We start from the raw sequence: 57,671 nt of genomic DNA, 5'->3' as shown, positions 1-57,671 counted from the left end.
ATTCCTCTGGTTCATATAAACCATCGAGCTCTTCATCAACCCCAGCTGGTTGGATTTCAAACGGTACGCCTAATTTACTAAAAAGTTCCTTTCTTCTAGGTGACTCACTTGCTAAAATTAGTTTATCTTTTGTAATAAGATTCATTCTTATTCCCCCTTTATATTAGGATACAAAAGATTAGAACAAAGGGAAATTGTGTATAAATCCATTACAATTCAATTTTGATTACTTTTAACTATCAAAAATTCAATTTTAAGCAATCGTTTTGCTCTAAATAATGCGTAAATACATGTAGTCTAATAACTGAGGAAACATCCGAAAACGTTGATACAGCAGTCACTATATTCATCATGTCATCTGGATAATTTTCTTTTTTGGCAATAGAGTCAAAATAATTTTTTGATAGTTTTTCTTCCTGTAATATATTGATGATATTTTTTACTTTAGGATCTGCACAAGCATTTGTGGAAATATTAATCGTTTTTAGAAACGTGGGTAGAACATCACCCTCGCTTGTACTTACCTCATTTACAAAAAGTTCACTCCACACATAAAATTCGTTTCCTATTCTTACGATACTCGCTTTTTCAAGACTAGGTTGAGTGCTTATAAAGGACATTGCACTTTCCTTTGAAGTAAACATACCATATTGCTTTGCTTTAAATGGTAGAGCAGCTTCCCCAGTAACTTCTACTTTCTCATCTGTTTCTTTCTCGTTCGTAGGTGTAGAAACTTGTTCTTGAGCTTGTTCTTCCACTTTTTTATCATTCGACATGTTTAAAATAAAACCAAATAACAACACTCCTACAACTCCGATAACTAATCCCTGTATACCCGCCAGTATTACTTTTTTTCTCGGGTTCCTCCTTCTAATCGGCATGTGCTCACCCCTTTTACCCACAACCTTATCATTAAGTAATTAAAAAAAGACGAGACCTATGTCGGCTCGTCCAAAAAACTTATCGAGTTAAAAAAACATATTCACATACCAATCGACAAGGGTATCGCCAAAAAAATAGGTGATAATAGCAGCAACCGCAATGGAAGGTCCAAAAGGTATGGGTGTTTTCCTACCTTTTTTAGCTATTCTCAAAGAGATCACACCCACAACTGCACCTATAAGAGAAGCTAAAAAAAGTGTTAACAACGTATGCATCGTTCCTAAAACTACTCCGATGACAAAAAATAATTTAATATCCCCTCCGCCCATACCACCTTTCGACAATACAGCAATTAAAAATAATACACCAAATCCAATTACAGCTCCCACAATACTTTCCGACCAAGGGGTTAACGGCGAGAAGATTCTTGCAACAATCAAAGGAACTAAAAAAAACAAAAGAATCTTATCAGGTATAAGCATATAGGCAATATCCGAAACAGTAATAATTACTAGTAAAGATATGAACAAGATAGCAACTACCAACTCTAAAGTGAAACCAAGTTGAATATAAGCAAAAGCAAATAAGAGGCCAGTGACAAGTTCTATCACAGGATACATCCAATGAATCTTCGTCCCACAGCCTCTACATTTCCCTTGTAAAAACAAATAGGAAAGGACAGGCACCAAATCACGAGCAGTGAGATTTCGATTACAAACAGTACAATGAGATGGCGGACGAACAATGGATTTCCCTTTTGGAATACGTAATCCAACCACATTGAAAAACGACCCAAAAATTAGACCGTATATGAAAAATAATATTGTTAGTACGATTTCCATTTAGTTAGCTCCTTATTTCTCATCACTTTCTAATTCAGAAGAGGCTAATTCTGTTTGTAAAACAGGTACCTCTGTTCGAAAACTACTGACAGTTACTTCTTTTAATTGTTTTTCTTCCTTGAGAGGATATATCAGAAAATAATAGATTGCACCAATAATGACAAACACTAGAGCAACTATAATGAGGAAACCCGACTTCTTATCACTAAATAATTCAGGCTTATGGTAGCAGAGTAACGAGATTGAATATCAAAATCTGTAGTTGAACTTTCTTCCGTACAGCATGGTGTGTCAAAATTAGTAATCTCCTGTACTTGCACATCTGTAAAATATTCACTATTTAATAACTTTTCCACGTATATAGTAATATCGTTCATTGTTTCAAAATCCGCAACGAGGATAATCTTTGATTCCTCAAATTTATAATTTTGCAAATATGTATTTAAAAGCAAAAGCATGAGAATATAACTATACTATATTATTTTCAGCACAAGCACTGCTACTTAGATTAATACTATTTTACCATCGTAGATTTTTTTTTGATACTCTAAAATCTAAAGACACTATACATAAATAAATAAAAAAAGAGAATCTTCTTAAACTAAGATTCTCTTTTTTCATTCTTCTATTTCACATATTCCGCAACTTTATTTCTACCCGCTTGTTTCGCACCAATATATAATGCACGGTCTGCATTTCGAAGCAGCGACATCCCTTCATCGCTGTCTTCAGGGGCAGTAGAAACTCCGATGCTAGCTGTTATGAAAATAATTTCTTCACCCGCATTTTCATCTAAGTCTAATTGAACGATAAAGGGAGTTTGTTCAATTTTTCGCCGTAATCGTTCGGCAATATTTGTGGCTTCAACTTTTGTGTAATTAGGAAGTAATATCACAAATTCTTCCCCACCATACCTTGCCACAGTACCATTTGAACCTATTTCCTCACTTAATACTTTAGCAAAATCCTTTAGGATCATATTTCCACTTTGGTGACCATAAGTGTCATTAACCGACTTAAAATGGTCAATATCCATCATAATTAGGGAGACGGTTTTATATTCACCAAGACTTAATTTCTCCATAAAGTATTCTAAACGTTTGTCTAAGTATCGATAATTATATAAATTTGTTAACTCGCAGCGTTCACTTCTTGCCAATGCCTCTCTTACATACTTAGCTTTCTCTACGGAGACAGCAAAATATGAACATAATAAATGAACCATTTTTAGTTGGTATGCCTCAAAAGCGTATTTTTTACGTGAAGCAAGTACTAGAACACCTTCTATTTTTTGATTTCGATAGATTGGTACGCACATTACACTTTGCATATCAGTTGCAAGAAAAGGTGGTTTCATTTCAATCCAATCGCTTTGTTTGTCATATAAGGTTGGAATACCTTTTTTATAAATGATGCCTGCAAGAGTACTATCTAGTTCTTCGGGAGCAAAGAAAAGTTCCACATTTTCTCCATCTTCTATAGCACGTAGTATTTGAAATTTACCATACAAATCCTCAATTATATAAGCTGAATCGATTGGGAACATCTTTGCAATGCGTTCAATGAACATATCAATTATCTCTTTACCAGTCATACGTTCAGCAAGCTCATGCCCAAATTGACTTGCCTTATTAAGATCCGCATTTACTTTCTCGGAGTTGCTATATAAACGGACTAAAAGAGTAATCATTAGAAAAGGTAAGCCTAAAAGAACAAATGCTATAGTACCTACATAGCTCTCTAAAAAATATAAGCTTATCCCAAAAGGTAATGTAATCGTTAATCCTACAACATCCCATACGGTAGACTCGTCTAATAATTTTGGATTGGTTCCAAACGAAGAATTTCTTAAATAAATGATTGCATGATTTAAAATGACATCACAAAGAGCGTAAATTGTACCAAAGAGAAGAACATCTTGTACTACTAGGGACCCTAAATTATAACCAAGTAAATGTACAACAGTACCGCAGGCCACCGAAATAATGAAGAACATAAAAGAGCTAAACGCGATGCGATAAAAATTATCTTTGTTAGCTTTCATATGAAAAGCAATCGGTATTAAACACAATTGCATAAGAACCAGTTCGGCAAATATCCCATAATTCAAAAATGCGGCTAGCGAAACCCATTGACTAAGAAACATTGTATTACCAGAGATATAAAATGGAAAACTAGTTGTTAATAAAACTAATAACAAGAGGATTAAATAAGCATCCCATTCAACATGCCTACTTGGAGCATATTGATAAACTAAAAAAGACCCTAAGGGTACGACTAATAACCACAATATGAAAATATTTCTTTTGGTTTTTACTGATATATTCATAGGACTATTATTCTCCCTCAAAAAATTTTATCTGTTACTATTAGCTTATTAATTGATTGATTAAATTATATCACTTAAATCTCTGAAAATTTCAACTACTATTTACCTGTTTTTATTCTTAACTCTGATATAAAATATAACGAACCCGTGACAATAGTAACATCATTTTTCTGAATATTTTTAAACAAAAATTCTTCCATATCTTTAGTAATACGTTTATCATCGTGTAAACAGTGTTTATATAATTCACTAGGCGGTAATGCCCGTTCATGATGGAATTGTACAAATTCAAAAGATGAACCTATTTCCTCCAATTTTCTCAACATATATATATAATCTTTGTCTTTTAGAATACCTACAATAAAATGAATCTTTTTATGTGGGAAATTAGATTTAATCGTTTCTACTAATGAATCAATACTCGCTTTGTTATGAGCACCATCAAAATATAGATTTTCCTCTACTCTCTCCATTCTTCCTTGCATACGAGCATGTTTAACAGCCAATTGCACTTTACTTTCATCTAATGGGAAGCTACTTTCCAAAAGTGCCGTTATCGCTAAAGCCATATTTGATTTCTGATGGTTCCCTAGCATCCTCGGATGTAACTCATTAAAAACAGTCTTGTCATATGAATACGAATTATTATGTACAATAAAATCATTACCATATTCAATAATTGCACTATTCTTTTTAAAAGCTTCTTGAAGAAAAACAGTTTTTGCTTGCGGCTCTAATTGCCCTATAATTAATTTGCTATCTTCTTTCAATATTCCTGCCTTATGCCAACTAATTTTTTCAATTGTATCTCCTAAAAAGTTTGTATGATCGATTGAAATACTAGGTATTACAGCTAACGATTTTTGAAATACGTTTGTACTATCAAATCTCCCACCCATACCAGCCTCTATAAACACAATATCCAATGATTCAGTTTCAAAAACTAAGAATGCTGCAACTGTTAGTAATTCAAAATCAGTAAGCATTCCACTTAAATTAGCTTGTTGCATTTTTTCGAATGCCATATCCATTTGTTCTGGCTTAACATTTACACCGTTTAATTGGATTTGGTCATGCACATCAATAATGCTTGGTGAAGTAAAGGATCCGTATCTTAAACCGTGTTCCTTTGCGATAGCTCTCATAAATGCTATTGTTGAGCCTTTCCCATTCGTACCGGCGACATGAATGGTTCTTTGTTTATTTTGAGGATTATCAAGCTTCTCTAGTGCTATCTTTATGGAATCTAATCCAGGTTTTATAATAGATTCACTTATTACATTCCATTTATTTTTATATAAATTAAAATTATTTATTTCCACGTCGTTCACCCTATTCCTTCTCTTATAATTTCATGCTAAACTTCTTTATAAACAGTATTATATCACGCACTAGCGGAGGTCAATCATTATGCAAACATGTTGGATTGTATACAACGGAAGTCTTACAGATGAAAAATTTATCGATCAGGCTCTTCTTCTTCAAGAAGCAGCACTTAAACAAGGCATACAAGCAACATTAATAAAGAATTACGAATTATTAATGGACGTCCAGCTAGGATTAAACACTAGACCTGATTTTGTCATCTTTTTAGATAAAGACATACTATTAGCTAAGTTCTTAAAAAATGAAGGTATTCCTGTGTTCAATGATCCCGATATAATTGAAATATGTGATAACAAAGCACGCCAGTATATGTTACTTGCAAAAGCGCAAGTCCCAATGCCTCGTACAATTATTGCACCAAAAGTGTACACAGACTTTACAATTCAACATACTGGTTATTACGAGCAAGTTTTAGAAACTATTAAATTACCTATGATTATAAAAGAAGCACATGGCTCTTTTGGTTTTAAAGTCTATTTAATAGAAACAAAGGAACAGTTTTTTGAAAAAGTTGAAGAACTTAATGGAATAGAATATGTTTTTCAAGAGTTTATTGAAAATAGTAGAGGACGTGACATTCGAGTAAATGTCGTAGGCGGTCAGGTAATCGCTTGTATGCATCGTCATTCCGAAACAGATTTTCGTGCGAATATTACAAATGGTGGAACTGCCTCTCAAATAGAACTTACAGAAAGACAAAAAGAAGTGGCTATTCTTGCTGCTCATGCGCTTAATGCAGAGTTTGCAGGAGTAGATTTATTATTTGGAGAAGATGAAGAACCACTTGTATGTGAAGTAAATGGTGTAGCCCATATTCGTAACATTTATAATGTGACCGGAATTAATGTTGGAGATGCTATGATTAGCTATGCATTATCAAAAGTAGGAACAGTTCTTATATGAAAGGCTTACTAGTTTATGAGTTACATGAAATTGAAAGAAATAGAAGCTTTATAGAACGTTTAATAAATGCTGGAGAAAACCATGGTCTATCCATGACTATAATAGATGACCGAAGTTCCTCTATTCCTGACGCAGATTTCATCTTTTTCAGAGCAAGGAACCCTCTACTTTCTAAGCAATTAGAACAAAGGAATATACCAATGTTTAATCGCGCGGAAGTGAATGTAATTGCGAATGATAAATGGAAAGCCATTCAGCTCGTGCAGCTGCTAGGAATTGAAACCGTGCCTACTAGAAAAATTAAGACAATAACAGATATCTCTCACTACCCTGTTGTCATAAAAACAATCGATGGTCATGGTGGTTCACAGGTTGAGTTATGCCAAACGGAAGAGCAGGCAAATGTCTTTATTCGTGCGCATGATTCTAAAACGATTATTGCACAAAAGTATATTGAAACAAATGCAACGGATGTCCGAGTATTTATGCTTGGATCGGAAGTAGTCGGAGCAGTAAAACGAACTGGTGCAGAAGACAGTTTTAAATCAAATTATACGCTCGGTGGTACCGTAGAAAAATACGATTTAAGTAGTGCACAAATTAAAGATGTGGAAAAAATAGCTAAAGCATTAAAAAGCGATTACATTGGCATAGACTTTCTCTTACTGCCTGATGGTAGTTGGTTGTTTAATGAAATAGAAGATCCGGTTGGTGCAAGATCTTATTTTGCTACTACTAATAAAGATATTGCCATTCCAATCATGGAATATATTAATAAGAAATTAAAAGAAAAAGAGTGAGCCGAGTTTTTAGCTCACTCTTTTTTCTGTTATTTAACTAGACTATTCAATATTCCAACGGAAGCATTCCTAATTCCCACTAAATGCAGTCCTCCAATTTCAGTCATAATAAAAGAGAGTGTCGATTAATAATCAATCGACACTCTCTTCTTTAAATTACATGTTTTTAAGTTCTTCTAATCGTTTTAAAACCGTAGCTTGTTTTTCTATATAATCTTGTTCTTTTGCACGCTCTTCTGCAACAACAGCTTCTGGTGCTTTGGAAACGAAGCGTTCATTCGATAGCTTTCCTTGAACTAACTTCACTTCTTTTGTCCATTTTTCAAGTTCTTTTTCTAAACGAGCCTTTTCTGCTTCGATATCGATTAATCCTTGTAATGGCAAGAATAATTCTGCTCCTGTTACAACTGCAGACATCGATTGACCTGGCGCTTCAATACCTTGACCGATTACTAACGGCTCTGGATTACAAAAACGCTCCAAATATTTCGCATTTGCTTCTAATACTGCCAATGTGTCTGTATCTTTTGCTGAAATGTACAATGGCACCTTTTTACTCATCGGTGTTTGTACTTCTGCACGAATATTACGAACAGAACGGATAATTTCAGCTAGTAATTTCATACTTGCAGCTTCTTCTTTATTGGATAAAGATTCGTTCACAGTTGGCCATGCAGCTAGTGTAATCGACTCCCCTTCATGAGGAAGGTTTTGCCAGATCTCTTCCGTTATGAATGGCATAAATGGATGTAATAATCGCATAGTATTATCTAATACATATGCTAGTACCGAACGTGTCGTTTTCTTCGCTTCTTCATCTTCTCCGTTTAGTGGAAGTTTGGACATTTCAATATACCAGTCACAGAAATCATCCCAAATGAAGTTATACAGTGCACGACCTACTTCACCAAATTCATATTTGTCGGAAAGTCTCGTTACTTGTTCAATTGTTTCATTCAAACGAGTTAAAATCCATGCATCTGCAACTGATTTTTTACCGTCAAGATTGATTTCTTCAAATGTTAATCCTTCCATATTCATCAATGCAAATCGAGATGCATTCCAAATCTTATTAGCAAAATTCCAAACCGCTTCTACTTTTTCCGTAGAGAAACGCAAATCTTGCCCTGGAGATGAACCAGTACTTAAGAAATAACGAAGTGAATCTGCACCATACTGCGCAATTATGTCCATCGGATCTACACCATTACCAAGAGATTTGGACATTTTTCGTCCGTCTTCTGCTCGAACCAATCCATGTATTAAAACATCTTCAAATGGACGAGTTTCTGTAAATTCAATTCCTTGGAAAATCATACGTGAAACCCAAAAGAATATAATATCATATCCTGTAACAAGTGTATTTGTTGGATAATATTTTTTAAACTCTTCGTTTTGTTCATCTGGCCAACCTAATGTAGAAAATGGCCAAAGAGCAGATGAGAACCATGTATCTAATACATCTTCATCTTGGCTCCAGTTTTCAGCATCTATTGGAGCTTCGTGTCCAACATACACTTCCCCTGTTTCGTTGTGGTACCAAGCAGGAATTCGATGACCCCACCATAATTGACGAGAAATACACCAATCATGAATGTTTTCCATCCATTGCAAATACGTTTTTTCGAAACGGTCCGGTACAAAATTTACTTTTTCTTCTGCTTGTTGTAATTTAATTGCCTCATCAGCCAATGGTTGCATTTTTACAAACCATTGAGTTGAAAGATAAGGTTCAACAACTGCTCCACTTCGCTCCGAGTGGCCTACTGAATGCATGTGCTCTTCAATTTTGAATAAAACACCAGCGTCTTGTAAATCTTTCACGATTTGTTTACGGCATGCAAAGCGGTCCATTCCGTCGTACTGAGCAGCATTTTTATTCATCGTACCATCTTCATTCATTACTAAAATACGTTGTAAATTATGACGATTACCAATTTCAAAGTCATTTGGATCATGTGCAGGTGTAATTTTAACCGCCCCACTACCGAACTCCATATCTACGTAATCATCCCCTACGATTGGGATTTCACGATTTGTAATTGGTAGAATCACTGTTTTACCTATTAAATGTTTATAACGCTCATCTTCTGGGTGCACTGCAACTGCACTATCCCCTAGCATTGTTTCAGGTCGAGTAGTTGCAACATCAATTGTGCCAGTACCATCTGCGAGTGGGTAATGCATATGATAGAATGCACCCTGTACATCTTTATGGATTACTTCGATGTCAGAAAGAGCCGTCTTTGTAGCAGGATCCCAGTTAATAATATACTCGCCGCGATAGATCAAACCTTTATTGTAAAGATTTACGAACACTTCTTTAACTGCATTCGATAGACCTTCATCCAATGTGAAACGTTCTCTTGAATAGTCTAAACCTAAACCTAGTTTTGCCCATTGCTCGCGAATATGACCAGCATACTCTTCTTTCCATTTCCATGTTTCTTCGACAAATTTTTCGCGTCCTAAATCATATCTAGTTATATTTTGTGAACGCAGTTTTTCTTCTACTTTTGCTTGTGTTGCAATACCAGCATGATCCATACCAGGTAGCCAAAGAGCATCATATCCTTGCATACGTTTCATACGTATTAGAATATCCTGTAATGTAGTATCCCAAGCATGCCCTAGGTGTAACTTACCTGTTACGTTCGGTGGTGGAATCACAATCGTATAAGGTTCTTTTGCGCTTTCTGGATGCGCCTCGAAAAATTTCCCTTTGAGCCACCATTCATAGCGACCTTTTTCAATCGATTGCGGATCGTACTTCGTTGACATAGTTGTTTCATTTGTCATATGTGTTCCTCCTAAAAAAGAATATAAAAAAACTCCTGTCGTCATTAAAGGACGAAGGAGTTTGTTCGCGGTACCACCTTTATTCGCAGATGCAAAAAATAACATCACGCTCTCAATTAGATAACGGCTTCAAACCGGCAATTGCTACTGTTAGTTCACAAAAGCTGCTCATGGGCTACCTTCAAATGGCCGTTAACAGAAACATTTCAGCAGTTTGTTTCCTTTCTTTCGATAACTAACTCATTTTACTCTTCCCATTCATAGCATCAATATTTTAATCTAAATCACCAATTCGGTAGAAAAAAGATTAATGCCTAGAGAATTCCACAGATATTTAAAAATCTGTATTTCAAGGCGAATTGGATTGTTTGTTCATATTGTACCTAATCTTATGATATGACGTCAAGTCACGTCACGTGAAAGGAGAATATACAATGAGAAAAGGATATAACCCTTACTTGTTACCAGATTGGCTAAGAAAAACACGCTTTTATTGTAAAGGAATTATTATTCCTATTTGTGGTTTTCAGCTTATCCGTGTATTAATTGTTCCAACAACTTGGGATTTTATTTTACTTGTTTTTCTATTGTTCATCTGCTTCTTGCTTTACAAGGACATAATTTGATGGAAACGTAAGCTTTGACATTCCATCATCTAAATCAAAAATAAATTGAAGCTCCGATTCTACACTATTTGGACTCTCTAACATCTCTACTTCATCCGATTCTTCTCTTTCACTTTCTTTTTCAACTACCATTGGAGCTTCATATTCACAATAAACAGACCAGGCAATTTCAATAGCTGCATGATCTGTCGTTTTAGAATGTACGCGGCGAACATCTAAAGAAGGGGAAAACCCTTGTTGTATTTTATCCTTTGAAATCTCTACACTCATCGGTACAGCATATTCGAAATAACCTACTTCACCCTGAACATCTAAATCCTCAATTTGGGTAAATTCGCTTGTAGCGTGATGCTCATGTTCACCTTCTTCAAATTCAACATGACAGGTAATGTGATAGATCCCCATTATCTGAATCGAATCTTCTGTTTCACTTTGCTCATATTGTGGAGTTACTTCAACTGTTTTTATCTCTTTAGGAATACCAAAACTCGCTGGAAAAAGAAACTGTTCTTTTACGTCCCATACTTTCACTTCCATTTTTCATCCTCCTTCATATAGGACAAATTATGATAGAAACTCATGAAATATGAAAAACGGTCGCAAAATAATTATGAGGACAGTTGCCGTTAATTTCCGTTACAGGCGGACGCGTTCCGCCGGCATGGCTTCAGCCGCTTCCCTTGCTCCTGCGCAAAGCTCGTCGCAAAAAACAATGCTCCTGCGCAAGCTCGTCGCAAAAATTAATTTCGCTACGCTCAGTCCAGGGTCTTCAGCTCATGCACCTGACGCTTCGCTATCGGTGCAGAAAACATTTGCTATTCCGGCTGGAGTCGCCGCCTTCTACTCCAATCAACTATTATCCGCTTTTCAATTAGTATTTTTAGAAACCGTTGAAAAAGGCGACACTCCTGCGAAAATGACCTGAGGAGGCTCACGGACCGCCCGTGGAAAGCGTCCGCACGGAGGGGAATTTAACGATATGATCGGTATATTACTTGAAATGAAAATTAATTTCTCATTATTAACCCCCATCACCTATCATTGTGTATCCTTTAAAGTAAATTATCTTATTTCGATAGCCTTCAGTTGATAGAAACGGAGGGCGGCGACTCCAGCGTGAATAGCGTGTCCTGGTGAGAACCCACAGGAGCTAACAAAGGAACGAAGGCTAAGAACACCACCTCGTGTGGCAACGCCTTCGTGACCAACATCGTGTTGGCCTGAGGAGGCTCACGGACCGCCCGCGGAAAGCGTCCGCACGTAGTGTAGATCAACGATATGATTAATCAATAACTAAAGCCCCGCAAATGATTGCGAGGCTTCTCTTTAAATTATTTAGTTGATAATTTTTCAAACACTGTATGGAATGCTGCAATTGTTTTTTCAATATGGTCTTCCGTATGAGCACTTGATAAGAACAATCCTTCATATTGAGAAGGTGGTAAATAAATTCCCTCTTCGGCCATTAATCGGAAGTATTTTGCAAACAACTCCAAGTCAGAAGTTTTAGCTTTGTTAAAATTAATAACATCTTCATTCGTCAAGAAAAATCCAATCATTGATCCTGCACGATTTACTGTATGTGGGATGTTATATTTTGTTGCAGCTTCACGGAAACCTTTTTCAAGTAAATCACCAAGTTTCGTAAAGTATGCATAAGATTCTTCGTTCAATCGAGATAACGTCTCGTATCCAGCAGTCATAGCTAGTGGATTACCAGAAAGAGTTCCAGCTTGATAAACAGGGCCGCTTGGAGCAATCAGTTCCATAATTTTACGTTTTCCTCCGAAAGCTCCTACTGGAAGACCACCACCAATTACTTTACCTAAACATGTTAAATCAGGTGTAATACCATAGTAACCTTGCGCACAATGATATCCTACACGGAATCCAGTCATTACTTCGTCAAAGATCAATACTGTACCATGTTGTTCTGTTAATTCACGAAGACCTTCTAAAAATCCTTCGACTGGTGGTACCACACCCATATTACCTGCAACTGGTTCAACAATGACAGCTGCTAAGTCGTCTCCGAAGTTTTCGAACACGTGACGTACACCCTCCAAATCATTATAAGGTACAGCAATCGTGTTTTTCGCGATGGACTCAGGAACACCAGGACTGTCCGGTAAACCAAGTGTAGCAACTCCAGAACCTGCTTTGATCAATAAGCTATCACCATGCCCATGGTAGCTACCTTCAAACTTTAATATTTTATTTTTTCCGGTATACCCTCTCGCTAAACGAAGAGCACTCATTGTTGCTTCCGTTCCCGATGACACCATACGAACCATTTCGATAGACGGTACACGTTCCATTACCAATTTAGCAAGTTTATTTTCAATAAGTGTAGAAGCTCCAAAACTTGTGCCTGCTTCCGCAACTTGCTGAATTGCTTTTACAACATTTGGTTCAGCATGTCCTAAAATAAGAGGTCCCCATGATAAAACATAATCGATATATTCGTTTCCATCGATATCTTTTAGGATAGCTCCTTTACCACTTTCCATAAAGATAGGATCCATATCTACAGACTTGAATGCACGAACTGGACTGTTTACTCCACCAGGCATTAATTCTTTAGCTTCTGTGAAAGCTTGTTTAGATAAGTCATATGATTTTGTCATTACTTCTCCTCCAACCAACGTGCCACATCTTTTGCATGATACGTTAAAATAATATCTGCTCCAGCACGTTTCATCCCTGTTAAAGTTTCTAAAACAGTTTCTTTTTCATTAATCCATCCATTGATAGCAGCAGCCTTCACCATTGCATATTCACCACTAACATTATAAGCAACAATTGGAACATCAAAGTTATTTTTTACATCTCGAATGATATCTAAATAGGAAAGTGCTGGTTTTACAATTAGGAAATCTGCTCCCTCTTCGATATCAGATGTTGCTTCACGAATTGCTTCCATACGATTAGAATAATCCATTTGATATGTTTTACGATCACCAAATTTAGGGGCACCATCTGCAGCTTCTCGGAACGGACCATAGTATGCAGAAGCATATTTCACTGCATATGACATAATCGGCACATCAGCAAAGCCAGCTTCGTCTAAACCTTGTCGAATTGCTGTAACGAACCCATCCATCATATTAGAAGGTGCAATAATATCTGCGCCTGCTCTTGCTTGACTAATCGCTGTTTTTGCTAATAAGTCAAGAGATGGATCATTCAGAATTTGTTCCGTTGCATCCACTACACCACAATGTCCATGATCGGTATACTCACACAAACATGTATCTGCAATGACAACAAGTTCTGGGTGTCTATTTTTGATAAAGCGAATACCTTCTTGTACAATTCCATGGTCATGAAACGCTTGTGAACCGATTTCATCCTTTTCAAGAGGAAGACCAAATAAAATAACAGAAGGAATACCTAGTTCTACTACTTCATCTACTTCTTCTGCTAAACGGTCAATTGAAAATTGGTATACACCAGGCATAGACTTAACTTCATTTTTTATATTTTCTCCCTCAGCAACAAATATCGGGTAAATCAAATCCTCTTTATGTAAATATGTTTCTCTAACCATTGCTCGTATTCCTGCTGTTTTTCTTAAACGACGATGACGTTGAAATTCTGTCATAATTCTCTCCCTTTCCATTCCACTAATGCATGGATTACTTCGGTTAATGTATAGGTTTCTGGAATCACATGAACTGTTGCACTTAATGATTCCAAATACTCTTTTGTAATATGGCCAATCGCGCAAACTGTAAGTGATTCGTATCCAGTTTGAATGCCAATAGTTTCATGAAATACTTTCACGGTAGATGGACTTGTAAATATGATGGAGCAATTCGGCTCATTTTCGATTAAATGTTGAATATGCCCTTTATTTTCTTCCACTTCTATTGTTTCATAAATAACCCACTCATCTACTTTGTTTGTTAAACCTTTTGTTATCGTATCTTTTGCAAGACTGCCTTTAAAAAACAAACAGGTTTCAGTAGATGAAGAAAATGCAGGAAATTCTTTTACAAAAACATCTGCACTAAAAACAGTTGGGGTAAAGTCTACCCTTAAGCCTATAGATTCAATTGCGCATGCAGTTTTAGAACCGACTACTGCAATTTTTGCTTTTATCACAGAAGGAGGTAACCCAAACTTTTTCATTTTCGAATGAAAGGCATGCACACTACTTTGACTCGTGAATATAAACCAATCATAGTCGATACATTCTTGTAGCCTATGTTCGTCAGCTTCAGAAACAAGCTCCTGGGTCGCAATGAGCGGAGCAATTACTGGGTATCCTCCATATTTCAGCGTAAGATCGACAGCCTCGGAAGACCTTAAAATCCCTGTAAATATGACATTCTCTCCTTGTAAAGGTATCTCCTTAGACATTTAAATCTGCCTTTACTTTTTGTATTAGTTCATATGCTCCTTGCTCTGTAACTAAACGCGCTACTTCTTTGCCTGCTTCTTCAGGATTTTTCCCTGTAACTACTTCTTTATAAATAACCGATGCATCTGGTGCAGCGACTAAACCTGTCATTGTAATCTCATTGCCATTGATGACAGCATGTCCGGCAATCGGCACTTGACAGCCACCATCCATCGCAGCTAAAAATGCACGCTCTGCGTGTACTGCATCCCATGTATCCTGATCAGATAATTTTTTAAGCTCATCCAATAATTCTACATCATCTTCTCGACATTCAATTGCAAGTGCTCCTTGTCCTACTGCTGGAACACAGTCTTCTGTTGATATGTATTCCGTTACTACTTCGTCGCTCCAACCAAGACGCTTCAATCCTGCAGCGGCTAAAATAATTGCGTCATACTCACCGTCTTGGAGCTTTTGGAGTCTCGTATCAACATTTCCACGTATCCACTTAATCTCGATATCTGGGCGCAACAATAATAATTGAGCACTTCTTCTTAAACTGCTTGTCCCAACAATCGCACCTTTTGGAAGATCTGCTAACTTTACGTGCCCAGTAGAAATAAATGCATCTCGCTCGTCTACTCGCTTCGGTGTACATCCCATTACAAGACCTGGTGGTAAAACTGAAGGCATATCCTTCATGCTGTGCACTGCAAAATCAATTTCCTTATCATACAATGCCTGTTCAATTTCTTTTACAAATAATCCTTTTCCACCAACTTTTGATAAAGTTACATCTAATATTTGATCACCCTTTGTTACGATTTCTTTCACTTCGAACTCAAATGGTGCACCCATATCTTTCATTTGCTGAATAAACCAATTCGTTTGGGTTAATGCTAATTTACTTCTTCTCGAACCTACAATAATTTTACGCATTGCTTCGCTACCTCTCTTTAATACCAAAAATGGAATTGTGATAATTGACTACCTAATAAAAAGTTTATCAAAACAAATAGAAATGCATATATATGAATCCAAGCATAGTTGGTTCCTATAAAACGTGATTTATTTCTTAAAAGAAGCACAACCACATAGATCAACAATAAAATGACAGAACTGATAATTTTAAAATCAAAAACGGTAAATATATCTAATGATACATATGCCCATTCTAACCCAAGAACTAAACTTACAAACAAAAGAGGAATACCTGTCAAAATAGATAATGTCATCCCATTTTCTGCTTGCTTCAATGACGGCAATCGAGAAAACTGCTTTGTCCATTTTTTCTTTTTGAGCACCCGATATAATATTAAATATAAGGATGAAAATACAAATGATAATGAAAATGCAGCGTAAGCTAACATTGCAAACATAATATGAATAAATAACAATTCAGATAGTAGGGCTTCTCCAACAGCGGATTGATCCATTTGATTTGGCGCAAAAGTATGGATGGTCATAAAAATAAACCCAATAATATTTAAAAAGAATGCAGGTAAATCCAATTTGAATACTATCTGCAATACAATTGCTAGAGTGATAATTAGCCATGCATAAAAGTAGATTCCTTCAAATAGCGAAAGAATTGGAAATCTTTTTGTATCAATGATATACATAACTAAAAACACCGTTTGCAGGAATGACACGATGGAAAGTAGCCATACTCCTATACGATGTGCCCGACGATCTTTATTCAAGTAATCGATAAAATAAAAAACAAGGCTAACGGATTGTAGAATGACCATCATCTCGTGTAGCCTTGTCATTCCAAGATCAGTCATAATAAGCTCCTTTTTAACCTAAAAGAGTAATTGCCTAAGTCTTATTAGACAGGCAGATACGTCAAAAAAAGACGTTTTCCATATCTATTATGACACATACAGATACAAAAACGCCTCCTTTTTACTTCATCAAAATGATATTTCTTCTTTCAAGTTTTGTGATGCCACTCTAGTTTGTTTTAATTTGATTTTTGATTTTTCTACTTGAGCAGAGAATTCATTTTTTACTTCTTCTTCAATACCAAAAATCTGCTGGAATAATTGAAGTTGTTCTGCTGAATCGTTTGCAGTAGATAATTCTTTCACTTGTAAGATTGGATCTTTTAACAATTGATTAATGATTGATTTTGTATGTTTATTTAAAATTTTTCGTTCACGGTCCGATAGATTCGGCATTTTATTTTCAATAGAAACCATTGTTTCTTGTTGGATTCGATTAGCTTTTTGTCTAAGAGCAGAAATAATTGGCACAACTCCTAGTGTTGTAACCCACTCATTGAACTGCTCAATTTCTGATTGGATCATTGACTTAATTTGATCCGCTGCACGCTCACGTTCCGCTAAATTTGCTTCTACGATACCTTGTAAATCATCGATATCATATAAGAAAACGTTCGCCAAATCACCAATTTTTGGATCTAAATCTCTTGGCACAGCAATGTCAACCATAAATAAAGGCTTTCCTTTACGAAGACGTTCTACAAACTGCATCAATTCATAGTCAATTACATATCCAGTGGAACCAGTCGAGCTAATTAAAATATCCGCTTCTAATAACGCACATTGTAACTCGTCCATCGGTTTGGCAGTGCCATCAAATTTAGTTGCCAATGCTTCCGCCTTTTCAAATGTACGATTAAACACTGTTACTTTGCCTGCTCCACTACCATATAGGTTTTGAATTGCAAGCTCGCCCATTTTTCCAGCACCGACAATAACAACATGCTTATGATTTAAAGAGCCAAAAATTTTCTTTCCTAGCTCGACTGCAGCATAAGAGACAGAAACTGCATTTTCACCAATCGCAGTTTCTGCATGGGCACGCTTAGCAAAAGTTACAGCTTGCTTAAACAATTGATTGAAAACAGTACCTGTTGTACCGTTCTCTTGTCCATTTAGAAAGCTCTTCTTCACCTGACCTAATATTTGTGTCTCACCAAGTACCATGGAATCGACACCAGCTGTCACCTGGAACAAATGGCTGTTCGCTTGGTCATCTTCGTGAATAAATAAATAGCGGGAGAGATCCTCTAATGGAATATCGAACCAATTAGCTAAAAACTGTTTTACATAGTATTTCCCAGTATGTAATTGATCTACAGTTGCATAGATTTCTGTGCGGTTACAAGTAGATACAATAACATTCTCTAGTATGCTTTTTTGTTCCTGCAATGCTTGCATGGCATTCGGAAGTTCCGCTTCTACAAAAGATAGCTTTTCACGAATTTCCACGGGAGCAGTACGGTAATTGACACCTACCACGATAGTATGCATGGAATCATGTCACCCTTTCACGTTCATTTCATAATCCAATTATACCATAGCTTTTTTCACAGAATGGTAACCATTTGTGAACAAGCTATGAAATAACCTTTCCTTAATTAGAATTATTATAAACTAATATTAGCAAACATTAAGCACGATTACAAGGAAACTGACCAATGTTATAAAAGACGCATTTTTCTAACTAATTAGGCATCTTCTATCTTAAAATAAAACTGGTCGCTTATAGGAAAAGTTATTCCCTAAACAACCAGTTTTAATCTTCATATTTACACAAAAATTTTCAATTACATTCTACTTTCAATTTCTGCCCACGCTGCATCGAAGCCAAGACCGGTTTCTGAAGAAAATACGACAAGAGGATCACTTTTTTCCATTTGCAATTCATCTTTGACTATTTTCTTATGCTTATCCCATTTACCTTTAGGAATTTTGTCCGCTTTCGTTGCAACAACTATACAAGGAATATTATAATGCTTTAAGAAATCGTACATCATACAATCATCTGCAGTTGGAGGATGTCTCAAATCGACGATTAACACTACTGCTTTTAAAACCGATCTAGACGTAAAGTATGTTTCAATCATTTTCCCCCATGCTGCTCTTTCTGATTTAGATACCTTTGCATACCCATAACCTGGAACATCGACAAATAATAAATCTTCTTCTAATTTATAAAAATTTAACGTTTGTGTCTTACCTGGCTTGGAAGAAATACGAGCCATGCTTTTTCGACCAATCATTTTATTGATAAATGAAGATTTACCTACATTGGATCTTCCTGCTAATGCAAATTCCGGTAAATCTCCTTCTGGATATTGAGCTGGTCTTACAGCACTTATTAGTAATTCTACGTTATTCACTTTCATGCTTTCACTCCTCTAATGCTATTTGAAGTACCTCTTCAGCATCGGAAACAAGCTTAAAAGTTAAGACCTCTCGAACACTCTCTGGTATATCTTCAATATCACGCTCATTGTCTTTAGGACAAATGATTGTCGTTAATCCTGCGCGATGTGCACTTAATGTTTTTTCTTTTAATCCACCGATTGGTAATACGCGACCTCTTAGTGTCACTTCCCCTGTCATCCCGACTTCTCGTCGAATTGGACGCTTAGATAATGCAGAAACTAAAGCCGTCACGATTGTAATACCTGCTGATGGACCATCTTTTGGAACTGCTCCCTCAGGAACATGTATATGAATATCATGTTTCTCATGGAAATTTGGATCTATTCCGATTGATTCAGCTTTTGAACGTACAAAAGATAACGCTGTTTGAGCAGATTCTTTCATCACATCGCCAAGCTTACCTGTTAATTGTAACTTACCGTTACCAGGAGATAAAGACACTTCGATTTGCAAGGTGTCTCCACCAACAGTCGTATAAGCTAATCCCGTCGCTACACCTATTTGGTTTTCGGTTTCTGCTTGTCCATAACGGAATTTTTTCTTTCCGATTGTATCCTCCAAGTTACTCGACGATATCGTTACACGTTTCTTTGTGCCAGATACAATTTGTAAAGCAGCTTTTCTACAAATATTTGCTAGGACACGCTCTAAACTTCTAACTCCCGCCTCACGAGTGTAATGACGAATTACGTCCACAATTGCTTCGTCCTTTACTTGTAGCTGAGATTTCGTTAGCCCATGTTCCTTCGCTTGTTTAGGTAATAAATGATTTTTGGCAATAGATAGTTTTTCAATTTCTGTATAACCAGCTATTGAAATAATCTCCATTCTATCACGTAAAGGACCTGGTATTGTGCTTAAGTCGTTTGCAGTAGCAATAAATAGCACATTAGATAAATCATACGTCTCTTCAATATAATGGTCGCTAAATGAATTGTTCTGCTCAGGATCAAGCACTTCTAACATTGCTGCGGAAGGATCTCCTCTAAAATCATTCGACATTTTATCAATTTCGTCTAATAAAATAAGTGGATTAATCGTTCCTGCCTTTTTCATTGCTTGAATTATACGACCTGGCATGGAGCCTACGTATGTTCTTCGATGTCCTCGAATCTCAGATTCGTCTCGAACTCCTCCTAATGAAATTCGAACAAAATTGCGTCCTAATGATTCAGCAATAGATTTCGCCAAGGAAGTTTTCCCGACACCTGGAGGTCCAGCTAAACACAGGATTGGACCACGAAGAGATTTAGTTAACTGACGAACAGCTAAATATTCTAACACCCTTTCCTTCACCGACTCAAGGCCATCATGATCTCGATTTAGAATTTTCTCTGAACGTTTAATATCTAGTTGATCTGCCGTTGATTTTGACCAAGGAATGGATACCATCCATTCAATATAGTTTCGTATTACTCCACTCTCAGGAGCTTGTGTAGGTAGTTTTTCATAACGATCTAATTCTTTTAACACATTCTTTTTCGTAGTTTCTGGTAAACCTGCTTTTTCAATTCGTTTTTTCAAGTCCGCAATTTCGCCAGTTTTACCTTCTTTATCTCCTAGCTCTGTTTGTATAGCCTTCATTTGCTCACGAAGATAAAATTCTTTTTGTGTTCTTTCCATCGCGTGTTTTACGCGTGTATTTATTTTCTTTTCTAAATTTAATATTTCTTGTTCATTATACAGTCGCTTAATTAATGTTTCTAAACGCTCTTTTGCATCCATAATTTCTAAAATTTCTTGTTTCCCTGAAATTTTTAATGGTAAATGAGATGCAATCATGTCAGCAAGTCTACCGGGTTCTTTAATATCTAGTACCGATTTATAAGTTTCTTCTGATATGCTTTTCGATGCCTTTGAATACTTTTCAAAATTATGTATTAAAGTTCGCATAAGCGCTTCATCTTCCGAATCTGCTTCCGTCGGCTCGACAAAAGCGGTCACTGAAACTTCATCATACATATCTCTTTCTCTGTAATCATCCCAAATAGCCCTTTGTTGTCCTTCGACTAACACACGATATGTTCCATTTGGTAGCTTCACCATTTGCTTGACATATGCTAAAATTCCGACATCATATAAGTCTTCTGTAGTAGGATGTTCTATATTCATATCTCTCTGCGCTACAAGAAATACTTTTTCTTCTCGTAACATCGCTTCATTTAAAGCAGCAACTGATTTTTCTCGACCAACATCCACATGCAAAACCATTGTTGGGAATACTAAAAGACCTCTAAGTGGTAATACAGGATAATATCCATCATTTATTTTCGCCATTTTGGGAAGTCACCTCCTTCTAATTCTGTCCGTTTTTCCGCTAATTAAACAGCAGAACTTTTCTATATGTACTAGTCAGCATAAATAAATAATCCATTTTTTCCTACATAAGGAGAAAAAGCCGACATCCTTGATTGCACTTAGGAAGCGCATATTGGAAGCCAGCTTATTCAATGGCGTAATTAAGCCGATGTTTTTTCGTTGTCTTTTTCTACTTCGGAACCATCTGCCAATAAAAGCTTAGGAGATGCATTTTCTGTAATTGTTTCTTTTGTGATCACACATTCTACAATATCTTCTCTCGATGGTAGCTCGAACATTACATCAAGCATAATGTTTTCTATTATAGAACGAAGTCCACGTGCACCTGTTTTACGTTCAATAGCTTGCTTAGCTATTTCTACTAGTGCGTCATCTTCAAAAGTTAATTTTACATTATCTAGTTCAATCATCTTTTGATATTGTTTCGCAAGTGCATTTTTCGGTTCTGTTAAAATTTGTACTAGAGCGTTCACGTCTAATTGTTCTAAGCTTGCCAATACAGGTAAGCGACCAATAAACTCTGGTATCAAACCAAATTTCAATAAATCTTCAGGTATTAATTGAGATAATGGAGTTCCTTGGTCTAGATCAACTTTATTTGGATCAGCACCAAAACCAATTACCTTTTCACCTAAACGACGTTTAATAATTTGTTCAATGCCATCAAATGCTCCACCAACGATAAACAAAATATTCGTTGTATCGATTTGAATGAATTCTTGATGTGGATGCTTGCGTCCTCCTTGCGGTGGAACACTTGCTACAGTTCCTTCTAATATTTTTAGAAGTGCTTGTTGTACACCCTCACCTGAAACATCTCGTGTAATAGATGGATTTTCAGATTTACGCGCTACTTTATCTATTTCGTCAATATAAATAATACCTTTTTCTGCTCGTTCAATATCATAGTCCGCAGACTGAATTAGCTTTAGAAGAATATTTTCAACATCTTCTCCAACATAACCGGCTTCTGTTAAGGATGTAGCATCTGCAATAGCAAATGGTACATTTAGAATTCGTGCAAGAGTTTGAGCAAGTAATGTTTTACCGCTACCTGTTGGTCCTATTAAGACTATATTTGACTTAGATAATTCTACCTCGTCAATCACGCTATTTGAATTGATTCGTTTGTAATGGTTATAGACAGCTACCGCAAGTGATTTTTTTGCTCGTTCTTGACCTATTACATACTCATCGAGTATTGACAAAATTTCTTTTGGTTTAGGAACTTCTTTAAATTCTACTTCTTCTTCTACACCTAGCTCTTCTTCTACAATTTCAGAACATAAGTCGATACATTCATCACAAATATATACGCCAGGTCCAGCAACTAGTTTACGAACTTGTTCTTGTGGTTTGCCACAAAAAGAACATTTTAAGTTCCCTTTTTCATCATTGAATTTGAACAAAATATTCACCCCTATTCAAGCAATTATCTTACAAGATTCTTTACAAGGAATCAAATAATAAGTTTAAGTATGTTTTTAATTATCCGAAAATCTATGTATGGATAAAACAAGGCACAGACAATTTTCGCTGTACCTTGTTCTATTTATTATAACGCTTTTATGTGAAATTATGAAATTTTAGCGTTTTCTACTAAGAATTCCACTGTTTTTTGGAAACGTACATCATTCTCAAGAACAGAAGTACCACCAAGTGCATTTTTAATATCTTCAGCAGACATATTGAATTGAGCACCCATTTTTTCAAGTTCTGCATTAATATCTTCTTCTGTTACTTGAAGACTTTCTTTTTCAGCAATCGCTTCTAAAGTTAATGAAACTTGAACGCGTTTTTTAGCATCTTCTGCCATTTGACCACGAAGTGCATCTTCATCTTGACCAGAGAATTGATAGTAAAGGTCTAAGTTCATACCTTGTTGTTGTAATCGTTGGCCAAATTCTTGTAGCATGCGGTCTGTTTCTGTTTGAATCATTGCTTCTGGAATGTCGATTGTAGCATTTGCTGCAGCAGCTTCTACTAAATCATCGCGAAGACTTTGTTCAGCTAATTGTTTTTTCTCTTCTGCAGTTACTTCTTTTAATTTTGTACGTAAAGCATCGATACTTTCTACTTCAGCATCTACTTCTTTAGCAAAATCATCATTTAGTTCAGGAAGTTCTTTTCCTTTAACTTCTTTCACAGTAACTTTGAAAACTGCTGGCTTACCAGCTAATTCAGCCGCATGATATTCTTCAGGGAATGTTACTTCTACATCTTTAGATTCGCCAGTTTTCAAGCCGATCAATTGCTCTTCAAATCCTGGGATGAAAGAGTTTGAACCGATTTCTAAAGGATAATCTGTTCCTGCTCCACCTTCAAAAGCAACACCGTCAGAGAAACCTTCGAAGTCGATAACAGCAGTATCACCTTCAACGATTGCATCTTCTTTTACAACAAGTTCAGCTAAACGAGCTTGTTGGCTTTTAAGTTGCTCTTCGATTTCTTCGTCAGTTACAGTTTCTACTAATTTTGTTACTTCCAGACCTTTATAGTCTCCTAGAGTTACTTCTGGTTTAACGACAACTTTAGCAGTGAAAACTAAAGGCTGACCTTTTTCCATTGTAACGATATCGATTTCTGGTTGATCTACTGGGTCAATTCCAGCATCTTCAACAGCATGTCCATAAGCATGTGGAAGAATGATATCTAATGCATCTTGGAATAATGATTCTACACCATACATTTTTTCGAACATTTGACGTGGCATTTTCCCTTTACGGAAACCTGGTACGTTAATCTGTTTAACTACTTTTTTAAACGCTTGATCTAACCCTTTTGCTACTTCTTCTGCAGTAACTTCTACTGTTAACAAACCATTATTGCCTTCTTGTTTTTCCCATTTTACAGACAAATCCATTGACATATATTCTACCTCCAAAAAAATAATTTACAATAATTTAGCAGCTGTATAATTCATCATACAGAACAGTTTTTCACTAATTATATTGACAACTTGTATATTATAGCATAGATGCATATACTTTCAACACTATTCCTCTTCAACTATTACCGATGAGTCTTCTAATCGTTTTATCAGATTACTTAGTTCATCTTTTTGTCCGTTTCCATTTCCAAACAATGATTCTACAAAGTCCACATATCCTTTTGCTACTTCTTGATCACTATATCCAACCCAATCAAATGGGAATAACGCATAGGCATGACTATGAACTAATCCGATTGTCATTTCGAATTTCGACGGATCTTTTTCTAAAAATTCATGTACCTGTTGATTTATAGATTCTATTCGGTCTACAGCATTTGGTGTAGGTGGATTCACAGGGTTGACCTTTGCTGTATATCCAAATTTTTCAATCTCTACTTCGGTTGTCTCACCAATTGCTCCAAGCACTAAAAGCGCAAGTGACCTAATAGCTGGATAGATGCTACTATTTTCTGCTATATCTCTAATACTTGGAATAACATCTGTAACATCTCGTAAAAAAGATTCTTGCAACAATCTCTCTTGTTCTTCCACACTTAGCTTTGTAAATTCATTTATATTAAACTTTTCATTGTCGGGTGAGAAAGATTGATCCGTGTCTAGTAGACTTTCTTGTTCCTTGGCAAGTTTTCCACTTAACTCTTTTAATTGTAGAAAATTTTGTTTTCGATCATTTGGAAATCTTTTATCGACAAGTAATCTGTTTAATACTTTATCTACTTCACCATATTCCTTCAAATCAAGTAAAATTGTCAAATATAATTCAGCGATTTGCTCAAACATAGGTGACCTTTTCTTCATCAAATCCTCACATATTTCCTTCGCTTCTTGCTGTCTTCTAGTTTCTAGTAAAGCGAGAATATATATGCTTAGAATCATGTCATCTAACTCAACATACTTTTTTGCTTCATCAAAACATTCAGTCGCTTTCATATAATTATTTTCTTCCGCAAATGCTAAACCATCTTCAATTAGTTTATCAATCATTCCTGGGAAAAAAATAATATTCTCATTGTTTTTTAGGCTATAATGTTTTTTTTTCAACTCACTCGCCTACCTTTACAATCGCTAATATTTCTATACTATCTCACTTTTGACCATTTTCCTATTTTTAATTAAAACCAATTGGTAAATATCCTCCTAAAAGGTGGGTATTTTTTATCGTTAGGGATGTTTAATTATTCTGATTATAGGGAAATAGATTAATAGCCTAATAACTAGAAAGGGGAAGACAAACTTGCAAAAAAATATATTATTTATTTCAGATCATGGTGATCCCCTTGCTCCTTTAGGTAGTGAGCAAGCTGGCGGTCAAAATAATTATGTAAAGCAACTTGCTTTATCCCTTGAAAAAGAAGGAAATAAAGTGGATGTGATTACACATTGGTGTAACCCGTTAGATCCACAAATTGAAAGCTTTGGTTACTCTTGTCGAGTTATTAGAATAGGAGCGGGTAAGAAAACCTACGTTCCTAAAAGTGAATTATATGATTTGCTCCCGGTCTTTTATAAAGAAATGAAAGAAACAATTGATCTTACATCGTACGATTTAGTTCACTCCCATTACTGGCTTTCTGGACTTTTAGGTTCTTATGTAAAAGCTGATTACATGATTCCTTGGGTTCATACAAATCATTCGCTTGGTGTTGCGAAAGAAGAAGCCACTGGAATTTCAGAACCTGTCAGACTCTGCACAGAGAAAATGATTTTAACCTCTGTAGACGCAATTGTTGCCACTACAAAAAACGAAAAAAATCTCATCCATCGTTTTGTTGATCATCCATCACCAATTAAAGTGATTCCTATCGGAGTAGATCAAGCTTTCCGTCCACTAAAAACTAGTGTAGAAGGCAAAAACCCTTACTTTGCATTTGCAGGAAGATTACAAAAAACAAAGGGAATCTATACCCTTGTAAATGCATTCCGTCTTCTTGTCGAGAAGAATGATCTTGAGCCTACTACGAAACTTCTCATTGCAGGTGGAGATGCAAAATGTGTGGATTCGTACAACAAATTACCAAAGGATAGAAACCTCCGAGCTGCTATAAGAGGACTTGAGCATAGAATCGAGTTCCTAGGAGCGAAATCACAAAAACAACTAGCTACTATTTTTAATCATGCGACTGCTGTCGTAGTACCTTCTTTCTATGAATCTTTTGGGATGGTTGCTGCAGAAGCACAAGCTTGCGGCTGTCCCGTTATCGCTTCCAAAGTTGGGGGATTAAAAGATGTTGTTAAAAATAAAGTTACCGGATTGCATATTGAAAAAGGTAATGAATATAATTTAGCTCAAGCAATGAGTACAGTACTCTTTAATAGAAACTTCACGAACAAGCTTGGTAGAAGCGCTGCCATTTTTGCAAATCAAGAATTCAATTGGACCACTTTGGCACAAAAAATGGATTCACTTTACGAGGTGGTTATTGGTGAGAAAAAAACCATATATGTTAGCAACTGATCTTGATGGAACACTTGTAGGTGATCCATCAGCACTTCAAAGATTATTGCAGCATTATGAAAACTCTAATATAGAGGTAGAACTTGTCTATATTACAGGAAGACATTTTGCATCAGTTTCTTCTTTGATTGAAATTGAGAATTTACCGAAGCCAGACATTCTTATAACAGATGTCGGTGCGGCAATCTATACTACAGAAAAACTTACGGAAGATACTACTTGGGCTAAAAAAATGCATATAAATTGGAATCCTGAACGTATTATCAAGCTTGCCAGTTTCTTTCCTACTCTTCAAAGACAAACTCTTCCAAGTACTAAACGAGTTTCTTTTACCGTTGATCAAAATGAGGAAGTCGTAAAACAATTTGAAAAAGCTTTAGTGGAAGAGAATATTCCGCATAAGCTTATTTTTAGTTCCAATCGGGATGTAGATATTCTTCCTGAGAATAGTGGTAAAGGAGAAGCTTTATCTTATATCCTTCAAAATTATGCAAATGAAGATGTTAAAGTTCTCATTGCTGGTGATTCAGGTAATGATATAGACATGCTTACTTTGGGCCATCCTTCTGTGATCGTAGGAAATGCTCAACTAGAACTTGTTCAAATGAAAAACCACCCTTATCTTTACCGAGCTACCGAGCATTTTGCGGGAGGTATATATGAAGCCTGGTTACATTTTTATAAATAGAAAAATGCCAACTGGATTATAGGTTCAGTTGGCATTTTATATTAAGCAATTTGTACAGTGTGCTCTTTTACTAGTTTTTCATATAAATTCAAGTCTTCATGATATAAGTCAGTATATGTTTCTAAGCTATACTTTTTAATAGCTTCGAAGCATTCCTGTTCGACAATATGAAACTTTCCGTTAAGTTTTTGTGCATTTTTCCATGCCGTTTCTTCAAAAATAAGATTCATTTCATGTTCTTCTATTACCATCGAAAGTAAATCTATACGATTATAAAGTTCATACAAAGAATGATTCCTTTTTGCGTCAAAAATCTCTATCGTTCGGTCTAACGTTTCCAACAAAGCCTTTCGATCAATTGCATGACCCAACTCATGCAATGTTATCGTTTTTATATATACCTCCAAGGAGATGGTTGTTTGCATTTCCTCTTTAGCTTTTATTAAACGATTTGCATCAAAGCCTACATAATCTCCGATAAAGTTATAACTCATATTAACTCCAGAGTTATCCTGTCTTAATTGAACATCCATTTCCACTGACTGCATCGTTGCACTTATCAATTCACAAAGATTTTTCTCTGTATATTTATCGTTCATTTATTCTTCGTTCTTCTCCTTATAGTTCAAAATTATAAATTTATATCAATAAGAATATGACATTCATTGTGTTTTCATGTTTTTTCCAACAGGAAATAATATATAACAATTTTTATTTTATTTCAATCTTTATGTACTGAGTTTTTTTGTAGAAAATCCCTATCAATACTTGTTTCCAAAATTTTCTGGAGTGCTTGTGGACAGGACGGGAGTTCATCATAACCGTGTGATTTTTCTAGAGAGTAGAGGCGTGACTAGTGTCACGCCTCTACTCTCTTTTTTCGGTAATCTTGTTACTTCTGTCTGTCCGTCGCACTTCTGCAACTTTTGAAGACTGGTTGAAAGCATTATGGATAAATTTTGTCCTACTAATCTTGCAAGCTCCCGAAGATGCAATTTCGGTCGCTATCTCCCTTTCTATTCGGCGAGTACTTTCTATCTCCCTGAATAAACTATTCAATCATAAAAAAGACAACCATAGTTGAAATTCAACTATGGCTGTCTTTGAGTTACAATATAACTCTATTTAGCTATTCAATTGTAATTTTTAATTGACAATTTTTTAATTAATTATTGTTATTACGTTGTCTGCTACGAGCTTCTCCGCCCTTACGGCCAGCTTCTTCTCTGCTCATTTTGCCATTATTGTTGCTGTTGTTTTGTTCACTCCGCGCTTCTCCGCCTTTTTGACCGATTTCTTCGTAAAAATCGCGATCGTGATTTCGGGAGGTAGCTTCTCCACCTTTACGTCCCGCTTCTTCGACACTCATGTTTCCATTGTTGTTTCTGTTGCGATTGTTTTGGTTGTTTGCCATGTTAATTCCTCCTTCATATTTTTTCAAGCTTGGTAATCAAGCTCACTATTTATATTCCCACCTCTAGTCGAGTTAAACACAAATTTTAAGACTTTTTCATAATGAGAAAAAAGTAATATGAAAAGGTGATTCCTACTTAAATGACCTTATGTAGTGTATTTGTGCTTAGATTCTTTCTTTCCCTCGATTAGAAAAGAGGAGGCTAAATAATCGAGGGCATCCATTATATTTTGATGTGGGTATTGATTCATCAATTCTTCTATTAATTCATTTATTTCTACCTCTTTTTTCTCTTGATCCACGGCAAGAACCTTCTTTCTATTCTAATAAGGTGATATCAACTATTTCATCCAATCTTAAAGAGAATGATTTGAAGGTATCTTCCATTTCAATTAATCGTCGATTTAAGTCCACCCATATCAACTTTCCAACATATATAGTAAATCCACCATCTTTCCATAGTTTAATTTTTACTTCTACGTTTCTTTTCATCGCTAGTTCGATTGATTCTTGTATGGCTTCAAGATCCCATTCATTCAATTCGGGTTTAGGTATTTTTTTTGAGTCATCATTATATTGTCTAATAAGCTTGAGATGTTCAGGTAACATCATCGCCACCCACTTTTTAGAACCTCTATCCTGCACTTTTGATACGTCCAGTTTTTCATATATAAAATCATCAAAGGAAGACATTAGATAACATCCTTCTCTCTGTTAATGACAGGGATGCATGCGAGAACGTTGCCAATAAGAAAAGTTCGTTTTGCGTTTCGAGTGAAACAATACACTTGAAATGATTCTCCTTGTAACTTCAAAACCTTTATTCGCCTTTTCGTCACCTCACCACTTCTCGATAGATACATTACATCCAGTAATTGTCCATAACGCATATACTTCGAAATTTCATCCTTCACATTAACCTCTCCTTAAGAACGTTTGTTCTTATTATATGCCGAACATACGTTTTTAATCAATGGTAATTATAAGTAATTTTAATCCCCTTTTAACTGCTGTAGTACATTTTCAAGTTTTTGCTCCTCGACTCCTTGACGAATGTCACGAAATGGATTGCCAATTTTTTTTATACGTTCCAAAACAGAATGAATAGAAAATAAGTCTGGCTTTAAAGAGTCACATACTTCCTCCCAAAATAATGGAGTGGCAACAAAACCATGTTCGTTTCCTCTAGTAGAATATGGAGCGATAATCGTTTTTCCTTCGTGATGTTGAACATAATCCAAATATAATTTGTTATTACGATTTTTTTTTAGGCGCTCGGTGGTAAACCATTTTGGTTCCTGCTCACATAAAAAATCGCAAACAAACTTTGTAAACACGCGGGTATCATCATAAGAATACTTATTCAAAGGCAATGGAATATAAATCTGTAACCCCTTACCACCAGAAGTTTTAACAAAAGAAGGAAGTTCAAAATGATCGAATATAGCCTTCATTCTTAATGCTGCTTCAACTGCTAAGGAAAACTCGTGAACAGAAGGAGGATCAAGGTCAAATACTATTTCAGTTGGTTTAGTTGTGTAGATAGGCTGGAAAGGTATATGAAATTCTAATGCAAGCTGATTTCCAAGCCAAAGTAATGATTCCAAATCATTACACATCACGTAACGGTTATCCTCTATCTGTTCTGTTTTAATGAAATCTGGAACAGTATCAGGGAAATTTTTTTGATAAAAACTTTCTCCAGGAACTCCATGCGGATACCGAATGACCGTAAGCTGGCGGTCACTTAAAAAAGGAAGAATAAAAGAGGAAATATTTTGTAAATAAAATAAATAATCATCTTTTTGAAGACCATTAGCTGGCCAAATCGGTTTATCTGGGTGAGTAATTGTAACCTTTTCTGGCAAAGGGAATAGTTGTCTTTGCATTTGTTGCCACTGACATTCATGTGGCTCCTTTTCAAAGCTAAATCGATGGAATCTTGGTTCTCTTAAACTTTTTCCATCAAAATCTATACATGCGATATCCACGCATATCGAAGGCTCTATTTCCCAAATGTTTTTATTTACCTTCTTTCCATTGGATTGAAATAGTGTTGCCAATGTTTTTAACTCTTCTTCCTTTAGTCCATGAAGAAACGTAACTATTTCTACAAGTTCCTCATTCAAGTAAATAGCACCATGAAAAAAATTATTACTTTTATCAAATTTGGTTAGAATCACACTAACAAATTTCCAGTTTTTTATTTTCAACCAGTTACCGGTGCGCCTCTCACTAATCCATATACTATTTTTTCTCTTTGCTATTAACCCTTCTCCATTATTCACTACTATTTGATTCCATAAGCTTTCATTATCCATGCAAACATCTATTACTTGCAGTCGCTGTACATTTTCATAATTTATGGAAAGAGGAAGATTTAGCTTCTGAAATAGTTTTTGCAATTGCTGTTTTCGCTTTGTAAGAGAAAGATCGAATTGACCTTCTCCTTTTTTAACAAGAAGATCAAAAGCAACATAATGACATGGGAACAGTTGTACATGGTTTTGAATGACATCTTCGTTACGCATTCTTCCTCTCAATTGGACAACAGAAAAGTTACTATTAAAATTATTCGTTAAATGAACCAACTCGCCATCGAGTGTTAAAGGCAAGTAAGACTGAATTTGTTCATAAATTTCATGACAATAATTAACAATCTCCGGAAACATCAAGTTAAGTATTTTCCCATTTCTACTTTTTAGTATTGGTTCACTTTCCCATTCTAAAATGCACCGAAAACCATCATATTTTGGTTCATATAACCAGTCTTTTCCTACTGGAATTTCCGTTGCATCTGTTAAAAGCATAGGTTTCAACATTTTCACCCGCATTTTCTTTTTACCTAGCTTTTGAACAATTAGCCATCCTAATACATAAAAATGGTCAAAAGATTGCATAGTAAGAAGAAAAAGAAAAAGTGGTGAATGCACATGCATACAGTTTGGAAAGGAAGTATTAGCTTTGGCTTAGTTAATATTCCGATTAAGCTTCACACTGCAACGGAAAATAAAGATATTAAATTAAGACAACTTCATAAGGAATGCCATACACCTATCAGTTATCAAAAAGTTTGTGAAGGGTGTAAACAAGAAGTAAAAAGTGAAGATATCGTAAAAGCATATGAGTACTCCAAGAATAAATTTGTTATTTTGGATGAGGAAGAACTGGAGAAATTAAGAAAAGAAAATGAGGATAAGGCAGTAGAAATAATCGACTTCGTAAAATTGGAGGAAATAGATCCTATTTACTTTGAACGTAGTTATTTCATGGCTCCAGATAGCGGAGGAGGAAAAGCCTACTCCCTTTTAAGAAAGGCTTTACTTGAGTCAGGAAAAATTGGCATAGCCAAAATCATTATTAGATCCAAGGAGCAGTTAGCGGTAGTCCGAGTGTATAAAGAGACATTAATGATGGAAACGATTCATTTTCCAGATGAAGTTAGAAGCACTCAAGACGTTCCAAATATCCCTAGCGAACAAGACGTTGTGCAACGAGAACTCGAGACGGCTCTATTATTGGTCGATCAGTTAACAACAGCATTCGATCCTGAAAAGTACACAGATGACTATCGTACCGCTCTAATGGAGTTAATTGAAGAAAAGAAAACAGGCAATCAAATAGTGACTGCAACAGATGAAAAACAACCTGTTGCCCCTTCCAATGTGACAGATTTAATGTCCGCTCTACAAGCTTCCCTTGATAAAACGAAAAAGAAAAAGCCTGCAACAAGAAAGAGAACAACAAAAGCAAAAACTTTAGCGTGAATAATTGAACTCATTTAAACCCACTTTATGATGAATCGATTAAATTTTGAAACGAGGGTAAATAAAGAATGTATTATTACAAAGAAGAACTAATTAATATAATTACACCAGACAAACCTGATCCACAAGCAGCAAGAGTTTTACAAGAAATACTTGGTGGACATTATGGTGAAATGAGAACGATGATGCAATACTTTTTCCAAAGTTCCAATTTTAGAGGAAAAGAAACACAATTTCGCGACCTGCTTCGAGGTGTTTTCTTGGAAGAAATCGCCCATGTAGAACTTGTACAAAATACAATAAATCAGTTATTAAATGACTCAGGTGAATCTGCAATTCCAGGAAACGCTGGAATGGATAATGCCCCACTAGATGATGCTGTAAGACATGCAAACCCGCATCATTTTATTGTTGGAGCACAAGCTTCTCTACCAGTAGATGCAGCCGGAAATCCATGGAACGGTTCTTGGGTGTATGCACACGGCAATCTAATTGCCGATTTATTAAATAACGTTGTACTGGAATCAACGGGAGTACTACAAAAGACTCGAATTTACGAAATGAGTTCGAACAAAACCTTCCGGGAAACGCTCGCTTTTTTAATCGTACGTGATAATGCACATCAAAATGCTTTTGCAAAAGCTTTAGAAACGCTGGGTGTAGATTGGGGAAAAATTTTCCCGATTCCTAATTACGATATTAACAAGTATCCAGAATGTAAAAAATATGTGGATATGGGATTCCATAATTCCCAATTTAATTTTAGACTGGATCCGACTAGAATAGCTGAAATATTTCAGGGACAATCACCAAGTAGAAATGATGGAACTCTTGCGGTTACAGATCCTCCTCAAGGATACCCAGTGCCACTAATGCCAGATATGCCAAATGAGCATAGTCCCGGATTGACTGATATGAATAAGTAAGTATGAAAAAACCGCAAAGTCTATTCTTTGCGGTTTTAAATTCTCTACCTATTCTCTTTCTTCACTTTATCTTCATAAAAGACACTAAAATTCGGGTCAACTATTCCTATATTTAAATATCTAGCCTTATAATCTTGAAGTAATTCAAAGAATTTTTTACTAAGAAATAATATAACAACTAAGTTTACAAATGTCGGAATGGCAGTTGTTATGTCTGCAAAATACCAAACTGCTTTTCCTGGGAGATTATACATTACAGCGTAAATAACCATCAATGATCCAGGAATTGGATACAGCCACTTGAAAAGGGTTAGAATTTTATATTTTAGTGTAACCTTTTTCTCGTCTTTAAACACGTGTCTTAATAAGATTTCATAGTACGTATACCATCCGGTAGAAGTTGTTAGCCCAAATAAGAAAATTGATATGGTGATAATATAACGACCGAATTCACCGATTCCAATTTCAAAAGCAGACAATGTTAATGCAGCACCATCTAAGCCAGACGACCAAACACCCGTAATGATGATTGTAAAAGCTGTAATCGAACAAACAATAATCGTATCAACAAAAACTTCTACCGCTCCCCACATACCTTGTTTAATAGGATGATCCGTTTTCGCTGTAGAGTGAATCATTGGAGAAGTTCCCCAGCCAGCTTCATTACTATACACGGCACGCGCTACACCCATACGGATTACTTGAGCAATAGCAGCACCAGTAAAACCGCCGACAGCTGCCATTCCAGAAAATGCACTGTCAAATATTAAACCAAAGACAGGGATGATTTCGGAGTAATTTTTGAAAATAATAAATAGACCCGCAATAACATAAAACAAACACATGAAAGGCACAAGTAAAGAGGCAATTTCACCAATACGCTTGATGCCACCGTAAATGATTATATAAATAATTGTTAAATAGATAAGAGAAGCGGGAATCATACCAATATTAAACGACGAGCTCAACGCTTCAGAAATCGTATAATTTTGAAGCGTAATAAAAAAAGTTGTAAAGATTCCAAAACCAAAGAGAATGGCGGGCACTTTCCAATATTTAAATTTCTTTTCTTCACCAAGCCCTTTTTCCATGTAATAGGTTGGACCGCCATACGGATTTCCTTTTTCATCTGTGTTGCGATAGTAAACAGATAATGTTACTTCTACGGTTTTCGTAATCATACCAAGAAGTGCTGTGATCCACATCCAAAAAACCGCTCCAGGACCACCAATTGCGATGGCTGTAGCAACTCCCCCGATATTTCCAACTCCAACACTTCCGCCAATTGCTGTACTTACGGCTTGAAATGGAGTTAATATTCCTTTCGAATCTTTCGACTTGTCTCGCTTTGAAAATACTTTACCAAAGGTAGATTTAAAGATATGAGGTAAATATCCGAACTGGAATAGCTTGCTCCCAATGGTGAAATATAACCCGACAAATAAAACAGTGAAAATTAGCGGTAATCCCCATAGCCATCCAACAATTGTTTCAAGTACAGCGTCCATATTCAATTTCCTCCCTTATTTTTTAGTCACTTTCTTAGTTAATTAGTTCGTTATTTCGGTATTTAATTTCTCCGCCTATTACTGTCATTTCTACTTTTGTAGTCAACAACTCATCAGCATTTTTCATACGAAATGGGTCTTGTGAGAGTACCGTCATATCACATAGTTTTCCTCTTTCAAGTGTTCCCTTCTCATATTCCTCGTTTGTTGCATAAGCACCTCCTAGAGTAAAAAGTTGAATCGCTTCATACATGGACAATTTCTCTTGTACATTATATCCATCGTGAGTCTCTTCTCTTTTCTTGCGTGTCACAGCTGCATGAATTCCTAACAATGGATTTAACGGTTCGATTGGTGCATCTGAACCACCTGCACACAATACCCCGTTTTGTAAAAGTGTTTTAAATGGATAAGCAAAATTAGCTCTGTATTCACCTAATCTATCTATAATCCATGGGTAATCACTTGTTACAAACTTTGGTTGTACATCCGAAATTCGATGTGAACCTTTTAGTCTTTCCATCAATACTTCATTTAAAATAGATACATGAATGAGTCTATCTCTAAATCTAGTTGGTTCGAATAAATCTAAACTATCTAAAACATTTTTTAAAGCTAAGTCACCAATAGCATGTATGGCAACAGGCATATTATTTTCTCGGATATCTTTAATAATTTGAAAAAGTTCATCATTATCATACATCGCATTTCCAAAGTTATTTCCATCATCTTCATAGGGCTGAGAAAGTAGAGCAGTTCTGCCGCCTAATGCACCATCTGCAAAAAGCTTGATTGCTCCGATCATCACTTTATTATTTCCATAACCTGTAAACATATTGGATACTTTTAATTCTTCTAAATAATCATAGTCCATTAAAAGATTACTTCTTGGACCGATACCTTCTTTATTTACAAGCTCATTGAATAGTTTGTAGGTTTGAATTGCACCTCCTAAATAATTTGGGTCATTTGTGTGTATGCTTGTTAAACCAAGGCTAACTGCATCCTGTAGTGCATTTTTTAAAGCAGCTTTTAACTGTGAAAAACTTTTTTGGGGTATATGTTTTGTAATAAGAGTTGAAGCAGTTTCAAGCAATAAGCCAGTAGGTTTATGGCTAGTAGGATCTGTTACGATAGTACCACCGTACGGAACGAACATATCGGTATGATATCCACAGAGTGAAAGGGCACGACTGTTTACTAAAAATGCATGTCCACATATTCGAGGTAAAAAAAGCGGAAAGTAAGGAGCAACATAGTCCAGTTCCTGTATAGAAGGAATTCGTTTATCAGGAAAAATATTTTCATCCCATCCACGTCCTAAAATCCATTCCCCTGGCAATAATGTGCTTGCTTTTTTCTTAATTGCAGCTAGTAGCTCATCTTTCGATTTTATGCCAATAAGATTAAGCTCTAGAGAATTAATCCCTACACTTGAAATATGAAGATGACTGTCAATCAAACCTGGGATTATAGTTTTTTCTTCCATGTTAATAATGGGTGTTCCTTTTCTCCCCCATTGAAGAATCATATCTTCGTGTGCTCCCATATCTAAAATTCTTTCATTATCAACAACAATAGATTTGACAGTAGGTTTAGAAGTATTCATAGTGTAGAAAGTACCGTTTGTATAAATTGCCTTCAAAATATTTACCCCTCTCTCTTATTAAAATAGAAGTAATTTATGTTAGTAAACTAAATAGGATAGAAAGAAAATATTGCTATTGCTTTAAATTAATTATAAAGGAAAATGACAAAAAGACAAAATATTCTGTACATTGTATTGAAAATATATGAATGATTAGAAGAAAGTAGAACGCCTAATAAATATCATAAAATTATAAGAATATAAAAAAGCAACTCAAAGAAATTTGAAATTGTCTATAGTCTTTTTTTATCTACAATACATAGTAAGAAATTGTCGATTTCCGTTTCAGGCGCTACGCTTTCCACGGGCACGGCCTCAGCCTTCTCCCTCGCGACGCTCAGTCCGGGTGCTTCGGCTCGTGCTGTTCCCGTAGGAGTCTTCGCGCCTTCCACTCCAAACGACTAATGTTGGCTAATTTAAAAAGTGTTGAGTTTCTAAATCGTCAATACAAATCCAAACCAACGGTTTGTGTAAATTGTCCATTCTTAACACAGTGTACAGAAAGTAAAAAACATACGAATCTAATTCAACGACACGTTTGGGAAGGGTATGTGGAGGAAGCGGAACATCTACGAAATCACGTGGAAGTAAAAGAGATATGCTAAACACAAAGAAACAATTGAACGTGTCTTTGCTGATGCGAATAAAAGCATGGTATACGTTGGACAACCTTACGGGGCCTTAAAAAATTGTGTATGCAAGCGCTGCTTACTTTTGCTGCGATGAATTTGAAAAAGCTCGCCACTTGGACATGGCAAGCTGCCTAATGCGAGTTGAAAACGCCTCGTAAAGACTACACACACATAAAATTCAGGGGAATTTTTAACTCAAACACCTTCAAAATTGACAAAGCACCTCTATGAGATGCTCGTTCGTCATTAATATTGTAAATGCCAATTTAATTCATCCGCAATTTGTTTATACGATTTATTCTCTTTGTATTTCATTCGAGAAATTTGATAATTTAACCCCTTCAGCATACTTGTTTTGCTTTCTTTCTCACTCTTTAATTCTAAATAAAAATCATGCATCTTTTGTAGCCTACTTTTTTTGTTTCGTAAGTTCTGAATGTTTCTTACTTGTGTAGTATGGAAAATTTCCTGGCTGTTCATCACTGTGAATAACAGCTTATTTTCTTCTTTCCAAACCTCTAAATCCTCCTCAATTTGAAGTAAATGCTTTTCAATAGTATCGATTTTTCTACATAGATCCACATAATTTGTGATTGTATCCAATCAAGCTCCCCCAATCCCGATTATGTATAAATATTCTGCATACATTTTTTTGTTTAGGCGAAAATGGAAGGCGAAATCAACGGATTACACAATTTAAAAAACTACAAAAAAGAAAAAGCGTTTAAAATGTTGAAACAACAACATCTTAAACGCTTTATCATGTTATTAGGTAAAACACACAGAAAATGTCCCAGGAGAGATTCGAACTCCCGACCGACGCCTTAGAAGGGCGTTGCTCTATCCAGCTGAGCTACTGAGACAATATTACCTGCCTATCCAAATAGTAGGAAGACAATATATATTATCTGAGATTTTCTATATAATGTCAAGAATAAATTTTGATAATTATTGAATTGTTTCTTTAAAGGAATTTCTACCTGAATAGACCTTGATTACGCTAACATTAAGATTTCGTATGGAGTCCTCGTTGAGCTTTATCTTTCCATCTGTTTGTTGTTTTTTCCAAGTCTTTACGTTTTTTCTGTAAACCTGTTCAGACAGTCGGTAAATATCAATATCATTTTTTAAGCCCTCTTTATATGTTTCATTTATCTCTTTTTTCACTTGCTTAATAACACCCTTTCGAATTTCTTCAGATGTTATATTTCCTTGAAAGACACTAACATCTGCATTCACACTTACATTGATATCAAATTTCACTACATCATTATTGACTACTATTGGATCTACTTTTACTTTAATATCATCTAATATTACAGTCATATAGTTCTCCATTTGAGGTTCTAAATTGACCGTTATTTCCCCTCTTTTTGTTTCATTAGTCATCCATTGCAGTCCATTTGCTTTATCTCCTTTAATAAAACCTTTAAATTCATTTGGAGAAAGCACGCCTACGCCTGAGATAGCAGCAATGTCATCAGGCTCTTTTTCCGTATCCCAGTTCCCTTTAATAGTTATTAATGGAATACTTACTTCGTGATTTGGTTCATTGAGTCTAATGATTAGCTTTCGTATATCAATTGGCTCTACAAAAGATTCTTGTTCATATGAGTTCATCGGATCTGAAATTCTAGACAAGGTCATTGATTTGTTAAAAATTGGAGTAAGAAGCAAAACATCTTTTACAGGCTCTGTTGTAGCATAAACCCATGCTTGATATCTCGTTTCTCTGTATCGTATAAATGAATTAATAACAGAATTAGCTTTTCCATCCTTTAATGCCTCTTCTGAAAAGATTAAGAACGAAAAATTTCCCCAAAAAAGCCTTAAATCCATTGAATGATAAAGTTCAAATATTGCTTCATCTATCGTATTACCTGAAGCGTGCCCTACCTCAATTTGTATCGATTCCGTATTTGGTTGCTCCATCTTTGCTATATTCGCAAAGTTCACTATTTGAGCATAAACATGATATTTATCGTCTTTATAATCCACACCTACCCCGTAAATATAAATCATTCTTTCAGACTCAGTTACATCCCAACAGCCCGAAAGAATGCTCATTAAAACAAAGAAGATAATCAGTTTTTTTATCTTCATTTTTCAGCCTCTTTTTCCCGGGTTTGATCTTGTGGATCCAGCACATTCGGGCGCTTTCTATATTGCTTTGGTGACAATCTAAATAAAGATTTTTTTATGGTTGACCAGCTTAAATCAGTGGCAATATTCATATAAGGCACACCAAAAACACGAATATTCGATAAATACAGCACCAGAAAATACAGTGCCATAAAGAAACCGAACAATCCAAAAATGGACGTAATTAAAATAAACAAGACACGGGTTATACTTACTGCTGACACAAGAGATTGATTCACTAAAGTAAACGTCGAAATTGTGGAAATCGCAATGATAACAATCATTGCCGGGCTCGTAAGACCTGCTCTTATGGCCGCATCTCCAATAATTAGTCCACCTACAACACTAATCGTTCCTCCGATTACAGTAGGGAGGCGTAAGCCAGCTTCACGAAAAAGTTCGAACATTACAAGCATTAGGAGCATTTCAAGTGCTGATGGTAGTGGCAAACCAGTATTTGATTGAACTACTGTAGTAAGTAATTGAAAGGGAAGCTGATTTTGATGGAAAGTAGTCAATGCTAGCCAAAATGCAGGTAAGAGCAAGCCGATTAATATACCTGTAATACGTAGAACTCTTTCAAATGAGCTGAATGCTACTGGATATTCCGTGTCCTCTCCCGTCTTTAATAGCAAAAATAAATTAACTGGAGTAATAACCGCGTAAGAAACTCCATCAACTAAAATGATAAACCTTCCTCTCACGAGTGCTTGAATAGCAAAATCAGGTCTTCCTGTATAATCTGTCCTCGGAAAGATTTTAGAACTTTTATTTACTTGCTCCATTAAATACTCACCACTAAATACGATATCCGTATCTACTTTATTTAACTGTTCTTTGATTTCGTTTAATATGTCCTTACTTGCGATATCGTCAAAATATAGAATGGCTACTACCGTTTTGGAACGCTTGCCTAATTCAAATTTTTCTACACATAACGAATTCGTAGGAAGCCTCTTTCGAATTAACGCAATATTAACTGAGATATCTTCAATAAAGTTGTCCCTCGGACCTTTAATAAGTACTTCCATCCGTGACTCTTCCGGATTTCTGTTAGGCTTTTTGGCAATATTACTTGAAAATAAAAGATTATCTTCCTCAAAATACAAAAGCAAATATCCCTTATATATGAGAGAAATCGCTTCCTTCTCATTCTCTACTTTTTTTATTTCGGGAATATGTAACTTAGCAATAAGTGCTTCTTCAAGCGATTCTTCATTTAGATTTTCGCATACTAATTGCACCCGATGTACAATGACATCATTTAATAACTGTTGGTCAACCATTGCATCACAAGTAAGAAAATGCACCTTATGTTCATTAAAGGAGTATTCCTGAAACAGTACATCTGCCGAATGTCGGAATAGAAGTTGCAATGTTTGTAAGTCTATTGTCTTTTCAGCCGGTTGCATCGCCTTTCACTACTTTCTAAAATACCAGAAAGGTACTTATTAAAAAATAATTACTTTTTATTATTAGAAATAATTGATCACTTACCAGTGATAACGATAAACACATGAAGAAGAAACCAGGCGCAATAATCGTCCATACACGGATTTTTTTCTGTCTCATATCGAACAACTCTGATGCGATAAATAAGATAAATCCAACTCTAATAAAAGCCCCTGTTAACCATTGATAAACAGAGAAAAAATCCATATGTTCAATAAATCTACCTATCGATACTAGACCCCATTCCTCATATGCTGGATATCTTTGACTAGCTGCCTCCATTGGTCCGAACTCAGTTATCGCACCGATAAGTGGTCCCATCGTTAATCCCATTAAGAGAAATAGCATTAACGCAAAATGATACCAACGAACTCTGTCTTTAATTTGATGCTGCACAAATAATAACAAAAGCAATTCAACAGCAGGATAGACCGCTCCTTTGAGGACCGGTTGAAAACCATGTTCAAAAAAAGGTCTTAATAACTCATAATCTTTTACTTGTATATTGACAAAAGCTACAAAAAATCCTAAAAAAAGCACTCCTAATAAAACCATTACATTTACTATGGCAATCGTTTGAATATTTGTGGTTACGAGTAAGATGCAAAGAATTGTAAAAATTATTAATAAGAGTAGCATCGGTGTATTCGGTAAAAACGTTGTCTTCACCCATTGCAATGTTTCTCTGATTGTAAAAGAACTAAGAACAATTAAATAAATTCCAATAGTGTAGAGAATAATATTAGTACCGACTCTACCTATCTTTTCTTTTAGCCAATCTTTCATCGGCTGTTGATTTGATTTATTATGGATGTACACTAAGAGAAATAACCAAGGGAATATAAAAATCGCAGCAAAAAGTACAGAGACCCAGCCATCTCTCCCTACGACTTGCAAAATTGGCGGAAGGATCGTTACATGATTTTTTAACCCGATAACAGTCATCGAAAGAAAAATGACGTGTAATATACTAATTTGTCCGACACTGATTCCCTTCACTTTAAAACCTTCTATCATTAGTTGGTATTGCATAGTTTTGACAATAAAACAAAGTATTATAAGTAAAGTTATTGAAAATAAAATAGAGATAACATAGAATTCATATTCCATTGAACACTTTAGACACAAAAAACCTCCTAATCAAATTTGATTAGAAGGTAGTTTCGTTTCAATATTTAGTAGGGATATTTAAGTTAGGTTCGAATCCTGACCGTTTACCCTATTCGTCTAAACATTGATATATCAAGATTTGGATTATTAATGTTTACGTCCCAGGAGAGATTCGAACTCCCGACCGACGCCTTAGAAGGGCGTTGCTCTATCCAGCTGAGCTACTGAGACAAGAACTCCCCCACCACACAGATAGGAAAGACAAGATTTATTATATAATCTATTTTGAATTAAGTCAACGCTATTCCACTAAAACTTTAAAATTATATTTTCAATAAAAATATGCTCGGAGGAATAGAAAAATACATTCCACCCATCTTTATGCTTTTTAACAATAGCATAGCTTTTTTCTTTACGGCCACGTGGCATATGTAAGCTGCCCGGATTCACAAAAAGAATGCCATTGTTTATTTCTGCACCAATCAAATGGGAATGACCAAAGCATACAATGGACGCATTTAATTCTTGTGCACGATAACTCAGTGGCATAAGCGTAGATTTCACTCTATGCTTATGCCCATGAGTAACATACACAATTTCATCTCCCACTTTAAACACCTGTTCCTCCGGAAATTGTAAATCAAAATCACAGTTCCCTCGAACAACATAAATTGGTTTATCTGCAAAGTATGAAAAGTCCAGTTCACTATCACCACAATGGATTATCGTATCAACTTCATGGTGATGTTGTATAACTTCTTCCATTGTTTTTGTATCCTGATGAGTATCACTGATAATTAATAACTTCATTCTACTACCCTATTCGCCCTTCAATAACTCAGGTAGCTTAACCGACAATTTTTTAATTGCATTACCTCTATGAGAAATTGCACCTTTTTCTTCTCCAGATAATTCAGCCATCATCCTATTTTCAGATGGAACATAAAAAATTGGATCATATCCAAACCCATTGCTTCCTTTTCTTTCTCTTGAAATAACACCTTCACAAGTTCCTCTAACTGTAATTGGTTCAATTGAAGGGGAAGCAACTGCAATAGCACAAACAAATCTTGCTGTGCGGTTTGAATCAGCCACATTTTCAAGCTCTTTTAACACTTTAACAATATTTGCTTCATCACTTTTTTCTTCTCCTGCGTATCGTGCAGAATAGATGCCTGGACGTCCGTCTAACGCATCAATTTCTAATCCGCTATCATCTGCTATGACCATCGTTTGTAAACGTTCTGCTAGGGCTGTCGCCTTTAACAATGCATTTTCTTCAAATGTAGTGCCAGTTTCTTCTACATCCATATCTTCCGCAACATCATGCAAAGTTAAGACTTCATAGCCAAGTGGTCCAAATAGTGCTTCAAAATCTTTTGCTTTTCCTTTGTTTTTTGTTGCAATAATAATTTTTTTCATTCTAACACCTGACCTTTATCACCGATTTTATTGGCCAACTCTCCAAGTGCATTTCGTTGAACACTCATTAGTTGTTGAATACCAATCTCTCCAAACTCAAGCAGTTCCAATAACTCTTTTTTCGAAAAAGTTGCTTCTTCCCCAGTGCCTTGTAGTTCCACATACTCTCCACTACTTGTTTGAACAATGTTCATATCCACCGCTGCTGAAGAATCTTCCTCGTAGTTTAAATCTAATACAACACCAACATTATCAATAATTCCAACACTTGTCGCTGCTAAATAATGACGCACAGGAAATACTGGCAAGTTCTTTTCTTCATACAATTTACCAAGTGCAATCGTTAAAGCAACAAATGCTCCTGTTATACTAGCTGTTCTAGTTCCTCCGTCCGCTTGGATAACATCACAATCAATCCAAATAGTTTTTTCACCAATACTTTCTAGGTCGACTACCGAACGCAACGCTCGTCCTATTAGACGTTGTATTTCCATAGTACGACCTGTTACTTTACCTTTTGATGCTTCTCGTTGTGTACGAGATTGCGTAGCTCGTGGAAGCATAGAATATTCTGCAGTAATCCAGCCCTTACCTTGTCCTCTTAAAAAAGGTGGCACTCTATCTTCGATCGTTGCGTTACAAATGACCTTTGTTCGTCCAACTGTTATTAATACGGAGCCTTCTGGATGAATTAAATAATTTGTTTCTATTTGTATATCCCTTAGTTGATCTACATTTCTACCATCAGTTCTTGTTGTCATATACTTCTCCTTTTTTATTACCCATCAAGCAAAATAAGACCCCGCTATTCGAGGATTCTCAAGTTAACAGGGTCATGTAAATGAAATTGTTCTTACATCCGCATTTTGAAGTACTAACCACTTCTCGACAATTGTCTTAAAGATTGGAATAGAGCCAGTTGTATAGAATATTGGCTGCTTGTAACCCGAAAGTGGATTATGCATTTGATGATAATCCAAGTACTCTAATACTTCCTGGGCTGTTTCCTCTGCCGATGAAAGCACCTTTACCTGAGGGCCAACAGCTTCCTCTATGTATTTTTGTAATAAAGGGTAATGTGTACATCCAAGGATGACCGTATCAAATTGTTCATTTTGCAATGGTAATAACGTGTTAAATACCATGTTACGTGCAAATTCCCCTTCATACTCATTGCTTTCCACAAGAGGCACGAAAGTAGGGCATGCAAGCGGTATAACTTTACTCGATGAATTCAGAGCAGTTATAGCCTCTTCATAAGCCCCACTTTTTATTGTACCGCTTGTACCTAATACTACAATTTCATTTTTTTTTGTAGCTTTCATCGCCGCACGTGCGCCTGGAAAAATAACACCAATTACTGGAAAGGGCATATTTTTGCTTAAAGAATCAAGTGCAACGGCCGTTGCTGTATTACAAGCAATGACCAGCATTTTAATGTTCATTTTAGACAAGGCAGTTGCTAATTGCCATGTAAACTTACGTACTTCTCCGCTTGAACGCGGTCCATATGGACATCTTGCAGTATCACCAATATAAATAATTTCTTCATTCGGCAAAAGTCGCATAATTTCTTTTGCGACTGTTAAACCGCCAACTCCAGAGTCTATAACGCCAATCGGGGCTTTCACTTTTAATTCCTCAGTTCTTTTTCATCTCTTGATGTAATTTTTCCAATAATGTAGATAGATTTGCTACTTCGTCTTTGTTAAATTGTTTTAGTATGTCTTCTAAATAATTTTGTCTTTTAGCTATTACTTCTTCAATGATACGTTCGCCTTCTTTTAATAAATGTATTCGCACTACCCGACGATCTTGATCATCTCTAATTCTTTGAACAAGTTCGCTTCTTTCCATCCGGTCGATTAAATCGGTCGTTGTACTAAAAGCTAAATACATTTTATTTGATAAATCGCCAATTGTCATATCTCCTTGCTCCAAGAGCCATTGAAGTGCCACAAACTGTGGGGGAGTTATTGTATAGGCATTTAAAATTAGACGCCCTTTTTGCTTAATGATGCCCGATATATGTCTAAGTTCTTTTTCTAAAAAAGCAACCTCTTGATGATCATGGTGTGCATTTTTTGTTTCATCTGCCATTTAATCCTTCACTCCTCAAAACATTACGTTCTATTTATTATTGTGACGTGTTCTGAGGAAAATGGCAAGGATTCTAATTAATTCAACGATAGTTCACCTAATCGTAATAATTCGACAATCGCTTGTGACCTACCCGATACTCCTAATTTTTGTATCGTATTGGAAATATGATTTCTTACTGTTTTTTCACTTATAGATAACTGTACAGATATTTCTTTTGTAGAATAATCCTCTACTAATAACTGAAATATTTGACGTTCCCTGCTCGTCAGTATTGATCGATGCTGATTACTATCATACAATGCCATAGCCCCCCTATCCACTCTTCTACTAACGTATGTAGCATGGGGAAAGTAGGTGACGGCTAGTGATGCCTACTTATTAAAAACTTTTAATTTTTCTTCGGACCATTTTGATCCTTTTCCTGTTTTTTTATCAATTTGTACCATCGTACCTCTTCCAGTAAAGACGATTTCCTGCTTCACATTTTTAGCCATATAATGGATATCTATGGATGAAGAACCTATAGAATTGATTTTCACATAAATCCGAAGTTTTTCATCGAAAAACACTTGTCTCACGTAATCGCATTGCAAATCAGCAACAACTGGGATGGTTTCATTAGTAGGCTTTAGCCAATCATTCATTAACTTTATATGTTTTAGAAACTCAATACGTGCATACTCAAAATAAGCAAAAGTCACCGTATTATTTAAATGTCCGAACATATCTGTTTCTGAAAAACGAACACTTACTTCTGAATAAAAAGTAAATTCCTGCTCCCAACTTTTTATATCTTCTATGTAACTAGCTCTCATGAAAACCATCCTCCTAATAACTGAATATTAATTCATTTATTATAGCAAAAAAATAAAAAATCTGCATAGAATACTAAATTCTACACAGATTTTACTTTATAGTGCTCTTAGAAAACGATTTCTACTATTAATCGACCATGTGATCGCTTCCGAAGAAGTTTTTGAACATTTGAACAGTTGTATCACGGTTTAAAGCTGCAATGGATGTTGTTAACGGAATACCTTTTGGACATGCAACTACACAGTTTTGTGCGTTACCACAGTTTGCAAGGCCACCATCACCCATAATTGCGTTTAATCTTTCATCCTTGTTCATAGAACCTGTTGGGTGAGCGTTAAATAAACGTACTTGTGAAAGTGGTGCTGGTCCAATAAAGTTAGAACCGCTATTAACATTAGGACAAGCTTCCAAGCAGACACCACAAGTCATACATTTAGATAATTCATACGCCCACTGACGCTTACGTTCCGGCATACGAGGCCCTTCTCCAAGTTCGTATGATCCATCAATTGGAACCCATGCTTTTACTTTTTTCAAAGAATCGAACATACGAGTTCTATCAACTTGAAGGTCACGAACTACTGGGAAAGTTTTCATTGGTGCCAAACGAATAGGTTGAGTCAACTGATCAACAAGTGCTGAACATGATTGACGTGGCTTATCATTAATAACCATTGAACAAGCTCCGCATACTTCCTCTAGACAGTTCATATCCCAAGTTACTGGAGACGTCGCTTTTCCATCAGCATTGACTGGATTTTGACGAATTTCCATTAAGGCAGAGATAACGTTCATATTAGGACGATAGTTCACTTCGAACTTTTCCCAATACGGTGTAGATTCAGGAGTATCTTGGCGGAGAATCTCAAAAGCAACTTTTTTTGTTTCTGTCGCTGTAACCATTTTTATTTTTCTCCTTTCGTAGAAGAATAATCACGTTTACGAGGTGGAACAAGTGATACATCTACTTCTTCATAATAAATAACAGGAGCACCAGTAGCTGGATCAAACTTAGCCATTGTTGTTTTCAAGAATTCCTCATCATTACGTTCTGGGAAATCTGGTTTGTAATGTGCTCCACGACTTTCATTACGTTTTAGTGCACCTATCGTAATAACGCGTGCTAAGTATAGCATATTTTTTAATTGACGAGTAAATGAAGCGCCTTGGTTTGACCATTTTTGCGTATCATCCATATTGATATTCTCGTAGCGCTCTAGTAATTCTTGGATTTTTTTATCGGTAGCTTCAAGTTTGTCATTGTAACGTACAACCGTTACATTATCAGTCATCCACTCACCTAACTCTTTATGAAGTAAGTAAGCATTTTCAGTACCTTTCATCGCTAACGTTTTATCCCATTTCTCTTGCTCAAGTTGAACCTCTGCATCGAAAATAGTAGCGTCCATATCTTCTGCATGAGAATCAAGATTTCTCATATATTTAACTGCATTAGGACCAGCTACACTTCCACCAAATACAGCAGAAAGTAATGAGTTAGCTCCTAAACGGTTAGCACCATGTTGTGAATAATCACATTCACCTGCAGCAAATAAACCAGGAATATTAGTCATTTGATCTTCATCAACCCAAAGTCCGCCCATAGAGTAATGAACAGCTGGGAAGATTTTCATTGGAACTTTACGAGGGTCATCACCAGTGAATTTTTCGTAAATTTCAATGATACCACCAAGTTTAACATCTAGTTCATGAGGATCTTTATGTGAAAGATCTAAGTAAACCATGTTTTCGCCATTAATACCTAGTTTTTGGTTAACACATACGTCGAATATTTCACGTGTTGCAATATCACGTGGAACTAGATTTCCGTAGGCAGGATATTTTTCTTCAAGGAAGTACCAAGGTTTACCATCTTTGTAAGTCCAAATACGTCCACCTTCACCACGTGCAGATTCTGACATTAATCGTAGTTTATCATCACCAGGTATTGCAGTAGGATGAATTTGTATAAATTCCCCGTTTGAATAATATGCACCTTGTTGATAAACGATAGAAGCTGCAGAACCAGTGTTAATAATAGAATTAGTCGTTTTACCAAAGATAATACCAGGGCCACCAGTAGCCATGATAACAGCATCTCCACGGAAAGCACGAATTTCCATAGTTTTAAGGTTTTGTGCTTTAATACCGCGACAAACACCTTCGCTATCTTTAATTATTCCAAGGAATTCCCATCCTTCGAATTTTGTAACAAGACCGTCTACCTCGAAACGACGTACTTGCTCGTCCAAAGCATATAGAAGTTGTTGACCAGTCGTTGCACCAGCAAACGCTGTACGGTGCATCAATGTACCACCAAAACGACGGAAGTCTAATAATCCTTCAGGTGTACGGTTAAACATTACACCCATACGATCAAATAAATTTATAATTCCAGGTGCAGCATCAGTCATTGCTTTTACTGGACCTTGGTTTGCTAAGAAGTCTCCACCATAAACAGTGTCATCTAAATGAACTGCTGGTGAATCTCCTTCACCTTTTGTATTTACAGCCCCGTTAATACCGCCTTGTGCACAAACAGAGTGTGAGCGTTTTACAGGAACTAATGAAAATAGATCTACATGCGTACCATCTTCGGCCGCTTTCATTGTTGCCATTAATCCGGCTAATCCACCACCGACAACAATAAGTTTACTTTTTGCCATGTCAATCTCACTCCTCATATCAAATTCGCCTTGGCGTATTTGAGTCCAGATTTTATCGAGCCCGCTCGATAAATTCCCTCCAAAAATCTGTGACATCCGCCGGAGGCTTTAACTTTATTCAGCAGAGGTTGGAACCCTACTGGATGGTATGCATTTTTGCATTCATCTCTCACCAATATAAAGGTGGGAGAAATTTGCTGAATTAAGTTTAATAGTAGTTGAACGTGTAGAAGGATCTTATACGAACGCAAGAAGAGCTTGTACACCAACTACAGATAACGCTAGGAAGATTATTAATGTTACATAAGTAACAATTTGTTGTGATTTTGCAGATTGAGTAATTCCCCAGCTTACAAGGAATGACCAAATACCATTTGCTAAGTGGAAGGTAGCAGAAATTACACCTACTATATAGAAGCCTAACATCCATGGGTTTGATAAAATTTCAACCATCATGTTAAAATTAACTTCTTTCGCTCCAATAGCTGCTTGGAATCTTGTTTCAAATACATGCCAAGCGATGAATACAACAAGAAAGATTCCAGTGAAACGTTGTAAAATGAACAAATAATTACGAAGTGTTCCAAAGTTTTTCGGATTATTTTTTGCAGTAAATGCAATATAAACCCCGTAAAATGCATGGAACATCAACGGTAAGTAAATTACAAAGACTTCCAAGAATAATAAGAATGGAAGACTCTCCATAAAGTGTGTTGCCCCATTAAATGCTTCTGGTCCTTTAGTAGCAAAATGGTTAATGATCAAATGTTGCGTCAAAAACAATCCAACAGGAATAATTCCTAATAGTGAATGTAGTCGGCGCCAGTAAAATTCGCGATCTTTCGACAAAACAGTTACCCCCCTCAGATTTACAATTGACGCAATGATTACTATTGTAATAGAACAATAGGATTCATTCCGTACTCACATCATCATGTTTCGAATTTATGACATATCCATTGTACTCTCAACACTCTAGAGCGTCAAGATTTCTTTCCCACTATTCAAAATGTAAAATGATTCATTTCCCTATAATGATTAGACTATTTTTTCACATACTATATACCCTTACCAAGTGAAATTTTTTTATGATAAAATAAACTAGATTATTAGAATTTAGCTTAGAAAGAAGGGTTGCTACTTGGATGAAAAGGAACATTCACATGTAACTTCCTTTGGATATGAATTAATACGCGATCACGTTCTTGCTTCTATTCTCGGAAAACATGAAAAAGATATTCTATATTGGGCAGGGAAAGACCTAGCCCGCAAATTCCCCCTATATTCAATGGAAGAGGCCTCCTCTTTCTTTCAAGAAGCAGGTTGGGGAATTTTAGTTTTAGAAAAAACGACAAAAGATTCCGCTTTTTATACTTTACAAACTTTAAATTTGCCACAAAGCGGGAAAGGCAGAAGTCATCGATTAGAAGCTGGTTTTTTAGCTGAGCAACAGCAGAAAATTGGTGGTTATTTAACAGAATGCTATGACGAACAGCAAAAGAAAAATGGAATCGTCACTTTTCAAGTTAAATGGGACTTAAAAACTACTATTTTATAATGATGCAAAAAAGCAATGTACGAAACCGTACATTGCTTTTTTGTTTGTTATGCAATCTCTAAACCAAATTCATTGTGTAAGGCGTTAGCCGCTGAAATCATATCCGTTTGAGGTACGACGACAGATACTTTTATTTCCGATGTGCTTACCATCTTCACAGGAATATTTTCTTTTCGAAGACGATCGAACATTTGGGCAGCAACACCGGGATTAGAAACCATACCCGAGCCAACGATTGAGACTTTTGCCAGTCCTACTTCAAAGTCAGCGAATGTAAAGCCAAGATTTTGTTTATTGGATTCCAAAACCGTAATCGCTTCCGCTAATGATTCTTTTTTGATAGAAAATGAAACTGCTGGTTTTACACCGTCTACTATCGACTGCACGATTATATCAACATCTATATGATTTGCTGCAAGTGTCGTAAATATAGATGCTAAAGACCCATTAAACGGTACTTCATATTCGATTGTTAAACGGACTATATCGGATTCAAAAGCAACTCCTCGAACAACTAAATTATTTTCCACATCGATTTCCTCCTTTAAAATTGTACCCTCTTCCTCACTAAAGCTTGGGCGTACACGTAATGGTATCTTGTAGTTTTTTGCAAATTCAACTGCTCTTGGATGTAATACACCTGCACCTAAGTTGGCAAGTTCTAACATTTCATCATATTCAAGTTGCTCCAGTTTCCGAGCATTTTTGATATATCGGGGATCTGAAGTATATATTCCATCTACATCTGTGTAGATATCACAAATTTCTGCCCCAATAGAAGCTGCAATTGCTACTGCGGAGGTATCTGAGCCACCTCTACCGAGTGTTGTAATTTCTCCCTGTGTGGAAATACCTTGAAAACCTGCAACAATTACTACCTTTTCTTCCGAAAGTTTGTCCAAAATTTTGGAAGGATCGAGCGTAAGGATTTTGGCATTTCTATGTACATCATCTGTCTGTAATCCTGCTTGCCATCCAGTTAAAGAAACTGCATCTATGCCTAATGCACTTAATTTGATAGCCAATAGAGACATGGTGATTTGTTCTCCTGTTGATAGAAGCATATCCATTTCCCTTTTTGATGGTGCATTCGATAACTCGTTCGCCAAATCCACTAGTTCATCTGTAGATTTTCCCATTGCTGAGACAACTACTACAACCTCATTACCTTTTTCTTTCTCCTTTTGAATTCTTCTAGCAACGTTAGCAATTTTTTCTGTAGTGGCAACGGAAGTACCACCAAACTTCATTACGATTTTACTCATGAACATCTTCTCCCTTATTTCATTATCTATCAATGCAACCGCCTATGTTTGCATCATAATAAGGCGCTGGAGTTGGGACGATAACTAAATAAAAAAAGCTTCTCACATATTGTGAAAAGCTTTGTCCCATACACGGTCAAAAGAATTGTCCATGTGAGATAGCCCTCCAGAATATTGCATTCTGACAATTCTACATTTATTAAATGCAGAACCAACATAAGAAAAGGAAAAGCTTTTCTATGTTTCGGCGAACGACCCTTTCCTCAACCATCACAGGATCTTTTCATCCTTCTGCTGAGTACTCTTGTCAATTCGCACCTCTATCTTCACTTAAAGTGAATATTAAATTGTTACAACCATAACATAAGATTATTCAGAAGACAATAACTTTTTCTGAAAATGAGCTATCATTATATCTGCTAACTTTTCAGGAAGCCCTGCATCCATGAATTCTTCTTTACTAGCCGCTTGCATTTTCTTAATGGAACCAAAATGCTTTAATAATAAGGTCTTTCTCTTTGGCCCAATTCCTTCGATACCATCTAACGAAGAAGCAATTGTATGTTTTCCACGCTGTTGTCGATGAAATGTAATTGCAAAACGATGTACTTCATCTTGTATTCGCTGTAATAGGTAAAACGCTTCACTTGTTCGTTTCATCGCTATAATTTCCATTGGATCTCCAAATAACAACTGGGAAGTTTGATGTTTTCCATCTTTCGCAAGACCTGCAATGGGAATATCTAATCCTAATTCATCTTCGATAACCTCTCGTGCAGCCTCTATTTGACCTTTTCCACCATCAATAATGATTAAATCAGGCAAAGGCAAGTTTTCTTTTAAAACTCTCGTGTATCTTCTTCTTACTACCTCACGCATCGCTCCATAATCATCATGTTTGGCAGCTGTTCTTGTTTTATATTTTCGATAATCTTTTTTATATGCTCTACCATCTACAAAAACAACCATTGCTGATACTGCATCCGTTCCATGTATATGCGAATTATCAAAAGCTTCAATTCGACTTGGAATTGCGATACCCATTAAGTCGCCTAATTCTTCTACAGCACCAATAGTACGTTCTTCTTGTCTCTCAATAAGATGAAATTTCTCATTCAAAGCCAACACTGCATTTTTCTCTGCGAGATCTACTAAATTCTTTTTGGTTCCTTTTTGAGGTATTATGACTTTCATTTCTAGTAATTCAGTTGCTAAATGCAAATCTGTACTATTTGGCACAAAAATTTCTCTTGGCTTGATATGTTCTGGTTTTGCATAAAACTGACCTAAAAATGTTAGAAACTCTTCCTCGGGATCGCGATAAATAGGAAATAAAGAAACATCCCTTTCGATTAACTTCCCTTGTCGAACAAAGAATACTTGGACACACATCCATCCTTTGTCAACGGAATACCCAAATACATCTCGACTAGTAAAGTCATTCATTGTCATTTTTTGTTTTTCCATCACTTGTTCAATATGAGATATTTGATCTCGATATTCCTTAGCACGCTCAAATTCTAAACTTTCGGCAGCAGCATTCATTTTTTCCGTCAGATTATTCTTCACAGTTGTATGTCCGCCATTTAAGAAGCTAGATATCTCTTGAATTATTTCGTTATAAGTGGATTCCTCTATTTTTTTCACGCATGGTGCTAGACATTGTCCCATGTGATAATATAGGCAAACACGATTAGGCATTTTCTGACATTTACGTAATGGATATAATCTGTCCAATAGCTTTTTTGTTTCATGAGCTGCGTGAGAATTAGGATAGGGGCCAAAATATTTCCCTTTATCTTTTTTAACCTGTCTTGTAATAATAAGTTTAGGGTTCTTTTCAGCTGTAATTTTAATGTATGGGTACGTCTTATCGTCCTTTAGCATGATATTATACTTTGGGTCATGTTTTTTAATAAGATGAAGCTCGAGTATTAATGCTTCTAATTCAGACGATGTAACGATATATTCGAAGTCAACTATTTCTTGAACAAGTCTTTGGGTTTTTCCATCGTGAGATCCAGTAAAATAAGAACGCACACGATTTTTTAGTATTTTAGCTTTACCGACATAAATAATAGTACCTTGTCGATCCTTCATTAAATAACAACCAGGTTGATCTGGTAAAATTGCACACTTCTGCTGAATCAAATCATTCATATTATCACCTGTTTAAAAAAACCGGGCACCATTCAGGACACCCGGTTTAATATTATGCGTTTTTTTCTACAAATTGAACTAATGCTTCTTTTGGTTGGAAACCAACTGCTTTGTCTACTGGTTGCCCATCTTTAAATAATACTAAAGTTGGTATAGACATAATGCCAAATTGACTTGCAGTTGCTTGGTTTTCATCTACATCTACTTTTACGATTTTTACTTTATCGCTCATTTCAGCATCCATTTCTTCTAAAACAGGAGCAATCATTTTACAAGGGCCACACCATGTTGCCCAAAAATCTACTAATACTAATCCTTTTTCCACTTCTTGAGAGAAGGTTTGATCTGTTCCGTGAACTATTGCCATTAAAAAATTCCTCCTTTGGTTAACTATAGATAGATTATAGCAGACTCATATTGCTACTTCTACATATTAGCTTACACCTGTTTAAGCATTTGATTTTCGAAGCTTACCAGTCGCTTTTAGCAGGAGATCGAGGAGCCTCGAAACAACATATAGAAAATCGTTGAAAAAGGCGATACTCCCTGCGGTAAGAGCGTTAGTCGAAGACCCTGGAACGTAGCGAGGAGGTAGAGGTAACCCCTGCGGAAAGGGAGTCATTTCAACGATTTTCTTATTTATTGGACAACCCCAGGGGTGTCATCTTACTCCCTTACTCTCCTACAAGCAAATGCTCGGCTCCAAAGAGAGCCGAGCAATTTTTTAAGCGTTTACTTTTAACTTCTTAAATTCCTCTGTAAGCATTGGAATTACTTCAAATAAATCTCCTACAATACCATAGTCAGCTACTTTGAAAATATTCGCTTCTGGATCTTTATTGATCGCAACAATAATTTTCGAGTTAGACATACCTGCTAAATGTTGGATAGCTCCTGAAATACCTGCTGCTATATAAAGGTCTGGGGTAACAACTTTTCCTGTTTGACCAATTTGCAGTGAATAGTCACAATAGTCCGCGTCACAAGCTCCACGAGATGCTCCAACTGCCCCACCTAAAACGTCTGCAAGCTCTTTTAAAGGCGCGAAACCTTCTTCACTCTTCACACCACGTCCACCAGCAACAACCACTTTTGCCTCTGATAAGTCAACACCTTCAGTAGATTTACGAACTACTTCTTTAATAATAGTTCGTAGATTCGTAATATCAACAGATAAGGAAGAAACATCTACTGATTTACTATCATCTTTTGCAAGTGGTGCAATATTATTTGGACGGATAGTAATAAATTCAATTCCTTCTTTTACTTTAACCTTTTCAAATGCTTTACCAGAATAAATTGGGCGAACAAATACTGCTGAATCACCTTCACCCTCAATTGATGTAACATCCGATACTAAGCCAACTTGTAATTTACTAGCAATTTTCGGTGATAGATCTTTACCTAATGCAGTATGTCCAAAAACAATAGCTTCTGGTTGCTCTTGGTCAATTACAGCAAGTAATGCTTGCCCGTAGCCATCAGAAGTATATTGTTTTAAATGAGGATGTTCTACAGTGATAACGCGGTCTGCTCCAAATTTTCCTAATTCACCAGCAAAATCCTTCACTGAATCTCCTAAGAGAACACTAACTACTTCTCCGCCACTTGAAATTTGTTTTGCAGCGGCAATTGCTTCGTATGATACATTACGTAAAGCACCTTCACGTGCTTCTCCTAATACTAATACTTTTTTAGACATGTTTATTTCCTCCTATTTTAAATATAAATTCGTTCATAATCAGTTCTCCACTTAAATGTGGAAGCTTCTGAAGAAAATGATTAAATCACTTTTGCTTCTGAATGAAGTAAATGAACTAACTCTTTTACTTGGTCAGCTAAATCGCCTTCCAATATTTTTCCGGCTTCCTTTTTAGGAGGTAAATAAATTTCAATTGTTTCTGTTTTTGCTTCTACATCGTCTTCATCAATATCTAAGTCATCCAACTCTAATTCTTCTAGAGGTTTTTTCTTTGCTTTCATAATTCCAGGCAATGATGGGTAACGTGGTTCGTTTAGTCCCTGTTGAGCTGTTACTAATAGTGGTAAAGAAGTTTCCAGAACTTCTGTATCTCCTTCTACGTCACGTTTGATAGTCACTGTAGTTCCATCAATTTCTAAATTAGTAATAGTTGTAACATAATTGATGCCTAGTAATTCTGCAACACGCGGACCAACTTGACCAGAACCACCGTCAATCGCAACGTTACCTGCTAAGATTAAGTCTGGATTTTTATCTTTTAAGTATTCAGAAATAATATAAGCCGATGTAAATTGATCCAATTCTTCTACATCATCCTCTGTATTGATTAGAACCGCCTTATCTGCTCCCATCGCTAGTGCTGTACGAAGTTGTTTCTCAGCGTCTTCTCCGCCCATCGTTAAGACAGTTACTTCTCCACCATGTGCATCACGAACTTGAATAGCTTCTTCAATTGCATATTCATCGTATGGATTAATGATGAATTCTGCTCCGTCTTCTTGAATTTTGCCACCGTTTACAACAATCTTTTCTTCTGTATCAAATGTACGTTTTACTAAAACATAAATATTCATGTAGAATTCCTCCTATTGCATCTTATTATTATTTTTACTTCCCTTTAAATACAGGATTTCTTTTTTCTAAAAATGCAGTAATACCTTCTTTTGCATCTTCCGAAACAAAAACGGTTCCAAATGCACTTGCTTCCGCTTTCACGCCTTCATGGTATGACGCCGGTTTGACAAATTGAAGCATTTCAAGTGCTGCTTTAACAGCAATAGGACTTTTAGTTGCAATTTTACTTGCAAGTTCTTGTGCTCTATTAAATAGCTCTTCTTCCGGATATGCATGATTTGCAAGTCCAAATTGCGCAGCATCTTTGCCACTTATTGGATCACTCGTTAATAACATCTCTGCCGCTTTCGCAAAACCAACATAACGAGGTAGACGTTGCGTTCCTGCAAAACCAGGTATTAATCCTAGTTGTAACTCAGGTAGCCCTAGCTTAGCATTCTCTGCAACTAGTCTTATATGACAGCTCATTGCTAGTTCAAGACCACCACCGAGTGCAGCTCCATGAATTGCAGCAATGACTGGTTTTGAGAATGTTTCTAGTCTTTCAAAGATAGATTGACCACTTGCTGCCAATTCAGAAAATTCTGCTCCTGAAGAAATGGAAGTAAACTCTTTAATATCAGCTCCTGCTGAAAAGAATCTTCCTTCTCCCCTTAACAATATAACTCGGACAGATTCATCGTGTTCTACTGCATCCAGTAATTCATTTATTTCTAATATAACCCCTCTTGCCAACGCATTTGCTGGCGGACGGTTGATCGTAGCTGTTGCTACTCCACCCTCAATAGTCCATGACAAAAATTCCATCTGTTCACTTCCCCTTTGTTATGCTTTTAACCCCTTAAATAATAGACGATGTACTTTTTCTGTTAAGGCAATTAAATCATACTTGTATTCATTCATTACCCAAGTAGTAGTCGTCTCATCAATTGTACCAAAAACCATCTGTCTTGCTAAGCGAATATCGATCGTTGGATCAAATTCACCATTTTC

At 36.0% G+C, this 57,671-nt stretch carries 56 protein-coding genes, 2 tRNA genes, 1 pseudogene, 1 riboswitch and 1 other annotated feature (2 of these 61 only partly in view); of the genes and pseudogenes, 9 read left to right on the top strand and 50 right to left on the bottom strand.

The window, feature by feature from the left end; genetic code table 11:
• From PGC35_RS13890 to PGC35_RS13865, 6 genes are all read right to left on the bottom strand, one after another.
• A protein-coding gene (locus PGC35_RS13890; RefSeq protein ID WP_053588749.1) for a Maf family protein crosses the window boundary here: on the bottom strand, window positions 1–145 show its beginning. The gene continues 458 nt to the left of window position 1, outside the view; the window shows 145 of its 603 coding nt (coding positions 1–145); the start codon lies at window positions 143–145; its stop codon lies beyond the left edge, outside the window.
• Window positions 146–239: 94 nt separating this feature from the next.
• Complete coding sequence (locus PGC35_RS13885; RefSeq protein WP_375219576.1) at window positions 240–881, bottom strand: hypothetical protein; 642 nt, start codon at window positions 879–881, stop codon at window positions 240–242.
• A gap of 87 nt (window positions 882–968) precedes the next feature.
• Window positions 969–1,724, bottom strand: a complete 756-nt coding sequence (locus tag PGC35_RS13880; RefSeq protein ID WP_375219575.1) for a prepilin peptidase — start codon at window positions 1,722–1,724, stop codon at window positions 969–971.
• Between the two features lie 176 nt (window positions 1,725–1,900).
• The gene (locus tag PGC35_RS13875) at window positions 1,901–2,182 is read right to left on the bottom strand and encodes a PilN domain-containing protein (protein WP_375219574.1); all 282 of its coding nucleotides are present in this window, start codon (window positions 2,180–2,182) and stop codon (window positions 1,901–1,903) included.
• Window positions 2,183–2,349: 167 nt separating this feature from the next.
• Window positions 2,350–4,053: a sensor domain-containing diguanylate cyclase gene (locus PGC35_RS13870; RefSeq protein ID WP_375219573.1), complete on the bottom strand. Its 1,704-nt coding sequence runs from the start codon at window positions 4,051–4,053 to the stop codon at window positions 2,350–2,352.
• 98 nt (window positions 4,054–4,151) lie between these two features.
• Complete coding sequence (locus PGC35_RS13865; protein ID WP_375219572.1) at window positions 4,152–5,375, bottom strand: bifunctional folylpolyglutamate synthase/dihydrofolate synthase; 1,224 nt, start codon at window positions 5,373–5,375, stop codon at window positions 4,152–4,154.
• An 88-nt stretch (window positions 5,376–5,463) separates the two neighbouring features.
• Here PGC35_RS13865 and PGC35_RS13860 point away from each other — a divergent pair, with 88 nt between their 5' ends.
• Together PGC35_RS13860 and PGC35_RS13855 are read left to right on the top strand one after the other, a co-directional pair.
• Window positions 5,464–6,342, top strand: a complete 879-nt coding sequence (locus PGC35_RS13860; RefSeq protein WP_375219571.1) for an ATP-grasp domain-containing protein — start codon at window positions 5,464–5,466, stop codon at window positions 6,340–6,342.
• Window positions 6,339–7,142, top strand: a complete 804-nt coding sequence (locus PGC35_RS13855) for an ATP-grasp domain-containing protein (protein WP_375219570.1) — start codon at window positions 6,339–6,341, stop codon at window positions 7,140–7,142. Before PGC35_RS13860 ends, PGC35_RS13855 begins: the two co-directional genes overlap by 4 nt.
• A 156-nt stretch (window positions 7,143–7,298) precedes the next feature.
• Here the strand turns inward: PGC35_RS13855 and PGC35_RS13850 are convergent, their stop codons facing one another.
• Together PGC35_RS13850 and PGC35_RS13845 are read right to left on the bottom strand one after the other, a co-directional pair.
• On the bottom strand, window positions 7,299–9,941 hold the full coding sequence (locus PGC35_RS13850; RefSeq protein WP_375219569.1) for a valine--tRNA ligase: 2,643 nt from the start codon (window positions 9,939–9,941) through the stop codon (window positions 7,299–7,301).
• A gap of 44 nt (window positions 9,942–9,985) precedes the next feature.
• Window positions 9,986–10,212, bottom strand: a binding site (T-box leader).
• A gap of 313 nt (window positions 10,213–10,525) precedes the next feature.
• A complete protein-coding gene (locus tag PGC35_RS13845) occupies window positions 10,526–11,104 on the bottom strand; it encodes a hypothetical protein (RefSeq protein ID WP_375219568.1) in 579 nt (192 codons plus the stop codon).
• A gap of 124 nt (window positions 11,105–11,228) precedes the next feature.
• Between PGC35_RS13845 and PGC35_RS13840 the strand changes: the two genes are divergently transcribed.
• The gene (locus PGC35_RS13840) at window positions 11,229–11,492 is read left to right on the top strand and encodes a hypothetical protein (RefSeq protein ID WP_375219567.1); all 264 of its coding nucleotides are present in this window, start codon (window positions 11,229–11,231) and stop codon (window positions 11,490–11,492) included.
• 406 nt (window positions 11,493–11,898) lie between these two features.
• Here the strand turns inward: PGC35_RS13840 and hemL are convergent, their stop codons facing one another.
• The 11 genes from hemL to PGC35_RS13785 all read right to left on the bottom strand — a co-directional run bounded on the left by hemL (window position 11,899) and on the right by PGC35_RS13785 (window position 25,430).
• Window positions 11,899–13,194 (bottom strand): glutamate-1-semialdehyde 2,1-aminomutase, encoded by a 1,296-nt coding sequence (hemL, locus tag PGC35_RS13835; protein ID WP_375219566.1) that lies wholly within the window; start codon window positions 13,192–13,194, stop codon window positions 11,899–11,901.
• Complete coding sequence (hemB, locus tag PGC35_RS13830; protein ID WP_053588740.1) at window positions 13,194–14,171, bottom strand: porphobilinogen synthase; 978 nt, start codon at window positions 14,169–14,171, stop codon at window positions 13,194–13,196. The genes hemL and hemB overlap by 1 nt, the downstream gene beginning before the upstream one ends.
• Window positions 14,168–14,932, bottom strand: coding sequence for a uroporphyrinogen-III synthase (locus PGC35_RS13825; RefSeq protein WP_375219565.1), 765 nt, complete (start codon window positions 14,930–14,932; stop codon window positions 14,168–14,170). The genes hemB and PGC35_RS13825 overlap by 4 nt, the downstream gene beginning before the upstream one ends.
• The gene (hemC, locus tag PGC35_RS13820; RefSeq protein WP_375219564.1) at window positions 14,925–15,854 is read right to left on the bottom strand and encodes a hydroxymethylbilane synthase; all 930 of its coding nucleotides are present in this window, start codon (window positions 15,852–15,854) and stop codon (window positions 14,925–14,927) included. Before hemC ends, PGC35_RS13825 begins: the two co-directional genes overlap by 8 nt.
• A 17-nt stretch (window positions 15,855–15,871) precedes the next feature.
• Window positions 15,872–16,702: a cytochrome c biogenesis protein CcsA gene (gene ccsA, locus PGC35_RS13815; RefSeq protein ID WP_056831515.1), complete on the bottom strand. Its 831-nt coding sequence runs from the start codon at window positions 16,700–16,702 to the stop codon at window positions 15,872–15,874.
• Window positions 16,703–16,831: 129 nt separating this feature from the next.
• A complete protein-coding gene (hemA, locus tag PGC35_RS13810; protein ID WP_375219563.1) occupies window positions 16,832–18,196 on the bottom strand; it encodes a glutamyl-tRNA reductase in 1,365 nt (454 codons plus the stop codon).
• Between the two features lie 296 nt (window positions 18,197–18,492).
• A complete protein-coding gene (yihA, locus tag PGC35_RS13805) occupies window positions 18,493–19,074 on the bottom strand; it encodes a ribosome biogenesis GTP-binding protein YihA/YsxC (RefSeq protein ID WP_375219562.1) in 582 nt (193 codons plus the stop codon).
• Between the two features lie 4 nt (window positions 19,075–19,078).
• The gene (lon, locus tag PGC35_RS13800) at window positions 19,079–21,394 is read right to left on the bottom strand and encodes an endopeptidase La (protein WP_375219561.1); all 2,316 of its coding nucleotides are present in this window, start codon (window positions 21,392–21,394) and stop codon (window positions 19,079–19,081) included.
• A 182-nt stretch (window positions 21,395–21,576) separates the two neighbouring features.
• Window positions 21,577–22,845 carry an ATP-dependent protease ATP-binding subunit ClpX gene (clpX, locus tag PGC35_RS13795; protein ID WP_056831510.1) on the bottom strand — a complete coding sequence of 423 codons (1,269 nt, stop codon included), beginning with the start codon at window positions 22,843–22,845 and terminating at the stop codon, window positions 21,577–21,579.
• Between the two features lie 167 nt (window positions 22,846–23,012).
• Window positions 23,013–24,293 carry a trigger factor gene (gene tig, locus PGC35_RS13790; protein ID WP_375219581.1) on the bottom strand — a complete coding sequence of 427 codons (1,281 nt, stop codon included), beginning with the start codon at window positions 24,291–24,293 and terminating at the stop codon, window positions 23,013–23,015.
• 138 nt (window positions 24,294–24,431) lie between these two features.
• A complete protein-coding gene (locus PGC35_RS13785; RefSeq protein ID WP_375219560.1) occupies window positions 24,432–25,430 on the bottom strand; it encodes a DUF3196 family protein in 999 nt (332 codons plus the stop codon).
• A gap of 193 nt (window positions 25,431–25,623) precedes the next feature.
• Here PGC35_RS13785 and PGC35_RS13780 point away from each other — a divergent pair, with 193 nt between their 5' ends.
• Together PGC35_RS13780 and PGC35_RS13775 are read left to right on the top strand one after the other, a co-directional pair.
• Window positions 25,624–26,844 carry a glycosyltransferase gene (locus PGC35_RS13780; RefSeq protein WP_375219559.1) on the top strand — a complete coding sequence of 407 codons (1,221 nt, stop codon included), beginning with the start codon at window positions 25,624–25,626 and terminating at the stop codon, window positions 26,842–26,844.
• The gene (locus PGC35_RS13775; RefSeq protein ID WP_375219558.1) at window positions 26,813–27,532 is read left to right on the top strand and encodes an HAD-IIB family hydrolase; all 720 of its coding nucleotides are present in this window, start codon (window positions 26,813–26,815) and stop codon (window positions 27,530–27,532) included. Before PGC35_RS13780 ends, PGC35_RS13775 begins: the two co-directional genes overlap by 32 nt.
• Before the next feature lie 41 nt (window positions 27,533–27,573).
• Here the strand turns inward: PGC35_RS13775 and PGC35_RS13770 are convergent, their stop codons facing one another.
• The 6 genes from PGC35_RS13770 to PGC35_RS13745 form a co-directional block, all read right to left on the bottom strand.
• Window positions 27,574–28,131 (bottom strand): integrase, encoded by a 558-nt coding sequence (locus tag PGC35_RS13770; RefSeq protein ID WP_375219557.1) that lies wholly within the window; start codon window positions 28,129–28,131, stop codon window positions 27,574–27,576.
• A gap of 566 nt (window positions 28,132–28,697) precedes the next feature.
• The gene (locus PGC35_RS13765) at window positions 28,698–28,946 is read right to left on the bottom strand and encodes a KGG domain-containing protein (RefSeq protein WP_375219556.1); all 249 of its coding nucleotides are present in this window, start codon (window positions 28,944–28,946) and stop codon (window positions 28,698–28,700) included.
• A 146-nt stretch (window positions 28,947–29,092) separates the two neighbouring features.
• Complete coding sequence (locus PGC35_RS13760; RefSeq protein ID WP_156350799.1) at window positions 29,093–29,248, bottom strand: hypothetical protein; 156 nt, start codon at window positions 29,246–29,248, stop codon at window positions 29,093–29,095.
• Between the two features lie 16 nt (window positions 29,249–29,264).
• Entirely contained in the window at window positions 29,265–29,639 is a 375-nt protein-coding gene (locus PGC35_RS13755) for a YolD-like family protein (protein ID WP_375219555.1), read from the bottom strand.
• Window positions 29,639–29,860 (bottom strand): hypothetical protein, encoded by a 222-nt coding sequence (locus tag PGC35_RS13750; protein WP_053588726.1) that lies wholly within the window; start codon window positions 29,858–29,860, stop codon window positions 29,639–29,641. Before PGC35_RS13750 ends, PGC35_RS13755 begins: the two co-directional genes overlap by 1 nt.
• A gap of 78 nt (window positions 29,861–29,938) precedes the next feature.
• Window positions 29,939–31,765 (bottom strand): DNA ligase D, encoded by a 1,827-nt coding sequence (locus PGC35_RS13745; protein ID WP_375219580.1) that lies wholly within the window; start codon window positions 31,763–31,765, stop codon window positions 29,939–29,941.
• 114 nt (window positions 31,766–31,879) lie between these two features.
• Between PGC35_RS13745 and ku the strand changes: the two genes are divergently transcribed.
• Together ku and PGC35_RS13735 are read left to right on the top strand one after the other, a co-directional pair.
• Entirely contained in the window at window positions 31,880–32,713 is an 834-nt protein-coding gene (ku, locus tag PGC35_RS13740; protein WP_375219554.1) for a non-homologous end joining protein Ku, read from the top strand.
• Between the two features lie 68 nt (window positions 32,714–32,781).
• The gene (locus PGC35_RS13735; RefSeq protein ID WP_375219553.1) at window positions 32,782–33,639 is read left to right on the top strand and encodes a manganese catalase family protein; all 858 of its coding nucleotides are present in this window, start codon (window positions 32,782–32,784) and stop codon (window positions 33,637–33,639) included.
• A gap of 44 nt (window positions 33,640–33,683) precedes the next feature.
• Here PGC35_RS13735 and PGC35_RS13730 read toward each other — a convergent pair whose 3' ends face one another.
• On the bottom strand, window positions 33,684–35,147 hold the full coding sequence (locus PGC35_RS13730; RefSeq protein ID WP_375219552.1) for an alanine/glycine:cation symporter family protein: 1,464 nt from the start codon (window positions 35,145–35,147) through the stop codon (window positions 33,684–33,686).
• Between the two features lie 34 nt (window positions 35,148–35,181).
• Complete coding sequence (locus PGC35_RS13725; protein WP_375219551.1) at window positions 35,182–36,792, bottom strand: amidohydrolase; 1,611 nt, start codon at window positions 36,790–36,792, stop codon at window positions 35,182–35,184.
• 443 nt (window positions 36,793–37,235) lie between these two features.
• Here PGC35_RS13725 and PGC35_RS13720 point away from each other — a divergent pair.
• A pseudogene (locus tag PGC35_RS13720) lies at window positions 37,236–37,562 on the top strand (transposase); the annotation flags it as partial.
• Window positions 37,563–37,673: 111 nt separating this feature from the next.
• Here the strand turns inward: PGC35_RS13720 and PGC35_RS13715 are convergent.
• The 16 genes from PGC35_RS13715 to PGC35_RS13640 all read right to left on the bottom strand — a co-directional run bounded on the left by PGC35_RS13715 (window position 37,674) and on the right by PGC35_RS13640 (window position 49,987).
• The gene (locus tag PGC35_RS13715; protein ID WP_375219550.1) at window positions 37,674–38,030 is read right to left on the bottom strand and encodes a hypothetical protein; all 357 of its coding nucleotides are present in this window, start codon (window positions 38,028–38,030) and stop codon (window positions 37,674–37,676) included.
• Between the two features lie 186 nt (window positions 38,031–38,216).
• Window positions 38,217–38,290, bottom strand: a tRNA-Arg gene (locus PGC35_RS13710).
• 85 nt (window positions 38,291–38,375) lie between these two features.
• On the bottom strand, window positions 38,376–39,530 hold the full coding sequence (locus PGC35_RS13705) for a Ger(x)C family spore germination protein (RefSeq protein ID WP_375219549.1): 1,155 nt from the start codon (window positions 39,528–39,530) through the stop codon (window positions 38,376–38,378).
• Window positions 39,527–40,981, bottom strand: coding sequence for a spore germination protein (locus tag PGC35_RS13700; RefSeq protein ID WP_375219548.1), 1,455 nt, complete (start codon window positions 40,979–40,981; stop codon window positions 39,527–39,529). The genes PGC35_RS13705 and PGC35_RS13700 overlap by 4 nt, the downstream gene beginning before the upstream one ends.
• A gap of 16 nt (window positions 40,982–40,997) precedes the next feature.
• A complete protein-coding gene (locus PGC35_RS13695) occupies window positions 40,998–42,020 on the bottom strand; it encodes an endospore germination permease (protein ID WP_375219547.1) in 1,023 nt (340 codons plus the stop codon).
• A 268-nt stretch (window positions 42,021–42,288) separates the two neighbouring features.
• Window positions 42,289–42,362, bottom strand: a tRNA-Arg gene (locus PGC35_RS13690).
• Window positions 42,363–42,440: 78 nt separating this feature from the next.
• The gene (locus tag PGC35_RS13685; protein WP_375219546.1) at window positions 42,441–42,941 is read right to left on the bottom strand and encodes a metallophosphoesterase family protein; all 501 of its coding nucleotides are present in this window, start codon (window positions 42,939–42,941) and stop codon (window positions 42,441–42,443) included.
• Window positions 42,942–42,950: 9 nt separating this feature from the next.
• Entirely contained in the window at window positions 42,951–43,553 is a 603-nt protein-coding gene (locus PGC35_RS13680) for an XTP/dITP diphosphatase (protein ID WP_375219545.1), read from the bottom strand.
• Window positions 43,550–44,314 carry a ribonuclease PH gene (gene rph / locus PGC35_RS13675; protein WP_056831492.1) on the bottom strand — a complete coding sequence of 255 codons (765 nt, stop codon included), beginning with the start codon at window positions 44,312–44,314 and terminating at the stop codon, window positions 43,550–43,552. Before rph ends, PGC35_RS13680 begins: the two co-directional genes overlap by 4 nt.
• Before the next feature lie 72 nt (window positions 44,315–44,386).
• Entirely contained in the window at window positions 44,387–45,184 is a 798-nt protein-coding gene (gene racE / locus PGC35_RS13670) for a glutamate racemase (RefSeq protein ID WP_375219544.1), read from the bottom strand.
• 10 nt (window positions 45,185–45,194) lie between these two features.
• Entirely contained in the window at window positions 45,195–45,653 is a 459-nt protein-coding gene (locus PGC35_RS13665) for a MarR family winged helix-turn-helix transcriptional regulator (RefSeq protein ID WP_375219543.1), read from the bottom strand.
• Window positions 45,654–45,730: 77 nt separating this feature from the next.
• Window positions 45,731–45,961 carry a helix-turn-helix domain-containing protein gene (locus PGC35_RS13660; protein WP_053588714.1) on the bottom strand — a complete coding sequence of 77 codons (231 nt, stop codon included), beginning with the start codon at window positions 45,959–45,961 and terminating at the stop codon, window positions 45,731–45,733.
• Window positions 45,962–46,027: 66 nt separating this feature from the next.
• Complete coding sequence (locus PGC35_RS13655) at window positions 46,028–46,471, bottom strand: acyl-CoA thioesterase (RefSeq protein WP_375219542.1); 444 nt, start codon at window positions 46,469–46,471, stop codon at window positions 46,028–46,030.
• Window positions 46,472–46,598: 127 nt separating this feature from the next.
• Complete coding sequence (sdhB, locus tag PGC35_RS13650) at window positions 46,599–47,375, bottom strand: succinate dehydrogenase iron-sulfur subunit (RefSeq protein WP_053588712.1); 777 nt, start codon at window positions 47,373–47,375, stop codon at window positions 46,599–46,601.
• Between the two features lie 2 nt (window positions 47,376–47,377).
• Window positions 47,378–49,138, bottom strand: coding sequence for a succinate dehydrogenase flavoprotein subunit (sdhA, locus tag PGC35_RS13645; RefSeq protein ID WP_375219541.1), 1,761 nt, complete (start codon window positions 49,136–49,138; stop codon window positions 47,378–47,380).
• Between the two features lie 237 nt (window positions 49,139–49,375).
• Entirely contained in the window at window positions 49,376–49,987 is a 612-nt protein-coding gene (locus tag PGC35_RS13640; RefSeq protein ID WP_053588710.1) for a succinate dehydrogenase cytochrome b558 subunit, read from the bottom strand.
• Between the two features lie 292 nt (window positions 49,988–50,279).
• Between PGC35_RS13640 and PGC35_RS13635 the strand changes: the two genes are divergently transcribed.
• Complete coding sequence (locus PGC35_RS13635; RefSeq protein ID WP_053588709.1) at window positions 50,280–50,696, top strand: YslB family protein; 417 nt, start codon at window positions 50,280–50,282, stop codon at window positions 50,694–50,696.
• A 47-nt stretch (window positions 50,697–50,743) separates the two neighbouring features.
• Here PGC35_RS13635 and PGC35_RS13630 read toward each other — a convergent pair whose 3' ends face one another.
• The 7 genes from PGC35_RS13630 to PGC35_RS13600 form a co-directional block, all read right to left on the bottom strand.
• Complete coding sequence (locus PGC35_RS13630; protein ID WP_375219540.1) at window positions 50,744–51,961, bottom strand: aspartate kinase; 1,218 nt, start codon at window positions 51,959–51,961, stop codon at window positions 50,744–50,746.
• A 151-nt stretch (window positions 51,962–52,112) separates the two neighbouring features.
• A riboswitch (Lysine riboswitch) is annotated at window positions 52,113–52,292 on the bottom strand.
• Window positions 52,293–52,330: 38 nt separating this feature from the next.
• Window positions 52,331–54,121 (bottom strand): excinuclease ABC subunit UvrC, encoded by a 1,791-nt coding sequence (gene uvrC, locus PGC35_RS13625; RefSeq protein ID WP_375219539.1) that lies wholly within the window; start codon window positions 54,119–54,121, stop codon window positions 52,331–52,333.
• Window positions 54,122–54,173: 52 nt separating this feature from the next.
• Entirely contained in the window at window positions 54,174–54,488 is a 315-nt protein-coding gene (gene trxA, locus PGC35_RS13620) for a thioredoxin (RefSeq protein WP_053588706.1), read from the bottom strand.
• A 357-nt stretch (window positions 54,489–54,845) separates the two neighbouring features.
• Window positions 54,846–55,823: an electron transfer flavoprotein subunit alpha/FixB family protein gene (locus tag PGC35_RS13615; RefSeq protein WP_056831481.1), complete on the bottom strand. Its 978-nt coding sequence runs from the start codon at window positions 55,821–55,823 to the stop codon at window positions 54,846–54,848.
• Between the two features lie 80 nt (window positions 55,824–55,903).
• Window positions 55,904–56,677, bottom strand: a complete 774-nt coding sequence (locus PGC35_RS13610; RefSeq protein WP_053588704.1) for an electron transfer flavoprotein subunit beta/FixA family protein — start codon at window positions 56,675–56,677, stop codon at window positions 55,904–55,906.
• 34 nt (window positions 56,678–56,711) lie between these two features.
• Complete coding sequence (locus PGC35_RS13605; protein WP_053588703.1) at window positions 56,712–57,485, bottom strand: enoyl-CoA hydratase; 774 nt, start codon at window positions 57,483–57,485, stop codon at window positions 56,712–56,714.
• An 18-nt stretch (window positions 57,486–57,503) separates the two neighbouring features.
• Window positions 57,504–57,671, bottom strand: the final stretch of a protein-coding gene (locus PGC35_RS13600; RefSeq protein WP_053588702.1) for a fatty acid metabolism transcriptional regulator FadR. Its footprint extends 414 nt past the window's final position; the window shows 168 of its 582 coding nt (coding positions 415–582); its start codon lies off the right edge, out of view; the stop codon is at window positions 57,504–57,506.

The sequence above is a fragment of the Psychrobacillus sp. PGGUH221 genome, from assembly GCF_042055255.1.
GTDB lineage: Bacteria > Bacillota > Bacilli > Bacillales_A > Planococcaceae > Psychrobacillus.
Note: the sequence above shows the minus strand (reverse complement) of the source record. Positions and strands in the feature narration are given on the sequence as shown.

Coding starts and splice junctions, on each gene's coding strand:
- PGC35_RS13770 (WP_375219557.1), bottom strand. CDS start 28,131: ATGAACGATAAATATACAGAGAAAAATCTTTGTGAATTGATAAGTGCA.
- ccsA (WP_056831515.1), bottom strand. CDS start 16,702: ATGACTGATCTTGGAATGACAAGGCTACACGAGATGATGGTCATTCTA.
- PGC35_RS13845 (WP_375219568.1), bottom strand. CDS start 11,104: ATGGAAGTGAAAGTATGGGACGTAAAAGAACAGTTTCTTTTTCCAGCG.
- PGC35_RS13880 (WP_375219575.1), bottom strand. CDS start 1,724: ATGGAAATCGTACTAACAATATTATTTTTCATATACGGTCTAATTTTT.
- PGC35_RS13630 (WP_375219540.1), bottom strand. CDS start 51,961: ATGAGTAAAATCGTAATGAAGTTTGGTGGTACTTCCGTTGCCACTACA.
- hemL (WP_375219566.1), bottom strand. CDS start 13,194: ATGACAAAATCATATGACTTATCTAAACAAGCTTTCACAGAAGCTAAA.
- hemA (WP_375219563.1), bottom strand. CDS start 18,196: ATGCATACTATCGTGGTAGGTGTCAATTACCGTACTGCTCCCGTGGAA.
- PGC35_RS13665 (WP_375219543.1), bottom strand. CDS start 45,653: ATGGCAGATGAAACAAAAAATGCACACCATGATCATCAAGAGGTTGCT.
- yihA (WP_375219562.1), bottom strand. CDS start 19,074: ATGAAAGTGAATAACGTAGAATTACTAATAAGTGCTGTAAGACCAGCT.
- hemB (WP_053588740.1), bottom strand. CDS start 14,171: ATGACAGAATTTCAACGTCATCGTCGTTTAAGAAAAACAGCAGGAATA.
- PGC35_RS13615 (WP_056831481.1), bottom strand. CDS start 55,823: ATGTCTAAAAAAGTATTAGTATTAGGAGAAGCACGTGAAGGTGCTTTA.
- PGC35_RS13655 (WP_375219542.1), bottom strand. CDS start 46,471: ATGAGAGCTAGTTACATAGAAGATATAAAAAGTTGGGAGCAGGAATTT.
- PGC35_RS13860 (WP_375219571.1), top strand. CDS start 5,464: ATGCAAACATGTTGGATTGTATACAACGGAAGTCTTACAGATGAAAAA.
- PGC35_RS13605 (WP_053588703.1), bottom strand. CDS start 57,485: ATGGAATTTTTGTCATGGACTATTGAGGGTGGAGTAGCAACAGCTACG.
- PGC35_RS13840 (WP_375219567.1), top strand. CDS start 11,229: ATGGCTTCAGCCGCTTCCCTTGCTCCTGCGCAAAGCTCGTCGCAAAAA.
- sdhB (WP_053588712.1), bottom strand. CDS start 47,375: ATGGTTACAGCGACAGAAACAAAAAAAGTTGCTTTTGAGATTCTCCGC.
- PGC35_RS13875 (WP_375219574.1), bottom strand. CDS start 2,182: ATGCTTTTGCTTTTAAATACATATTTGCAAAATTATAAATTTGAGGAA.
- PGC35_RS13885 (WP_375219576.1), bottom strand. CDS start 881: ATGCCGATTAGAAGGAGGAACCCGAGAAAAAAAGTAATACTGGCGGGT.
- PGC35_RS13610 (WP_053588704.1), bottom strand. CDS start 56,677: ATGAATATTTATGTTTTAGTAAAACGTACATTTGATACAGAAGAAAAG.
- PGC35_RS13685 (WP_375219546.1), bottom strand. CDS start 42,941: ATGAAGTTATTAATTATCAGTGATACTCATCAGGATACAAAAACAATG.
- PGC35_RS13870 (WP_375219573.1), bottom strand. CDS start 4,053: ATGAATATATCAGTAAAAACCAAAAGAAATATTTTCATATTGTGGTTA.
- PGC35_RS13735 (WP_375219553.1), top strand. CDS start 32,782: ATGTATTATTACAAAGAAGAACTAATTAATATAATTACACCAGACAAA.
- lon (WP_375219561.1), bottom strand. CDS start 21,394: ATGGCGAAAATAAATGATGGATATTATCCTGTATTACCACTTAGAGGT.
- trxA (WP_053588706.1), bottom strand. CDS start 54,488: ATGGCAATAGTTCACGGAACAGATCAAACCTTCTCTCAAGAAGTGGAA.
- PGC35_RS13700 (WP_375219548.1), bottom strand. CDS start 40,981: ATGCAACCGGCTGAAAAGACAATAGACTTACAAACATTGCAACTTCTA.
- PGC35_RS13705 (WP_375219549.1), bottom strand. CDS start 39,530: ATGAAGATAAAAAAACTGATTATCTTCTTTGTTTTAATGAGCATTCTT.
- hemC (WP_375219564.1), bottom strand. CDS start 15,854: ATGCGTAAAATTATTGTAGGTTCGAGAAGAAGTAAATTAGCATTAACC.
- ku (WP_375219554.1), top strand. CDS start 31,880: ATGCATACAGTTTGGAAAGGAAGTATTAGCTTTGGCTTAGTTAATATT.
- PGC35_RS13680 (WP_375219545.1), bottom strand. CDS start 43,553: ATGAAAAAAATTATTATTGCAACAAAAAACAAAGGAAAAGCAAAAGAT.
- PGC35_RS13850 (WP_375219569.1), bottom strand. CDS start 9,941: ATGACAAATGAAACAACTATGTCAACGAAGTACGATCCGCAATCGATT.
- PGC35_RS13765 (WP_375219556.1), bottom strand. CDS start 28,946: ATGGCAAACAACCAAAACAATCGCAACAGAAACAACAATGGAAACATG.
- uvrC (WP_375219539.1), bottom strand. CDS start 54,121: ATGAATGATTTGATTCAGCAGAAGTGTGCAATTTTACCAGATCAACCT.
- PGC35_RS13825 (WP_375219565.1), bottom strand. CDS start 14,932: ATGTCTAAGGAGATACCTTTACAAGGAGAGAATGTCATATTTACAGGG.
- sdhA (WP_375219541.1), bottom strand. CDS start 49,138: ATGGCAAAAAGTAAACTTATTGTTGTCGGTGGTGGATTAGCCGGATTA.
- PGC35_RS13660 (WP_053588714.1), bottom strand. CDS start 45,961: ATGGCATTGTATGATAGTAATCAGCATCGATCAATACTGACGAGCAGG.
- PGC35_RS13755 (WP_375219555.1), bottom strand. CDS start 29,639: ATGTCTTCCTTTGATGATTTTATATATGAAAAACTGGACGTATCAAAA.
- rph (WP_056831492.1), bottom strand. CDS start 44,314: ATGACAACAAGAACTGATGGTAGAAATGTAGATCAACTAAGGGATATA.
- PGC35_RS13730 (WP_375219552.1), bottom strand. CDS start 35,147: ATGGACGCTGTACTTGAAACAATTGTTGGATGGCTATGGGGATTACCG.
- PGC35_RS13855 (WP_375219570.1), top strand. CDS start 6,339: ATGAAAGGCTTACTAGTTTATGAGTTACATGAAATTGAAAGAAATAGA.